Raw genomic sequence first — 55927 nt, 5'->3', positions numbered from 1 at the left:
GCGAGCTTGTAGGCGTCGAGAATCGACAAGGCATAGATCAGGAAGCCGCCGGCGTGACGGCCGACAAAGCTGGCATCCGACGGTGCGATCTTGGCCGTCACCCATGCCAGGATCACCATGAAGAAAAGGAACTGAAGGCCGCGCACCGGCACGCCGAGAATGACGTGCCCGCTTCCCGGCAGCACGATTGCGGCGCCGAGAACCAGATAAGGATTGGTGGGTGCCGTGGTGGGAATGGTCATGCGGCTTGGCGTTCGCTTTTGTTGATGGCGTCGCGAAGCGCCGACACCGACACCAGCAGTCTTTCGATCAGCGCGGGATCGAGTGTGGCGTCGCCAAATTCGGCCTGCCTGAACACACCGTAGCGCGCCCGTTCGGCTTCGGCCAGCAGCCACACGATGCGTACCCCTTTCGGGGTGATCAGCAGTTCCTTGGCGCGCCCTTCGGAAAAAATCCCGAGGTGGCCGGCGATGGTCTCCAGTGGGAAGTGGACGCCCCTGCGATCCGTCCGCAACACGGCCTCGGCCGGAAATGCCGAACTCTTCGGCAGCGTGTGGTCGAGATGATCGAAATTGGAGAAGGTCGTCGGCGACCCCGGCCGCATCATCATATCGAAGGTGCCGGGCACGGCCACCGGCTCGGTGATCGAAACACTGAGCCAGCGCGCCGGCAGTTTCCGCGTCGCCAGTGTGTCGACGATGGTGCGCACCTGGACACGTTTGCTGTTCCAGGACCCTTCCCAGGTGATGACACCGGCGGTGCCGTCCGAGACATTGGCTGCGTCGGCGATGGCTGTGCGGATGCGGTCCTGCTCGACGGCAAGCGCCATCGATGCCCTGTTGCGGCTGGCACGCGCCTGCCAGGCAAGGTGGAGAACGATAGCCAGGACAATGGCTCCGGCCAGCAGTGCTGATGTCAGCTCGGACATTTTCTCATGCCACGCCCATCCAGGATACGGACCGGCCTACTCCCATCAATAACCCTGCGGCTTCGGCCACGGCATGGTGAACTGATCGCCGCGCCGCACGAATTTGTAGCGATAGAAATGGAACCACAGTGAGATCAGGAAATAGAAGGCGACCATGGCGATCAGTTGCGAGCCGAAGCCGAGGAAGATGGCGAAGAAGGTCACCACGCACAGGCAAAACAGCACGATGGCCGGGATCGGGTGGAAGGGGTGCGTGTAGCCGCGGCGGATCGAGCCGAGCGGCCACTTCTTGCGGAACATGATGATGTTGATGCTCATGAACGTGTATTGCAGCACGCCCGACAGGATCGAGAAGGTGATCGCCTGGTTGAGGTCGGCGATGAAGGCGAAGGCCAGCGCGATCGGCAGCAGGAACAGGATCGAACGATAGGGCGTGCGATATCTCGGATGCACGGCCGAGAACCATGTCGGCAGATAGCGGTCGCGGCCGAGCGAGAACCAGGCGCGCGCCGCATCGTTGATGCAGCCATTGGCGGAGGCCATTGCAGCAAGCAGCGTGGCGACGAACAACAGGTTCTCGAGCAGCGGGCTGCCAGTCAGCTTGCCGGCGTCCCACAGCGGATAATAGGTGATGCCGAGATATTCCCATGGCATCATCGAGGCGCAGACATACCAGGTCATGGCGGCGGCGATCAAAAGCGTGATCATGCCGGCCATGGTGCCGTAAGGCAGCGAGCGGGCCGGCGAGCGCACTTCCTCGGCGGCCTGTGTGGTGCCTTCGATGCCGAGATAGTACCAGATGCCGAACTGGAAGGCGGCGATGACGCCGATCCAGCCATAGGGGAGCGCATTGCCTGGCGTGACCAGCTCGTTCAGCTTCAGCACGGCGCCTTGCGTCCACGGGCTGACCGAAAAGAACAGGATGACGATCGAGATATAGGCGACCGCTGTGATGACGAAGTTGACATTGAGCGTCATCAGCACGCCGCGATAGTTCAGCCACGCCAGCACGACGATGGTCGCGGCGATGAAGGAATTGTGGGTGAGCCCTTCGACGCCGGCCTTGGCGACGATGGTGTCGCCGAGCAGGATGGCGTCGGATACTTCGAGCATGGTGTAGGCAAAGACCAGGAACAGCGCGACGTTGAACGCCATCAGCGGTCCGACGATGTGCTTTGCCTGCGCATACTGGCCGCCGGCGGCGGCCACGGTCGATGTCACCTCGGAATCGATCATGGCGACCGAGGTGTAGAGCAATCCCACGACCCAGCAGACGATCAGCGCGGCCAGTGCGCCACCCTTGTCCGCCGAGAAATTCCAGCCGGTGAATTCGCCGACCAGGACGATGCCGACGCCGAGCGCCCAGACATGGGCCGGTCCGAGCACGCGCAGGAGTGAAACTCTGTCCCCTTGGGCAGCCGGGGCAGCCGGTTCAAGTGCGATCGTCATTGTTCAATCCTCACTCAGATCCGGTGTTTTTCGGAAGTGGCTTCCAGTTCGCCCTCGCGAGACGAGGTCAGCACCTCTTCGGAGAAGGTCGTGTCAACCTTGAACCAGTCGTAGAGCATCCACAAAGCGAGCACGATCGAGATGCCCCAGCATGCGTAAGAGAGTGCTACCCACATGATCGTGTCCCCCGATTAAATCGTCCTCAGAACTCTTACTTGTCGTCGAATTTTTCGTTGATGACGTCGCGATATTCGCGGTCTGATGCACGAAACAGGAAGACGAAATAACCGATCAGCACCGCCGCCATGATGATCAGCGTCGGCCAGTCGATGACATAGTGGAAGCGGTTCTGGATGATGTCGTGCGCGGTCTCGGGCGTATAGCCGAGCTTTTCCCAGATAGACGCCATGGTCGGGTTCTGGCCTAGCGCTTCCCAGGTCTTGGCGTCGAGCGCGTCGATGGATTTCGCCGCGCCGGCGAGGCCCAGCTTGAGCGGTAGCCACAGTGCCACGAAAATGGCAACGACGACGACGGCGATGTCGAAAACCTGCCCGGCCTTGCTTTGTTCCGGCGGCGTGTAGCGGGACATCTCTTTTACCCCTCAGGACTTGCGGTTGCGGAACGCGTCGGCGTTCTTGATATCGAGCCCGTAGATGAATTCCTTGTCTTCCTTGTAGTGCTTGACCATCGCCAGGATGGCGGCCGTGTTGAAGATCAGCACGGCGGCGGCGGCGATCGCGACCACGGCCTTGATGCCGCTGTGCGGGATGTAGGGCCATGTCATGAGGAGGACGAAGAGGATCGTCGCCCACAGGCAGACGATCAGGAGCGCGGCTCCGCGCACGTCGGAACGATACAGCGCTTCGATGCGCTGTTGCATGTCTGACATCGGTTTCTCCCCTTTTCCGCCGTCCGGTTCCGAATCCCCGTCCGCCGTCCTCTTTCAACAGAGTGAAATTTTTTTCATAAATTCCGTCTGAATCTCGCAATTGTCAAGCGCGATTTACGTGGGGTTGACCGTTTGGTTTGCGCGGCGGATTTTGCCTGACAATGAAATTAATTGCTTATGGGTATTGCGGCGCCCGGAGGTTTGCGATCAATATTCGGCCAAAGCTCCCGCCGCTGCGCAGGGGGCAGGGAACAGCAGAGCATTATCGAAACGGAGGACGAGCGGATGACGGCATCCTGGAGATTTTCGACCCTGGCGGATCGCCATCGCGCGCTCGGTTCGAAGCTCGAAGACTGGAGCGGCATGGGAACCGCCTGGACCTACGACAAGGATGCCGACGAGGAGTACATCGCCATCCGCACCAAGGCTGGTCTGATGGATGTCTCCGGCCTCAAGAAAGTCCACATCACCGGGCCGCATGCCTCACACCTGATCGACCTGGCGACGACGCGCGATGTCGAAAAGATCTATCCCGGCAAGTCAGCCTATGCCTGCATGCTGAACGAGGCGGGAAAATTCACCGACGACTGTATACTCTACCGGACCGGACCGAATGCATGGATGGTCGTGCATGGTTCGGGCACCGGCCATGAGGAGTTGCAGCGTGCTTCGGTAGGACGCGACGTCTCGCTGCGCTTCGACGACAACCTGCACGATCTGTCGCTGCAGGGGCCAACCGCCGTCGACTATCTGGCCAAGCATGTGCCGGGCATTCGCGACCTCAACTATTTCCATCACATGCAGGCGCAGCTGTTCGGCTTGCCTGTCATGATCTCGCGCACCGGCTATACCGGCGAGCGCGGCTACGAGATCTTCTGCCGTGGCCAGGATGCCGGCACGATCTGGGACAGGATCCTCGACGAAGGCAAGAGCGCCGGCATCATTCCGTGCCGCTTCACCACTCTCGACATGCTGCGTGTCGAAAGTTATCTGCTCTTCTACCCCTACGACAATTCGCAGAAATATCCGTTTGAGAACGAAGGCCCCGGCGACACGCTGTGGGAACTCGGCCTCGACTTCACCGTCAGCCCCGGCAAGACCGGCTTTCGCGGCGCCGAGGAGCACTATCGCCTGAAAGGCAAGGAGCGCTTCAAGATCTATGGCGTGCGGCTCGATGGCAAGGAGCCGGCCGATGAAGGGGCGCCGGTCTACCGCGACGGCAAGAAGGTCGGCGTGGTGACCTGCGCCATGTATTCGCCGCTGGTCGAGAAATCGATGGGCATCGCCCGCCTCGACGTTGACTGCGCGGTAAAGGACACCAAGCTCGAAATCCGCAACAAGAGCGGCGCCATCAAGGCCACCGCGCAGCCGCTTCCGTTCGACGATCCCAAGAAGACCAAGCGCACGGCGAAAGGTTGAGGCATAGTCGATAGCGAGGGGTTCGAGGCACGAAGACTTAAATGGCAGCCAAAAGCATCATCAGCCGGCCCGTTTACGGAACCTTGTCTCCGCAAGCCGGCAAGCATCATCTTTTTATCGCGGATGCGGAAGGGGCGCTGGCAATAGCGGAGATGGCCGAGAGGGCGCCGCCCGGGTTTTTCGACGACGCCGAAATCGTCTTCATTCCTGGGCCTGACGGAAAACCCATCGCCGCCCTCGAAGCGCTGAAACCGGCACAGTTTCATCAGGCACCGTCCTTCGCCAGCCTGCTGCCACGGCTCAGGCAGACACTCGCCAACGCGCATATGGGCCTGCGCCTCTATCTCTCGGGCACCGAGGGCCTGATCGGCCAGGCGATGCAGGTGGCGCTTGAAGCCGGCATCGACCACACCTCGATCCAGACCGAGCACCGCGGCTCGCTGGCGCGGCGCATGCAATGCGTCCACTGCAAGGGCATCACCGAGGATGTGACCACGCAGCCGGCGACCTGCGCGCATTGCGGCCTGCTGCTTCTGGTGCGCGATCACTACTCCAGGCGCATCGCCGCGTTCCAGGGCGTCTGCATCAATGCGGAAGATCGCTCAGAGATTCCTCCGCTGGAGGAGATTTTTCGATGAGCACCGGCACAACAAAACTCGATGTCGTCGTCAGCGACGTCGTCCCGGTCAACGACCTAGTCACCCGCTTCCATTTCCGCCGGCGCGACGGTGAGCTGTTGCCGACCTTTTCCGGCGGCGCCCATGTCGTGGTCGAGATGCGCGACGGCGAGCGGACCCGGCTCAATCCCTATTCGCTGATGGGCTCGCCGCTCGACACGCGCGAATACACGATCTCGGTACGCCGCGACGATGTCGGCCGTGGCGGCTCGCTGTTCATGCACCGGAATGTCCGGCCTGGCCTGGAGATGGTGGTCAGCTACCCGGTCAACCTGTTCTCGCTCGACCTGCGCGCCAAAAAGCACCTGATGCTGGCCGGCGGCATCGGCATCACGCCTTTCATGGCGCAGACCGCGCAGCTGGCGGCGGAAGGCGGCAATTTCGAGCTGCACTACACCTGCCGCACCGCATCGCTCGGCACCTATGCCGATGTGCTGCGCGAGCGCTACGACCGCAGGGTCAGGCTCTATCATGACGACCTCGACGAGCGCATCGAACTCGACCGGTTGCTGTCGACGCAGCCGCTCGGCACGCATCTCTATGTCTGCGGCCCGGCCGGCATGATCAACTGGGTGCGCGATCGCGCGGCAAGCCTCGGCTGGCCGGCGGAAACCGTGCATTTCGAGCATTTCGCCGCACCCCAGCCCGGACTGCCGTTCGACGTGACGCTCGCCGTCAGCGGCAAGACGATCCGCGTCGATGAACAGCAGAGCCTGCTCGAGGCGATCGAGGCGGCCGGCGTCGATCCGCCCTATCTCTGCCGCGGCGGCGTCTGCGGCCAGTGCGAAACCAACGTCGTCTCCTATGACGGCAAGTTCATCCACAACGACCACTGGCTGAGCGACGAAGAGCACCGTTCGGGCTGTAAGATCATGCCGTGCGTGTCGCGCTTCGAAGGCCGGTCGCTGGTGTTGGAGCGCTAGGAGAAAATCATGGGCATCACCTTTCGCAAGGAAACGTTCCGCGACGACTTCACCTTCAAGAACAGCCCGGAGCACATCAGGCGCTTCCCGTTTCCGTTCCACGAAGACGCCTACATGTATGCGGTCAACATCGAGCCGCATGTCGTCGGGCCGAAGGGTAGCGTGCTGGAAAACCTGATCGATGTCGACGAGCACTATGTCGCCGAGATGCAGGACCGCGCGCTGGTGCTGGCCGAGGATCCGCTGCGCTGCCAGTCGCTGCCGCACATGACGCTGGCCGGCTGGGACCTGCTGGAACTGCTGATGGAGCAGCAGGCGCTGGGCTATCCCGAGCATTTCACGCTGACCCGCGATGGCGACCGCTGGCGCTGGATCAACCGCCCGCTCGGCATCGACGACACCTTCACCTTCGGCGACACCTCGACGCTGCCTTATGGGCCGATGGAATACATCACCCGGCAGAGCCAGGGTGATTTCTGCATCCTCGACCAGCGCGACGGCAATCTGTGGATGGATGCCGGCATGGTCACCACCCAGGCCGACTGGTCGCTCGATTTCGACATCGGCATGAACTTCTTCGAATGGCACGCGCCGGTGCCGCTGGCGCATGAGAAGGGGATTTTCGTCAGGGCGCTGAAATTCCTCACCAACATCCAGCAAGGCAAGCCGGCACGGCGCCTGAATTGGACGATGACCATCAATCCACGCCTCGACACCAGCCCGGAGAACTATCACAAATGGGGACCGGACCGGGCGACGGTGACGCCGGAGAATGTCGGCGACAAGGTGCATCTGCGGGTCGAGCTGCAGAGTTTCTGGCGGCTGCCGCGCTCCAACGGCATCGTCTTCCCGATCCGCTGCTATCTGATCAAGATGGACGAACTGGTGACGCAGCCGAAATGGGCACGGCGCCTGCACCGCGTCATCCGTGACCTGCCTGACGAACTCGCCAACTACAAGGGCCTTACGCGCTATCGTCCGGCGTTGGTCGAGTGGCTGTCGAAGCTGGATGATGGGAGCGCGACAAGTCCGGGTTTTGGGCCGGATTGAGCAAGGCCCCCTCGTCCGGCCGCTACGCGGCCACCTTCTCCCCGAGGGGAGAAGAGATAGCCAACGCTGGCGCCAGCCTCCTCTCCCCTCGGGGAGAGGTCGGATTGCCCCGAATTGCCCTTCGCAATTCGGCTGGCAATCCGGGTGAGGGGGCTGCTTGCGTCCCGCTCACCCCGCGCTCTGCGGATAGCAAATAATCGACAGATAGCGCATCGGCAGCCTCGTCAGCTGTTCCGGCCCGTGCGGCGCGTCGGCGTCGAAGAACAGGCTGTCGCCGGGTTTCATCGGGTAGAGGTTGCTGCCGTGGCGGTAAACGACCTCGCCTTCGAGCATGTAGAGGAACTCCATGCCCTCATGCTGGAAAGTCGGGAACACATCGGAATCCTCGGTCAGCGTGATCAGATAGGGCTCGACGACGACGCCGCTGGTGTTGGAGCCGATATGGCCGAGCAGATTATACTGGTGGCCGGCACGGGTGCCGCGGCGTTCGACATCGAGACCTTGGCCGGCCTTGACGAAGACGGCGCTGCGCTCTTCCTCGAAGCGGCGGAAGAAGGCTGTTACCGGAACGCCGAGCGCCCGCGACAGTGCCTGCAAGGTGGTCAGCGACGGCGAGGTGATGCCGTTCTCGATCTTCGACAGCATGCCGAGCGAAATGTCGGTGGCGACCGCGAGATCAGCCACGGTGATGCCGAGCTTCTTGCGGAACGCCCGCACCTCGCGGCCGATCGCCACCTCCAGCACTTTTTCGCGCGTGTCGCGAATGGCATGCGGGTTCTGCGTCAGTGGCGCGCGGATGGTCTTGCCGTCGGCTGAAACCTTTGGCAGCGGCTTGGCCGTCGCACCGGCGAGACCAGCCTTGGGATCGGAAACCTTCTTCGCCATGTCGCCCCCGGCACTCCTGGGATTTATTTCACTCTAGGTGAACATGTCAGGTGCCGATACAGGAGCGCAACTGCGACGGCAAGTCGCGTGAGCGCGCATGCGCATGATAATGATGTTTGGCCGCGTCCGGTTTTTCGCGGGAAATCCACATCGGCGAAACCTTGTTTCAGCATCGGGCTGTTGACAGCACGAAAGGGCCAATTACTGTCCTGTGAGTGAAATTTGTTTCGTAAGAGCAATTCCGGGAAAAGCGCATAGCGCTTTCCCCTTGGGAATTGCGTCAAGACAAAAGTCGAAACCAGATCGGGAGGCCTGCCATGAAAAGTCGCGTTGCCGTCATCGGAGCCGGCCCGTCCGGCCTGGCACAGCTCAGGGCCTTCAAGTCGGCGGCCGACAAGGGCGCCGACATTCCCGAGATCGTCTGCTTCGAAAAGCAGTCGGACTGGGGCGGCCTGTGGAACTACACCTGGCGCACGGGCCTCGACGAGCATGGCGATCCGGTGCACGGCTCGATGTACCGCTATCTCTGGTCGAACGGACCGAAGGAGTGCCTGGAATTCGCCGACTACACTTTCGAGGAGCATTTCGGCCGGCCGATCGGCTCCTATCCGCCGCGCGCCGTGCTGTGGGACTACATCAAGGGACGCGTCGAAAAATCAGGCCTTCGCAAATGGGTGCGCTTCAACAGCCCGGTGCGCATGGTGACGTTTTCCGACGAGACGAAGAAATTCACCGTCACCGCGCATGACCGCACCAACGACGTCACCTATTCGGAAGAGTTCGACAATGTCGTTGTCGCTTCCGGGCATTTCTCGGTGCCCAACGTGCCCTATTTCGAGGGCTTTTCGACCTTCAACGGCCGCATCCTGCATAGCCACGATTTCCGCGACGCGATGGAATTCAAGGGCAAGGATATATTGATCATCGGCCGCTCCTATTCGGCCGAGGACATTGGCTCGCAATGCTACAAATACGGCGCCAAATCCATCACCTCCAGCTACCGCTCGAAGCCGATGGGTTTCAAATGGCCGGAGAATTGGAAAGAGGTGCCGCTCTTACAGAAGGTCGTCGGCAAAACCGCGCATTTCAAGGATGGCACCACGAAAGACGTTGATGCCATCATCCTGTGCACCGGCTATCTCCATTCTTTCCCCTTCCTCACCGACGATCTGAAGCTCAAGACCGCCAACCGCATGTGGCCGCTCGACCTCTATGAAGGCGTCGTCTGGGAGAAGAACCCGCAGCTTTCCTATATCGGCATGCAGGATCAGTTCTACACCTTCAACATGTTCGACGCGCAGGCCTGGTTCGCCCGCGACGTCATCATGGGCCGCATCAAGCTGCCGTCGGCCAAGGCAATGACCGAGCACGGCGCGAAATGGAGGGCGCGTGAGGAAACGCTCGAAGACGCCGAGCAGATGATCTGGTTCCAGGGCGACTACACCAAGGAATTGATGGACCAGACCGACTATCCGGGCTTCGACGTCGAGGCGGTCAACCAGACCTTCATGGAATGGGAACACCACAAGGCGGAGAACATCATGGGCTTCCGCGACCACGCCTACCGCTCGCTGATGACCGGGACCATGGCGCCGCTGCATCATACGCCGTGGCTGCAGGCGCTGGACGATTCGATGGAGAGCTATCTCGAGGTGAAGGGCGTCGCGGCGGAGTAGGGCGGCGCCTGCTATCCCAGCCTTGCCCTGGCTTTCGCCGTCCAGGCGCCGAACAGCCGGTCGGCGACAATGCCGATGAAGGCGATGGCCAGGCCCGCGACGATGCCGCGGCCGGAATCGGCCTTGGACAGCGCGATGAACACTTCCTGGCCGAGATCGCGGGTGCCGACCATGGCGCAGATGATGATCATCGCCAGCGCCATCAGGATCGTCTGGTTGACGCCCAGCATGATCTCCGGCAGCGCCAGCGGCAGTTGCACGCGAAAGAAGGTCTGGCGCGGCGTGCAGCCCGACACCTTTGCCGCCTCGATCAGCGCCGGCGGCACCTGCCGGATGCCGTGATTGGTGTAGCGGATGGCCGGCACCACCGCGAAGGCTATCGTTGCGATCATCGCGGTGACGTCGCCAACCCGAAACAGCATCACCACCGGGATGATGAAGCAGAAGGACGGCAGCACCTGCAGCGTATCGATGATCGGTGTGACGATCTTCTCGAAGCGGTCGCTGCGCGAAGCCATCAACCCGATGGGAATGCCGATCAGGCAGGCGATGAAGGCAGAGATACCGCAGAGATAGACCGTCGCCATGGTCTTTTCCCACAGGCCGGTGATGGCGCAGAAGGCAGTCAGCGCTGCCACCAGCACGGCCAGCCGCAGGCCGGAGAGCTGATAGCCGGCAAGGCCGAGCAGGAACACCGCGCCCAGCCAGGGAAACCCTTCGCAAAAGGCACGCAGCGGGTTCAGCAAATTAAGGATCAGCGTCACGCGGAACGCTTCGATCGTGTCGAAGAAATTGATCGTCACCCAGTTCACCGCTGCTTTCCACAGCGGCGCGGTGGTGAAGGTGATCGCTTTTGGCACTCCCGCGAAGGCTGGCACGAACAGACCGAGCAGCGTTGTCACGACAAGGATGGCGATGGCCAGCGTCAGATTGGGATAGCGCCGCCAGAGGCTCGGGCGCATCTCCTGATGGACATGGCCCTCTGCCTGCTTGTGCGCGATGGCCTGGCTCAGCCGGTCGAGCGCGATGGCGAGCGCCACGATGGCAAGGCCGGCTTCCATCGCCTCGCCGACCTTCAGTGCGCGCAGCGCCAGGAGCACGTCGTAGCCGAGGCCGCCGGCGCCGATCATCGAAGCGATGATGACCATGTTCAGCGCCAGCATGATGACCTGGTTGACGCCGACCATCAGTGTCGGCCGCGCCGACGGCAGCAGCACCCGCCACAGTTTCTGCCGCGCCGTGCAGCCGGCCATTTCGCTGAAATCGTCGATCTCCGACGGCACCCGTGACAGGCCCAGCATCGTCGCCCGCACCATCGGCGGGGTGGCGAAAATGGCGGTCGCGATCATCGCCGACACCGGGCTGTTGCCGAACAGCAGCAGCATAGGGATGAGGTAGGCGAAGGTCGGGATCGTCTGCATCAGGTCAAGGGCAGGGGAGACGATAAGCCTTTCGGCCCACGGCTTGCGCCACGCCCAGATGCCGGCGAACAGCCCAGTGACGATGCAGAACGGCACCGCGATGGAGATCAGCGCCAGCGTCAGCATGGCGCTGGTCCATTGGCCGAACAGGGCGATGTAGAGGAAACAGCCGCCGACCAGCAGGCCGAGTTTTCTGCCGCCAACGGCATGACCGGCGATGAAGGCGGCAGCGCAGACGCCGACCCAGGACAGGCGCGGCAGGATATAGGCCTCAGTGCCATGGCCGATCTTGAAATTCTTGGCCAGGAGATTGAGCGCGAAATCGAGCGGAATGCCGAGCACCGCGGTGATCGAGCGGGTCAGCCACGACAGGTTCGACTTGATCCAGCGCATCAGCGCGCTGACCCAATCGGCGACCGGCACGACGGCGCTGGCCGGATAGTTGACGGCCCAAGGCAGGCGGTCCTGCAGCAGAAACACGACAAGCACGGCGGCAAGCGCGAACGCCCAGATCAGCAGCCAGACCTGAATCGGCCGCGACCTTGCCTCGCTGGCGCTTGCCGTCACCGTCATGCGCCAACCCTTGAGCGATCGATGCCGGCCAGCAGGTCGATCACCGCCTGCGGCGTCACCTCGCCGATCGGCTTGCCGGTGCCGTTGACCACCGCGAACGGCTTGTTGGCGGCAACGATACCGGCCGAGAAGCTGGCGATCTTGGCATCCGGCGCCACCGCGCCGCCATGCTCCGAGCCGTCGCAGGCGCGCATCAGGCTGCGTGCCGAAATCACCTTGGCGCGGTCGACGTCGCGGGTGAATTCGGCGACATAGTCGGTCGCCGGGTTGACCACCAGCTCTTCCGGCGTGCCGATCTGGATGACCTCGCCATCCTTCATGATGGCGATGCGGTCGGCCAATCGGATCGCCTCGTCGAAATCATGGGTGATGAAGACGATGGTCTTGTGCAGCATGGTCTGCAGCCGCATCAACTCGTCCTGCATTTCGCGGCGGATCAGCGGATCGAGCGCCGAGAACGGCTCGTCGAGGAACCAGATTTCCGGTTTTGTCGCGAGGCTCCGGGCGATGCCCACACGCTGCTGCTGGCCGCCGGACAATTCGCGCGGATAGAAATGCTCGCGGCCACGGAGCCCAACGAGTTCGATCACCTCGCGCGCCCGTGCCTCGCGTGTCGGCCGATCCTGCCCCTGGATGCTGAGCGGGAAGGCGATGTTCTCCAGCACGTTGAGATGCGGCAGCAGCGCAAAATTCTGGAACACCATGCCCATGCGATGGCGTCGCAACTCGATCAGCGCTGCATCCGAAATCTTCAGCAGATCCTTGCCCTCGAATTCGACCTTGCCGTGGGTCGGCTCGACCAGCCTCGACATGCAGCGCACCAGCGTCGACTTGCCGGAGCCCGACAGGCCCATGATGATAAAAATCTCGCCCTGGCGGATTTCGAGGTCGACGGCGCGCACCGCGCCGACCAGCCCGGCGGCGGTGACGTCGGCCATGCTGGCCTTGCCGTCGCGTTCGCGGATGAAATTGGCCGCGTTCGATCCGAACAGCTTCCAGACATTGCGGCAGGCAAGCTTTATCGGGCGGGCATCTTTTGGCGTGCCCGCCCCCTTGGCGCCCTGTTCAGTCTTGTCCGTCATTCAAACGTCCTTCTGGAACACCAAGAACCGAGGCCCGGCTGATCAGCAGCCGGGTCTCATCTTCCAGTCGGAACGATCACTGCGCCCAGGCTTTCCAGTCGGCTTCGTGGGCGGCGATCCAGGCGGCCGCGACGTCTTCCGGCGTCTTGCCGCCGAGATCGATCTCGCCGCTCATCTTGTTGAGTTCGTCGGTGTCGACCGTGTAGGCCTTGGCCACCTTGTAGGCGACCGGCCATTTGTCCTTCATGCCGGCCCAGGAGTACTTCCAGATCTCGCCATGCGGCTTGCCGCAATCATATTTGGCGTCGGGATTGGTGCCCCATTTCGGGTCGCTGTAGCACTCGGGCGTGTATTCGGGGAACTCAACCCACTCGCCCTTGTACTTGGCCGGCGCCCAATGCGGTGAGTAGATCCACAGCATGATCGGCGCCTTGCGCTGATAGGCCGAGTCCAGTTCCGCGAACATCGCCGCGTCGGTGCCGGCATGGATGACGGTGAAGGGCAGTTTCAGCGCTTCGACGCGCTCGTCGTCAAAGCCTTCCCATGTTACCGGGCCGCCGAGATAGCGCCCCTTCGGTGCGGTCTCCGCCGTCGAGAAGGCTTCGGCGCATTTCGGATCCTTCAGCGCTTCCCAGTTAGGCAGGCCGGGGCACTTCTCCTTCATGTATTCGGGAAACCACCATTCTTCCTTGGCCTTGGGGCCGAGCTTGCCCAGCCGTTCGGTCTGGCCTGTCGCATCGGAGGCCTTCATGGCCTCGCCGGCGGTCGTGTCCCAGAATTCCATGCCGACATCGAGATCGCCATTGGTGAGACCGGTGGTCAGGCTGGAGAGGTAGTCGGCGGTCGGATATTCGACGGTATAGCCGAGCTTTTCCAGGATGCCGCCGAGGATCTTGGCGTTGAGGTTGACGCTGGTCCAGTCGAACAGCGCGATCTTGATCGGATCGTTGGATTCCGGTGCGGCGGCTTGGGCGGAAGGTGTCAGCAGGCTTAATGTCGCGAGCGCGACGGCGCTCATCGAGAGTTTCGAGATCTGGCTGCGAAATGACATGCTTGTTCTCCTTCAAGCTGTGAAAATTATCGTTCGTTCCCTTCTTGCGGCTTTTTCTTGATTGTGTTGGAAAGACTGGTCTTTGCGCAAGACCGTCGGCGCCAAATTATTGCCCCGGCTTTGGCCAGTGCAGGCAAGATGGTACTCAGTTCTGGTGATAATGGAACAGGATCGGAGTGTCGGCGTCATGACTGCCGACGGATCGCTGAGGGAGCGGTCATCTGCGGATCGATTGCCAGTCCTGCGGCGCCCTGCAAGGTGCGAGCCATCAAGGTCGTATGATCTCGGCTACCCGCCTGGTAAGCCCCATCTCGCCAAGGCCGTTTCATAGGATGAAATTATATATACCAAGGTTCATGTCGCGCAACGACTAACGCTTCGCGAGACGTACAAATTCAGACTGCAGGCGAAGCTGAGCTCTTACCAGCAGACGTAGCCGCCATCGACAATCAGGTCGAGGCCGGTGACGAAGCTCGCTGCGCGGCTGGCGAGGAACACCGTCGGCCCGACCATTTCCTCCGGCGCCGCCATGCGCCCCATCGGCGTGTCGCGCTTGAAGATCTTCACCTCTTCCGCCACCTCTGGCCGCTTGTTCATCGGAGTCAGCGTGTAACCGGGACTAACCACATTGACGCGCAGGCCGCGATCGGCCCACTCCATGGCGAGGCTCCTGGACATGTGGATGACGGCAGCCTTCGAAGAGTTGTAGTGCGCCTGCGTCAGGCCGCGGTTGACGATGGTGCCCGACATCGAGGCGATGTTGATGATCGAGCCCTTGCCTCGCGCCAGCATCTTGCGCGCTTCGGCCTGACAGGACAGGAACACGCCGGCGACATTGACGTCGTGAACCTTCTGCCACGTCTCCAGCGGCATCGTCTCGGCGGGCTCGGAGCCGGCAATGCCGGCATTGTTGACGGCGACGGTCAGCGCACCGAGTTCGCTCTCGACGCGATCGATCGCCGCCGCGAGATCGCTCTGCGATGTCACTGTACCGGTCAGCACCAGCGCTTTGCGGCCGAGCGCCGTGATCCGGTGCGCGGTTTCGTCCAGCCCACCCTTCGATGCATGGCCGAAACAGGCGACGTCAGCGCCTGCCTCGGCGAGCCCGATCGCGATTGCCTGGCCGATGCCGCTGCCGGCGCCGGTGACCAGCGCGACATCGCCGTTCAGTTTGAAAAGATCCATCGAGTGCCCTCCCTGGCCCAGGGAGGGTATGCGCTGAGCCGTGCTTCGATCAAGCGCCCGCGCGCAAATGGCTCAAGCGGCGTCGATACTCAGAAATAACCGCTCGACGCGGCCGTGGCTTCCTTCGGGATTTCGACGCCGTCGACCAGGATCTTGTCGACCAGTTCGTGGTGGAAGCAGACCAGCCCCTTGATGCGCTCCGCCTCGTGCACCGGCTCGGGATAATACCAGACCAGGTTCTCGTGACGCTTGGCCTTGGTCGTCACGTGATAATAGTTGGAGATGCCCTTGTAAGGACAGCGCGAAATGTAGCGGCTGGGCGCGAACATATCGAGCCGCGTGTCGGCGATCGGCAGATAGTGGCGCACCGGATGGCCGGTCTCGAACAGGAACACGCCGCGGCGTGAATCGGCGACCTGTTCGCCGTCGAGAATGACCTGCACGCGCCGCGACGACGGGAGGCAGTCGACCCGGCGGAACGGATCGCGGGCGTGGACGAAGATCTCCTCGTCCTCCTCGAACCAGTGTCCCATCTTGCTCCAGGTGAACGACATGTAGTCGGATATTGGCGGACAGCCCTTGACCGGATCGAGATAGCGCCAGGCCGCGTCCTCGACCAGCGTGATGCCGGTGTTGAGTGAATAGTGGGTGGCTGTGCCCTTGAACGGGTCCTCTGTCGTCGTCTTGCTCGGCAGCAGGAATTCCTCGCGAACGTCGCCGATCGGGAAGTAGTAGACCGGCAGGTGATCGGATTCGTAGAACACCAAGGCATTGGTCGTATCGGCCACGGTCATCGATCCCACCTGCACACGCAGGCGCTTCTGCGTCGGCATGGTGAAGGCTATGTAGCCCGGCTCGAATTCATACTGCACGATGGTGTCGAGCAGCGGAAAATGCGGCCCACGGCCGCGCAGATGGGGCTTGCGAATGGTAGTCTCCCGTTTTGTTTCTTTTGTCATCGGGCGCTGGCGCACGATCAGCTCAACGACACGCGGTCGAGCAGCAGGCCGGCCGCGATCGGCGGAAGGCCGCTGACATTCTTGCGCACCGGCACCAGCAGATCGGGGAAATAGCTGAAGATGACAGGCGTCTCGTCGAGCAGCAATTTCTGGATGTCAGAGGCGGCAGCGCGCTGCGCGCCGGCATCGAGCGCCTTGAGATAGCTGGTGACCATGCCATCATAGGCCGGGCTCTTGAAATGCGCCGCGTTCCAAGGGCCGTCGCTGACCAACGGGCTCTTGAGGAAGACGTTTGGCACGCTGCGATGCGCGTAGTCGGTGATGCCGAGCGGGCTGTCCAGCCAGTCCGACTGGCCGAACACCGCTTTGCCGTAATATTTGTCCTGGTCCTCGATGTTGAGCGAGATGCGCGCACCGATCTCCTTGGCGAAATTCTGGAACAATTGCGCATAGCCCGGAATGTCGGAATAGCGCAGCGTGGTCAGCGTGATGTCGAAGCCTTCGGCGAGACCCGCCGCCTCGAGCAACTGCTTGGCCTTGGCGATGTCCTGGACGCGTTGCGGCACCGACTTGTCGGTCGCCGGGAAGGCCGGCGCGAACGGGCTGTCATTGCCAGTCGCCGCCATGCCGCGGCACAAGCCGTCGACCAGCTTGGCGCGGTCGATGCACAGCGCCAGCGCCTGGCGCACGCGCTTGTCGGTGAAGGGGCCGGTGTCGCAGCGCATGTGCAACTGGCGGTGCGCGGTCGAAGCGACACGCAAGACGGTGATATCAGGACTGTTCAGCACGACCTGGCTGACATCGAGCGGGACGGCATCGAGAATGTCGACCTCGCCGGCCTGCAGCGCCAGGATGCGCGGCTGCACATCGCCGTAGAACTTGAATTCGAGCCGGTCGGGCAGCGCCTTCTCACCCCAATAGTCGGGGTTGCGGATGAAGGTCGCGCCGACCTTTGGCGTGTAGCTTTCCAACCGGAACGGTCCGGTGCCTTCGAACGTCTTTTCGTAATCGCCCTTGTAGCTCGCCGGCAGGATGACGGCGTTGTAATTGTCGATCGACACTGAATAGGGAAAGCTGCCATTCGGCGCATCGAGATGGAAGGCGACGGTGTGGTCGTCGACCTTCCGGGTGCCGCCCTTCGAAAGAAGGCCTTTGAACACCGAAAGCGCGTTGGAAGCGCCGTTGGGATCGGCCAGCCGGTCGAAGGTCGCGACGACGTCGTCGGCCTTGAAATCCTCGCCATTGTGGAATTTCACGCCCTTGCGCAGCTTGAAGGTCCACACGCTGCCATCCTCGTTCGGCGCCCAGCTCTCTGCCAGCACAGGCTTCAAAGTGAGGTCCGGCTGCGTGATGCAGAGAAACTCGGCGGTTTGGAAAACCAGCTGGTAGCTGCCGCTGTCATAGTAGGTGACGGGATCGATGGCGCCGCCCGGCGTCGCCACGCCGGCGCGCACCGTGCCGCCCGGCTTGCCCTCGGCGCGGGCCTGCTGGGTGCCGAGGCCGGCGGCCGCGACAAGGCTGCCCAGGAACGGCAAGGAAAGCCCAAGCACGCTGCCATGGCGCAGGAAGTCACGGCGGTCCATCCTGCCGGCCAGCAATTCGTCAACAGCGGAATTTTCGATTGCAGTGAGTGTTCTGCGAGCGTTGTCGATCATCCGGATTCCTCGCTTGTCTTGGGGTTCAGCCATCTAGTTCATTGTTGACTGCCGCCGGAAAGCGATATTTTTTGATAGGAGTCATCGAAATTTTCGATGCAGGAGGTGGGCATGGACACTGAGAATCTGCGCAGCTTTCTCGAAGTCGCCACCCATGGCAGCTTCACCGTCGCGGCCAGCCGGCTCAACCTCGCCCAGTCCACCGTCAGTGCGCGGATCAGGGGGCTGGAGGAGCAGTTGGGCCGCCGGCTTTTCGTGCGCGACCGCGATGGCGTCACGCTGACGCCGGCCGGCCGGCAGTTCCTGCCGCATGCCTCGTCGATCACCCGCACCTGGGAGCAATCGCGGCAGGACATCGCCGTTCCCGATGGTTACGAGACCTTGCTGCGGCTGACCGCGCCGGCCTATCTGTGGGACCGCATCACCTCGCCATGGGTCGAGTGGATGCGCGCCAGGCGGCCGAACGTGGCGCTGCGGCTGGAGGGCAGCTTTCCGGACTCGGCGATCGACCAGCTGGCGGAAGGCCTGCTCGACATCTGCATCCTCTATCTGCCGCGACCGCATCCCGGCATTGTCTACGAGACGCTGGCCGTCGATCAGGTCGTGCTCGTCCAGCACGCCGCACAGACCAAGCCATGGACCGAAAACTATATCCTGATGGACTGGGGGCTGGAGTTCCGCATCGAGCACGACCGCGCCTTTGCCGGCATGGTCAAGCCGGCGATTTCGGCCGGGCTGGTCTTCATCGGGCTTCAGCACGTGCAGTCGCAGCAGGCCGCCGCCTATCTGCCGCTCAGTGCCGTCAGCGGTCATATCGAGCGCGGCGAGATGCGGCGCATCGACAACGCTCCGGTATTCCAACGGCCGATCTACCTCGCCTATCCCTCGAATCCCGTGTCTTCGGATGTTCTGGATGTCGCGCTCACAGGCCTGCGCACGCTGGCCAGAGACTGGGCCGAAGGGCAGGGTTTTTCAGAAGGTGACCGTGCTCTCAGCATGGCCGGCCAGATCTGACCGGCCAAGCCACGCGAGCGAGAGCGCTATGCCGGCTCGGTCACGACCGCTCTCTGCAGCCTGGCCAGTTCGGCGTAAGGAATGTGGCAGCGGATCGAATGGCCGGGCTGGGCCTCGCCGAGTGGCGGCTCCTGCTGTTCGCAGATCGGGCCGATCTTGCGCGGGCAGCGCGTGTGGAACACGCAGCCCGAAGGCGGATTGGTGGCGCTGGGGATTTCGCCGTCGAGACGAATGCGTGCCGTCTCGGTCTGGTCGAGTTTGGGCACCGCCGACAAAAGCGCCTCGGTATAGGGGTGATGCGGTCCGGAAAAGACGTCTTCCGATGGCCCAAGTTCCATGATGCGGCCGAGATAGAGCACGGCGATCTTGTCGGAGAGGTAACGCACCACGGCAAGGTCGTGCGAGATGAAGATGTAGCTGACGTCTTCCTTCGACTGCAGGTCGGCGAGCAGATTGAGGATGGCAGCCTGCACCGAAACGTCGAGCGCCGAGGTCGGTTCGTCGCAGACGACGATGCGCGGGTCGCCGGCGAAGGCGCGCGCGATGGCGACGCGCTGCTTCAGGCCGCCGGAGAGCTGGCGTGGCTTGACCGCAAGATGGCGGTCGGTGAGCCGGACCGAGCGGACAAGGTCATTGAGGCGCGACTCCAGCGCCTTGCCGGAGAGGCCGGCCAGCCGCTTCAGCGCCCGGCCGATCAGGTGGCGGATCGAATGCGAGCGGTTGAGTGCGGAGTCCGGATTCTGGAAGACGATCTGCATCGCCTTGATCTGATCGTCGCTGCGGTTCTCCAGCCTGGGCGCCAGCGCCTTGCCCTCGAGTTCGATGGTGCCGCCGTCATCGGGCGGCACCAAGCCGAGCAGCAGCCTGGCGAAGGTCGTCTTGCCGCTGCCGGACTCACCGACCAGCCCGAGCGTCTCGCCGGGTCGCAAATCGAGCGAGACATCCTTGACGGCGCGCAGTGCATGGCCATGGCTGGCATAGGTCTTGTTCAGCCCGGCGACGCGCAGCACCGGTGCGGCTGCCGCCTTTGGGACAGGCGCCACATCGCTCGGTGTCTCGCGCGGCAGCGCCTGCGCCTTGTCGTGATGGAAGCAGCGCGACAGCCGGCCGCCCAGATCGTAGAGCGGTGGCAATTCGCTGCGGCAGCGATCGTCGGCGAGCGCGCAGCGATCGGCGAAGGCGCAGCCCTTGATGTCGGCCCCGATGCCGGGCAGGAAACCCGGAATGGTGTCGAGCCGGCCCTGATCCTTGCGTTGGCCCCCGCGCGGCAGGCAACGCAGCAGGGCGACCGTGTAGGGATGGCGCGGATCGTTAAACACGACCTCCGTCGGCCCTTCCTCGACCAGCATGCCGGCATAGAGCACGCCGACCCGGTCGCACATGTTGGAAACGACGGCGAGGTTGTGGCTGATGAACAGGATAGAGGCCGACAGTTCCTGCCTGAGCTGTGCGATCAGGTCGAGCACTTCGGCCTCCACCGTCGCATCGAGGCCGGTGGTCGGCTCGTCGAGGATCAGCATCGACGGATCGTTGGCCAGCGCCATGGCAATCGCCACGCGTTGCTGCATGCCGCCGGAAAGCTGGTGCGGGTAGCGCTGCATGACGCTGACGGGGTCGGAGATGCGCACGCGGTTCAGCATCGCAATCGCCCGGTCGGTTGCCGCTCGTCCCGAAACGCCGCCGAGTTCAAAAATCTCGGTCAGCTGACGGCCGACGCGGATCGATGGGTTCAGCGCCTTGCCTGGGTCCTGATAGACCATGGAGACGCTTTCCGCGCGCGCCCGCCTGAGCGCTTCGGCGTCAAGTTTCATCACGTTCTGGCCGTCGAGCGAGATCGCGCCGCCGGTGATCGAGCCATTTCTCGGCAGATAGCGCACGACGGTGAGCGCCACTGTCGACTTGCCGCAACCGGATTCGCCGACCAGCCCATAGGCTTCGCCCTGGCCGATGGTGAGGCTGAGGTTGCGTAGCACGGCGCGATTGCGGCCGGCGACGCGGTAGGCAACCGAAAGATCGGTGAGTTCGAGTGCGTTTTCGGCCTTGGCGGAGTTAGTCATTGAGCGCTCCGTGAACGCCGTCGGCCGCCAGATTGACGCCGATCACCAGCGAAGCGATGGCGAGCGCATCGAACAGCACCGTCCACCAGAAGCCGCCGCCGATCATGCCGTAATTGTTGGAGATCGAGAGCCCCCAGTCGGGTGAGGGCGGCTGGATGCCGAAACCCATGAAGGAGAGCGTGGCGACCGCGAAAATGGCGTAGCCGAGCCGCACGGTGGTTTCGACCAGGATCGGCGGGATGACGTTGGGCAGGATCTCGACGAACATCGTATGCAGTGCACTTTCATGCCGAAGCTGTGCGGCGGCGACATAGTCGAGTTCGCGCTCGGCCAGCACCGCCGAGCGCACGGTGCGCGCAATGATCGGCGCGAAGCTGAGACCGATGACGACGATGACCGTGGTTTTGGAGGTGCCGAGCGCGACGATGGCCAGCAGCGCGACGATGACCACCGGGATCGCCATGAAGGCTTCCAGGATGCGGCTGACGACATCGTCGACGAGACCGCGAAAATAGCCGGTAAGGAGGCCGAGCCCCGTGCCGGCCACTGTCGCCAGCAAGGTTGCCAGCGGTGCGACGGTCAGGATGTCGCGCGAACCGACGATGACGCGCGAGAAGACGTCGCGGCCGATCTGGTCGGTGCCGAACCAGTGTTCGGAAGAGGGCGGCGCCAGCGCGTTGATGATGTCGTCGGCAAGCGGATCGTAAGGTGCGAAATGCTCGCCCAACAGCGCACAGGCAACCCAGAACAGCACGATGGCGAAACCGACAAGGAATGTGCGCGAGCGCAGCAGCGAGAAAAAGACCTCCGCCAGCGGGCCGCGCCGGCGCGTGTCGTCTGGTGTCGGAGAGCTGGTTTGGACGGCGCTCATTGATCTGACCCCAGACGGATACGCGGATTGAGCACGGAATAGAGGAAGTCGGCGACAAGGGTGGCCAAGGCATAGACAATGCCGATGGTGAGGATGCCCGACTCCAGCATCGGGAAATCCTTGCCGCGCGCGGCGGTGAAGATCAGCGACCCGATGCCCTGGTAGCGAAACAGCGTTTCGATGACGACAAGGCCGCCGATGAGGTAGCCGGTCTGCGTCGCGATGACGGTGATGGTCGGCAGCAGCGCATTGCGCAGCACATGCCGCCAGATCACCGTGCGCCAGGGCAGGCCCTTCAGCACGGCCGTTCGCGTGTAGTCGGAATCGAGCGCCTCGATCATGCCGGAGCGTGCCATGCGGGCGATGTAGCCGAACAGCACCAGGAACAGCGGCAGCGAGGGCAGGATCAGGTAATAGAGCTGCGTGAAGAAGCCGGCGTCGCGCGGCCATGCGGCCGATATCGGCAGCCAGCGCAGCCAGACACCAAAGATCAGGATCAGGATGATGCCGGTGACGAATTCCGGCAGCACCGTCACCGACAGGCCGCCGAGACTGATGATGCGGTCGAGCGGGCGGTTGAGGTTGAATGCGGCGACGACGCCGCCGAGGATGCCGATCGGCACCACCAGCACGAAGGCGACCGCCGCCAGCTTCATCGAATTGCCGAGCGCATCGATGACGAAAGGCGCGACCGGCGAGCGGAAGATGTAGGACGTACCCATGTCGCCCTGGACGAAGTTGGAGATCCAGCTCCAGTATTGCGTTAGCAGCGGGCGATCGACGCCGAGCGTGTGATTGAGCGCGTCGACCGCGCGCTGGTCGGCGAACGGGCCCAATATGGCGCGCCCGACATTGCCGGGCAGCACCTGGCCGCCCAGGAACACCATGATGCTGAGCAGGAACAGCGTGACGAGCGACAGCGAGACACGCCGGACAAGGAAGGAGAGAATGGCTAGGACTCCTTGTGGAGCCAGCCCCCATGCGGGAGCTGGCTGTTAGAGGATTGGCTTTCCCTTCCGTTCAGGCCTTCGATGCCTTGTCGAGGAACAGCTGCGACATGGCGGTCGGCTGCACGCCGGCCACACCCTTCGCCGTCGCCGTGAGATAGTCGTAGAAATAGCCGAAGATGACAGGCGTTTCCTCGAGCAGCAGCTTCTGGATCTTGCCGGCGTCGGCCTTCTGTGCCTCGAGGTCGAGGGCTGCGATGTAGCTGGTCGCCAGCGCGTCATAGTCCTTGTTCTTGAAGTGTGCCGCGTTCCAGGTGCCTTCACTCTTCAGCGGTGCCGCGAGATAGACGTTCGGCACGCCGCGGTGACCATAGTCGGTGATGCCCATCACCGAATCCAGCCAGTTCGACTTGCCGAACACCGCGTCTCCGTAATAGCCGCTTTGGTCGAGGATGTTGAGGTCGAGTTGGACACCGATCTCCTTGACCCAGTTTTGGATTAGCTGGGCGTATTCGGGGATTTCCAGGTAGCGTTCGGTGGTCAGGGTTATCTTGAAGCCCTGGCCAAGGCCGGCTGCTTCCATAAGCTGCTTGGCCTGGGCGATATCCTGCTTGCGTTGCGGCACGCTCGTATCGGTCGAAGGATAGACGGCGGCGAACGGGCTGTCATTGCCTAGAGCGGAGCGTCCCTTCATCAGGCCGGCGGCCAGCTTGTCGCGATCGAGGCAGAGCGCAATGGCACGGCGCACGCGCGCATCCTTCAACGGACCCTCGTCGCAGCGCATGTGCAGTTGCTGATGGGCCGACGACTTCAGGCTGATGATGTCGACGTTCGGATCGTTGAGCAGAGCGACGCCGGCCAGCACGGGCATCTGGTTGATGATGTCGACCTGTCCGCCCTGCAGCGCCAGGATCTGCGGCTGCATATCGGTGAAGAAGGTGAATTCGGTGCGTTCCGGCAGTGCCTTCGGACCCCAATAGTCTTCGTTGCGGACGAAGGAGGCGCCGACCTTTGCCGTGTATTTCTCTATTCTGAACGGCCCGGTGCCGTCGAAGCTCTTCTCGTAGTCGCCCTTGTAACTCGCCGGGATGATGACGGCGTTGTAGTTGTCGGACGACAGCATGTAGGGGAAGTTGCCGTTCGGCGCATCGAGGTGGAATTCCACCGTGTAGTCGTCGACCTTCTTGGAGGCGCCCTTCTGCAGGATGCCGGTGAACACCGACAGCGCATTGGACGAATTGGCCGGATCGGCAAGGCGGTCGATGCTGGCCACGACGTCGTCGGCCTTCATCTCCCCGCCGCTGTGGAATTTTACGCCCTTGCGCAGCTTGAAGGTCCACACCGTGCCATTGTCGTTCGGCTTCCAGCTCTCGGCCAGCGCCGGTTGCAGCACCAGGTCGGGACCGTCGACACAAAGGAATTCCGCAACCTGCTGCATCACCAGCAGGCCGCCGGCGTCCGCAATGGTGACCGGGTCGATCGTTGCCGCCGGCACGCTGCTGGCGACACGGATGGTGGCGCCGGGTGCGCCCTGGGCGCGCGCCAGCGACGGCATGCCGCCAAGGCCGGCGGCCATGCCGATGCGGCCCAGCAGCGGCAGCGACAGGCCGAGCAGGCTGCCGTGACGGACGAAGTCGCGGCGGCTGACACGACCGTCGACAAGGCCGTCGATCAGGTGATTTTCAAGCGGCGTGCGATTGCGCCGGATCAGGTCGAGAATGCTGTAGTTCTTGCTCATGGGTTTTTACCCTTTCCCCTATTCTTATGGTTGACGAAATTTCGTGGATTGCTCCATTTTTCGGCCGCCAGAGAGGTCTGTCGACCGAAACTTTAGCATGCGGTTTTGTCCGGTCCATCCAGTCGTGACGTGGACGTGCCGGATTCCTGGCTGCACTGCTGCCGCCGTCTAGTTCAGCGGCAAACGGCGATAGGTTCCGGGCTTTGCCGGGTCATGATACTTGTTGCACGGTCCTTTCTCGGTAAAGTCTCTGTGACAGGCAGCGAGGTTCTCGCGCGACAAGGTGACGCCGAGACCGGGACCTTCCGGAACGCGCACGAAATTGTTCCTTGGCGAAAACGGCCCTTCCTCGGTGACATCCATCGGCAGCATGCGAAACAGCGACTGGTTCGGCTCCCTGATCCAACCAAGTGCCGCGCACAGGTGCAGATAGGCGGCACTGCCGATGCCGCTGTCGCCGCTGTAGCACCAGAAATCGATGCCGGCGTGCTCGCAGGCGCCAACGAAGCGCAGCAGCCGGCCGATGCCGCCATGCGTTGTCGGGTTGCCGACGAACGCGTCCGGAACCTTGGTTTCCATGGCGCGCGCAATGTCGATGTTGTGGGTCGAGAACGGGATCGAGCAATGGCGCCGCAATTCGCGCATCTCCTCGATGGTCGCCACCGGATCCTCCCAGTTGCGCACGCCCAACTCTTCCAGCGGGCGCGCCAGCCGCCGCGCGGTGCTGAGCGAATAAGCCTGGTTGGAATCGATACGGATCATCGCGTCGTCGCCGAGTTTCTTGCGGATCAGCTCGACCATCCTGAGCGAGACTTTCGGATCTTCGGTCGAGAACTTGCCTTCGAAGAAGGTCGTTCCATGCGTCTCGTGCAATTCGACGCAATAGTCGGCGACTTCCTCGGGCGTCGTCTCGCCCTTCACCTTTGGCCCGTCACCGCGCAGCGAAAAATAGTCGGTGAACGGGATGTCCTTGCGCACGGCGCCGCCAAGCAACTGGTAGAGCGGCTGGTTCCACGCCTTGCCGCGCAGGTCCCACAAAGCCATCTCGATGGCGCCGAAAGCCATGATGCGGGTGCGGTCGTTGATCGACTGCACGCCGGTCCAGAAGGGCAGGCAGACATGCTCGGCGCCGGCGATGTCGAAGGCATCGCGCCCGACCAGACGCTGGCCAAGGATATCATTGATGATCGCCGCCGCCGCCGGGGTCGGCGCCTCGCCAAGGCCGATCAAGCCATCCTCGGTCTCGACCTCGACAATGGTGGGCGAAAATCCGTCGAGCTCGCCGAACACCCAGGCATAGGGCGCCTCGAGGCGCAAATTGATCGGCGTGGCTTTGATGCTGCGGATCTTCATCTCAGCGGCCGACCTCGAAGAAGGGCTTCCCGAGCAAATCGGGAACGACATCGATGCCAAGGCCGGGGCCATCTGGAACGCCCATGCGGCTGCCGGTGACCGGGGGCATGTTCGACGCCGTGCGCACCGTCACCCATTCATGGAAGGCGATGGCATGCAGCCGGCGCTCTTCCGGCGTCGACAGCGACAGATGCGCCATCGCCGCGGTGTCGATCTCGGCGCCGCCCGTGTCCTCGACCGTGATCATGAAGCCGAGGTCGACGGCAACGTCGCGGATCTGGCGCGTCTTCGTCACCCCGCCAAGGCGCGAGATCTTCAGGGTCAGCCCGTCGGCCGCGCCCAGGCGATGGATTTCCAGCATCGCCTCGAGCGAGGTGACGGATTCGTCGAGCACCATCGGCTTGTCGAGCATGCGGCGCACCGACATGTTTTCATCGATCGTGGTGCAGGGCTGCTCTAACGTGTAGTCGATGCTGCGCGTCGCGTCGGCGAACTGGCGAGCCTGATAGGGCGTCCAGCCGGCATTGGCGTCGCAGAAGATGACCGTGCCTTTCGGCACCGAGGCTGCGACCGCGGTGACACGCTCGATGTCGTCATGGACATTGCCGCCGACCTTGACCTGCAGCCGGTGGAAGCCGTCCTTGACGATGCGCTTGGCCAGCGCGGCCATGGCGTCGACGCTGCCGTGCGTGACGACCTTGTAGAGTTCTGCGGTGTCGCTTTCCTTGCCGCCGAGCAGCGTGACCAGCGGCACGTCGGCGGCGCGCGCCGCCAGATCCCAGCAGGCCATGTCGAGCGCCGACTTGATGTAGGGATGACCCTTGAACACCGTGTCCATCAGCCGCCCGATGCTGGCCAGCCCGCGCGGATCGCGGCCGATCAGATGCGGCGCGATCTCGACCACGCCGGCGCGAACGCCGGCGGGGAAGGCGGCCGAGTAAAAATTGCCGAGCGGCGCCATCTCGCCCCAGCCGGTGATGCCGCTGTCTGATGCAATGGACACGATCACCGCGTCGAAAGCGTCGGCCTCGCGCCCCTTCGACATGCGGTATGGCCCGTCCACGAAGGGCTGCACGACATGGTAGGCCTTGATGGTTTCGATCTGCACGTGTCTTGTCCGCTGTCTGTGATGGTGGGGAACGGGTCAGGCGCCCCTCGACGGGCGTTGTTCGAGGCCGCGCGCGTAGGCAAGCAACTCCTCGAAATCGAGATCGATGTGCTCCCTGGCATGGCGCTGGGCTGCACGCATGTCCTTGCCCTTCAGCAACCGCACATAGGTTTCGTGAACGTCTTCGGCCGGCACCGGCTCATTGCGGGCATGCTGGTGGAGCGCAAAATACATCTGCAGCCGGCTGGTCAGCCGTTGCCAGGTTTCCAGCAGCACCGAATTGTCGGCCCATTCGTAGATCAGCCCATGCAGTTGCAGCGCTGTTTCGATTTGGCGTGTCGTGTCCAACGCGCGGGTCGCCTGCTTCACGGCTTCGTGGCGCCGGTCGAGCTCGTCGAAAAAGCGCTGGTCGCGCAGCGGCCACGCCCGCTCGATGGCCAGCTCGTCCATCACCTTGTTGAACGAATAGGCATCGTCGATGTCCTTGGCTGTGACCTCGATGACGAAGGTGCCGGCATAGGGGATGCTGGTCAGGATGCCTTCCTGGACCAGTTCGCGCATTGCCTCGCGCAACGGCGCGCGGCTGACCCGCATCTGTTCGGAAATCCGCAGCTCGTTGAGCTTCTGGCCGGGTGCGAGCTGCCCGGTCAGGATCGCGCGCCGCAACAGCGCGACGATCTCGGCGCGTCGCGTCGTGTCCGCAATCGGACTGAAATCCGCTTTCGCCATTCGGCCACTCCCAGGGAAATCGAAAGCAAGACAAGCAGATTGTCGACAATCTAACAAGAGGTCATCTTCGGATTCTTGGGGGCCGTTGGCATGTCGGCCTTTCGGTCTCAGGCGGCACGGCCGTAGAAGCCGACCCGCTCCTCGGGGCTGAACATCACGCCGGGCTTTTCATAGTAGGAAAACACCGCGATCATGCGCTCGCGCTCGCCTTCGACCGTGGTGACGCGATGCGCGGTGTTTTTGCCGCGGAAGACATTCAGCGTGCCGGGCTTCATGCGCAGGATCTTTGCATCGGGGTCGCGCCCGTCCAGCAGCCTTGCGACGCCGTCATAGTTGGGATTGCCGTCAGATCGCAGATCGGTGCGGTATTCGAGGTCGCCGCCGTATTCCGCTGCCTGCAGCAGCAGCGTCGTCGTGAATTCGGAACGATCGAAATGCCAGTTCAAAGCCTCGCCGGCGCGATAGGCCATGACATTGGTTCGCGCCAGCGGATCCTGCATGACATGCAGCCTGGTCTTGCCCATCGTCGCTGCCAGGAAGCGCAGTAGCGGTTCGTATTCGTAGATGGCGAGCACGACACTGCCAGGAATCTGGTCGGCACAGACGGTGTGGCTGATGGTCTCCACCTTGCGCAGCGCCGGATGGTCGGGTGCAAGCTCGGGGATTTCAGGCTTGAAGTAGATGTTGTGCATCCGCTTGTGCACATGCGAGCGCGCGGCCATCACCGGCTGGATTTCGCGCACGGCTTGTTCCGCCACGCCGGGGCGCAAAAACCCTTCCAGATTGAACATGCCGTCGGCTTCGAGCGCGGCGACGGATTGTTCGACAAGGCGCTGCCATTCAGCGCTGCCTTCGCGGTCGAGCGGATAGCGGTCGAGATCGAGGATGTCTTTCATCGTCATGGCTCCGAAGGTTTCGAGCCTATGAGACGGCAAAAAATCTTTCTCTCAACGTCGAAAATAATTAAGATTGAGCAAGAAAAACTTATGGATCTGTTGTGGAACGGTTGCCGCCGCTGAATGCGATCAAGGCTTTTGAAGTTGCCGCCCGTGCCGGCAGCTTCACCTTGGCCGCTTCTGAACTCGGCGTGTCCTCTGCAGCGGTCAGCCAGCAGATACGCAATCTTGAGAACTGGTTCGGCAAGCAATTGTTCGTGCGCACCGGCAACCGCATCGCGCTCACCGATGCCGGCCACGCCATCTATCCACAGACGGCGAAGGCGCTAGGAGACATCGCCGCCATAGGCCAGCGCATGCTGGAGGGCGGGATGCGGACGCGCCTGGTCGTCAGCGTGCCGTTCTCGCTGGCCGAACTGTGGCTGGCGCCGAGGCTGGCGGTACTTCTCGATGCCTTTCCGCAGATGGCGATCGACGTTCGGGTCGAGGACGATCCGGTCGACCTGATGCGCCAGAACATCGACCTGCGCATCAGCTATGGCGATTATCACTATCCCGGATTGAAACTCGTCCGTCTCGTCCATGACGACGTCCTGCCTGTCTGCGCACCGGAATTCTGGCACCGGCACGGCAATGGCGATACCAGTCTGGCGGATTTGCACGAGAGCCAGTTCATCCACACCAATTGGGGGCCGAACTATGCCTCGCACCCGACCTGGGCTGACTGGTTTGCGGCCTCCGGCGGCAGCCGCTCACCCAACCCGTCGCACGGGCGGCGCGTCGGCCTGTCCAGCCTTGCGATCGCCTCGGCAAGGCTGGGCCTGGGCATCGCGCTTGGCCAGCGGGTCATGGCGCGCGCCGATCTGGCGGCCGGTCGGCTGATTGCGCTCTCCTCCGTCTCGGTGCGCCTCGGGCATCCCTACTGTGCATTCATGCCGCCGGCCAAGGCCGACCGCGCCGATGTTGCCGGTCTGGTGGAACTGCTCAGTCGAGCGGCGCCCGCGACCTGTGGGAAGGTCGGGGCGCCGCGCTGAAGCCGGGTCCTGACGGGGGTGTTCAGGTGGCCGGCTTTTCCGGTATCGGCGATACAGGCGCTCCGGGTCCGATCTTCTGCAGATTGCCCGTGATCACCTGGTCGCCCTCGGCGACGCCGCTGAGGATGGCGACCTGACCGCCGCTCGTCGGTCCGAGCGAAACCAGCCGCTGGTCGACCGTGTTGTCCTTGCCGACGACATAGAGATATTTGCCGAGCTGGCTCGAGCCCAGCGCCGTCTGCGGCACCATCAGCGCGTCGGCCTGCTCTCTCACATGCAGCCGGACACGAACATATTGGCCGGGCAGCAGCGTGAACTTGCCGTTACCGATCGTTGCGCGCGCCGTGATCGTGCCGGTCGAGCGGTCGACCGAATTGTCGATGAAGGTAAGCTCGCCCTTCTGGCTGGCCTCGGTCTGGCCGGGGAGCAGCACCTCCACTTCGATCGGGCCGTTCGCACGGGCTTGCTCGATCTCGGCCAGATCCGTCTCGCTCGGGTTGAAGGTGACGTAGATCGGATCGAGTTGCACCAGCGTGTTGAGCACGGTGCCGGCAACGCTGACCAGCGTTCCGACCGAAGCCTGGTTGCGGCCGAGACGCCCGGCAAACGGCGCCCGGATTTCGGCGTAGCTCAGATTGAGCTCTGCCGTGCGGACCGCCGCTTGGTTGACCGCCAGCGACGCCTGTGCCTCGCGCAAGGTGCTGGTGCGCTGGTCGAAGCCGTCCTTGGCGAGGTAGCCGCTCTTGGCGAGCTCGGTGCCGCGACCGAGGTTGGAGCGGGCATAGTCGAGCGTCGCCGTATCGCGCTGCACTTGCGCCTTGGCCTGGTCGAGAGCCGCCTGGAAGTCGTCAGGCGAGATTTTGTAGAGAAGGTCGCCTTGCCGGACGTCGACGCCGTCGGCTGCGGTCTGCTCCTGCAGATAGCCCGGAATCCTGGCCTGCAAGGTGATGCTGCGGATCGGTTCCGTCCGCGCGGCATAGTCCAGGTAGATCGGGATCGTCTTCTTGACGACACTAACCACCGGCACCGGCATGACGAATGCCGCCGGAGCAGGCGTCGCCGCGGCCGTGCCGGCATTGAGGCTGAGGTTGCCCATGTCGAGCAGGTGGACGCTGGCCACCGAGATCGCTCCCAGCGCGACGGCCGTTCCCAACGCGATTTTCCATTTACGCATGATCAGTCTCCAATCTTATTCGGCCGCTTCCGCCAGGGGGCGCAAGGCGGGCTCAGTCGTTGGTTCATTGTCTTGAGAGGCGGGCTCGTCATTGCCGCGGCGTTCGCGCAGCTGTTCGATGACCGCGTAGAACACCGGCACGAACACCAGCGACAGGATGGTCGCCGCGACCATGCCGCCGAACACGGTGGTGCCGATCGACTGCCGGCTTGCCGCACCGGCGCCGGTCGCAAACATCAGCGGCAGCACGCCGAGGATGAAGGCGAAGGCCGTCATCAGGATCGGCCGCAGCCTGAGCCGTGCCGCCTCCATCGCCGCGTCGACGATGCTGAGGCCTTCTTCGCGCCGTCGCCTTGCGAACTCGACGATCAGGATCGCGTTCTTGGCCGCCAGGCCGATCAGCATGACGAAGCCTATCTGCGAGTAGACGTCGATCTGCATGCCACGCAGCAACAGGGCCACGAAGGCGCCGAACAGGGCCAGTGGCACCGCCAACAGCACCATGAACGGCATCGCCCAGCTCTCATACTGCATCGCCAGGATCAGGAAGACGAAGACGATGGCGAGGCCGAAGACGACGGACGCGATCGATCCTGCCTTGAGCTCCTGGAAGGTGATGCCGGTCCATTCGAAACCGAAATCCCTTGGCAGCGCAATGGCGGCGGCCCGTTCCATCGCGGCAACCGCCTGGCCCGAGGAAAAGCCGGGTGCGGCACCGCCATTGATCGAGGCCGAGGCATTGTTGTTGTAATGCGGCACGGTCTCCGGGCCGACGAAGGGCACGAGTTTGCCCAGCGTCGAGAGCGGCACCATGCCGCCGGAGGCATTGCGCACATAGAGCCGCGAAATGTCGGCGGCACCCGCACGTGCATCCTTGTCGGCCTGGATGGTCACCCGGAAGGTGCGGCCGAACAGGTTGAAGTCGTTGACGTAGAGCGAGCCGAGATAGATCTGCAGCGTGTTGAAGACATCGGGCAGATTGAGGCCGAGCAGCTTGGCCTTGCTGCGGTCGAGGTCGTAGTTGAACTGCGGCGTCGAGGTCGAGAATGGCGAGAACAGCTGCTGCGGGTTGATTTCCGGCTGCTTGCGCGCCTCGGCGATCACGGCTTGCGTCGCATCGTTGAGGGCTGAACTGCCGCGGCCGGTCAAATCCTCGACGACGAATTCGAAGCCGCCTGTGGTGCCGATACCCGGGATAGAGGGCGGATCGAAGCTCAGCGCGAAAGCTTCAGGGATCTGCATCAGCTTGCCGCGCACATCGGCGACGAGCTTCGACGCGCTCTGGTCGGGGCCGCGCTCCTCCCACGGCTTCAGGATGGCGAATTCGACCGCCGAATTCGACTGCGCCGCACTGGTCAGGAAATTCAGGCCGCTGATCGAGCCGACAATCTCGACGCCGGGCGTCGCCTGCAGGATGTCGCGCGCCTTCTGCGCCACCGCGTCGGTGCGTTCCAGCGACGCGCCGTCGGGCAACTGGATGACGACGAAGAAATAGCCCTGGTCCTCGACCGGAAGGAAGGTCGAGGGCAGGCGCTGCCAGACGAAGTAGGTGGCGACCAGGCCGGCCGCGAACAGGCCGAGCATGATCCAGCGCAAGCGGATGAGAATGCGTACGCCATTGGCGTAGGCGTGCGACAGCCTGTCGAAGCCGGTGTTGAACCAGCGGAACGGAGCGAACTGCGTCTCGCCGCGATGCCGCAGGAAGGCCGCGCTGAGCGCGGGACTGAGCGTCAGCGAGTTGAAGGCCGAGATGCCGACGGAAATCGCCACCGTCAGCGCGAACTGGTTGTAGAGCTTGCCGGAGACGCCGGGAATGAAGGCGACCGGCACGAACACCGCCATCAGCACCGCGGTGGTGGCGATGATCGGTCCGGTGACCTCGCGCATTGCGGCCTTGGTCGCCGCAAGCGGCTTGAGTCCGGCCTCCAGCTGTCGTTCGACATTCTCAACCACGACGATGGCGTCGTCGACGACGAGGCCGATCGCCAGCACCATGCCGAGCAGGGAGAGCATGTTGAGCGAGAAGCCGAGCATCTCCATGACGACCAGCGTCGCCACCAGCGACACCGGAATGGCAATGGTCGGGATGATCGTCGTGCGCCAGCTTTGCAGGAAGAGGAACACCACGGCGACGACCAGCACCAGCGCTTCGCCGAGCGTGATCAGCACGTCATGCATCGACGCCGAGACGAAGCGCGTCGTGTCGTAGTGCATTGCATAGGACACGCCCTTCGGGAAGCGGCCCGACAGCTCCTGCATCTTGTCCTTGACGCGCTGCTGCAGATCGAGCGCGTTGGAGCCGGGCATCTGGTAGACGGCGAGCACCACGGTCGGGTCCTTGCCGAAGAAGGCCGACGACGAATATTGCAGTGCGCCGAGCTCGACGCGGGCGACGTCGCGCAGCCTGACCAGCGAGCCGGTGTCGGTGTTGGCGCGCACGACGATGTCGCCGAATTCCTTTGGATCGCTCAACCGGCCGACGGCGTTGACCTGCATCTCGAAGGCGGTGCCGGCGGGTGCCGGCGATTGGCCGATCTTGCCGGCCGCCACCTGGACATTCTGCTCGGCGATGGCGTTCTGCACATCGACCGCGGTGATGCCGAGATTGGCGAGCTTGTCGGGATCGAGCCAGACGCGCATCGAATAGCGCCGCTCGCCGAAGATCTGCACATCGCCGACGCCGGGCAGGCGCTTCAGCGGATCGACCACCTGCAGATAGGCAAGGTTGCTCAGCGCCACCGGATCGACCGAACTGTCGGGCGAAGTCAGGTTGACGATGAGGACGAAGTTCGGGTTCTGCTTCTTGATCGTCACGCCGCCCTGGTTGACGATCGCCGGCAGCGACGAGGCGGCCTGCGAGACGCGGTTCTGCACGTCGACGGCGGCGGTGCTCAGCGAATAGCCGACATCGAAGGTGATGGTGATGGTCGAGGAGCCGTCATTGGAGCTCGTCGACGACATGTAGGTCATCCCCTGCACGCCGTTGATCTGCTGCTCCAGCGGCGTTGTCACCGTATCGGCCACCACTTGCGCGCTGGCGCCTGGATAGTGGGCGCTGACCACGACCTGCGGCGGTGTGATGTCGGGAAATTGCGAGACGGGCAGCAGGAAGTAACAAATCGACCCGGCGAGCACCATGATGATGGCGATCGCCGAGGCGAAGATCGGACGGTGGATGAAAAAGTTTACCACGAGACGCAAGCCTCCCCGGCTGCTCTTGCCCGCCCGAAGGCGCTGGCGACGCTGGACAGTCTTTGACCGCGCTTGTCACCGAGGTCGTCCCGCGAATGCAGCAACGGCACCTCGTTGCGCTGCGCATCGGCAAGCGAGCGCAGCATCGTCTCGAAGGCGCGCGGGTCGACGCCATCGGCTCTCATGACCAGCCGGATCATCGGATCCCGGACGGCTTCATCTATGGTAAGATCGCGGCGCTGTGGCATTGGCCGGCTCCTTGTCTGTCGATTCGCAGCACATGCTCGCGAACCGTTTTCATCTTTTCACCGGCCGAGGCCGCATGATTGGCAGTTTCTTGTCCCTCTCGTCGGCAGGGCCAGTTCACGGCCTTGTTATTGACGGTGGACGAGATAGGTGTTACCAGTAAGTAACATTCTGGAAGTTACAGACCGGTAACACCCTAGTCAAGAGGTGGCCGAGGGTTTTTTGGAAACGAAAGGAGATCATGATGACAGACGGCATCGTGGAGCGCTCTCGTCCCCGGGATCGGATCCTGGAGACGGCACGCGACATGTTCCACAAGCATGGCATCAAGGGTGTCGGCGTCGACGCCATCACCGAAGCTGCCGGCACGAACAAGATGACGCTCTATCGTCACTTCGAATCCAAGGACGAACTGATCGTCGAATGCCTGCGCGCCAATGCGGCCAAGGCGGGCGCTATGTGGGATGCGTTCGAGGCCGAATTTCCTGGTGACAAGCTTGCCCAGCTGCATGCCTGGGTTCGCAAGGCGGCTGCCATGCTCAATGCGGACGGGCGCGGCTGCGACATGGCCAACGCCGCCGCTGAGCTGACCGAGCCGGACCATCCGGCCAGGCTGGTGATCAAGGAGCTCAAGGAAGCCCAGCGCGAGCGCCTTGTGACGCTATGTCGGGATGCGGGCATCGGCCAGGCTGAACTGCTCGCCGATACGCTGTCGCTTCTGCTCGAGGGCGCGCGGGTTAGCGTGCAGACCGTGGGGTCGGAAGGTCCGAGCACGCAGTTCGTGCGCATGGCTGAAGGATTGATCGTTTCTTTCCGGGGCGCCGCCGCCGGTTGAGGTGACCTGTCGCCTGTCCATGTGCGCCATTCATCGCGTGATGACTGGGCGCGCTTTGGTGTCGCTGTGCCGCCATCCCTGTCGCCAAACGAAAAAAGCCCGCTGCCGGGAGGAGGTGGCAGCGGGCTCGATTTTCGAATGTGGCGCGGGAGGAGGTGCACCCCATTCAGCGTCGGCATCGCATCTGGGAGGAGTAGATGGCCGACAACCAGAACCTACGAGTTGCCCAACGATTCGGCAACAAAGAAACTTGCATAGCTGCTGTGCAGATTTGCCGTGCCAATGATCGTACAAATCCGGAAACCCGGTTTAGCCAAGCCATTTCGCATTACTGCACCGGGACGTTTTCCCTGAAGATCAAGCGCGGTTCGATGAACTTGCGCGTCAGATAGGGTGCCGAGGAGGCAATCGAGCCGAGCAGGCGAATGACCGACTGTTCCGCGATCAGCCTGGCATTCTGGTCGATGACGACATCGAGCAGGTCGTCGACGAGATGACCGCGCGTGTCCTTGGTCAGATCGTGGCAGATGAACACCGGCTTGCGGTTCGGCCTGGCCTCCCGGATCGCCTTTGCAACGCCCGAATGTCCAGCTCCGACGCAATAGATGCCGAGCAGTTCCGGCTCGTCGTGCAGCGCCTTCATGGTCTCGGTGTAGCTGGCATCGGGCTCGTCGTTGACCTCGACGGCGCTGCAGACGGTCAGATTGGGAAACTCCTCACTGAGCACCGAGCGGAAACCCATTTCGCGTTCCTCGTGGCCGCGATAGGAACGTGAGCCGACGACCATCGCAAGATGGCCGGTGCGGCCGCTAAGGAAGCGTCCCATCAGCAGCGCCACCGTTCGTCCCGCCACCCGGTTGTCGATGCCGACATAGGCCGCGCGCGGTACCGCCGGAACATCGGACACCAGCGTCACCAGGCGCATGCCGGCTTCGACGATGTCGCGCAGGATGTTGCGCGTACGCGGATGATCGACGGCGATGACACCGACGCCATTGGCCCTGAGCGACAGGTTTTCGACAGCGCTCTGCAACGCGTTCGGCGAGATACCGGCGAGGTTATGGATCCGGCACGAGGCGACAAGCGGCAGGCGCGCGGCGTAGTCCTCGATGTGCCCGGCGAGATCGCGCATGAAGGCATTGCTGCCGATCGGCAGCAGGAATTCAAGGTGGGCGGGCCGCGAGGGTAGCGTCACCTGATCGGCGACCGGCAGATAGCCGACTTGCTTGGCCGCCTCCATGACGCGCTGGCGGTTGGCCGCACTCGCACCCGGCCGGTTGTTGAGCACCCGGTCGACCGTTGCGGTCGACAGCCCGCAGCTACGAGCGATATCGGAGACAGTGGCTTTCATGCCGTAACCCACAGCCCGCAGTTGCGTGCGGTATCCGAGACTGTGGCTTTCATGCTGCAATCCTGTTCGCCATGCGGTGGCGCGTCAGACAAGCGATGCGATCTGAGGTGACGGGTGATTGCCGCCCATCACCATTCTCAGTGCGATGGCTTGCCATCGGCGATGGCATCGCGGATTTCCTTGTCCGACATGCCGGTGATGATCCGTTCGACCTCCGCCACGCTGGTCTTCTTGGGGTCTATGTCGTCAGCAACCACCTTGCCGCGGCGCATGACGACGATGCGGTCGACTACCTGGAAGACATGGTGGATGTTGTGGGCGATGAAAATGCAGGAATGGCCGGAATCGCGGGCGCTGCGCACGAAGCTCAGCACACCCTGTGTTTCGGCGACGCCGAGATTGTTGGTCGGCTCGTCGAGAATGATCAGGTCGCTGTCGAAATGCATGGCGCGCGCGATCGCCACCGCCTGGCGCTCGCCGCCGGAGAGCGAGCCGATCGGCGTCGTCGACGGGATGTTCTTCGAGATGCCTACCTGCTTGAGCAAGTCGCGAGCAACCGTGTTCATCGCATCCTGGTCCATCCGGTTGAGGAAGCGCGGCGGCTTGATCGGCTCGCGCCCGAGGAACAGATTGCGGGCGATCGACAGTTGCGTCACCAGCGCCGAGTCCTGGTAGATCGTCTCGATGCCGTGGGCGATGGCGTCGCTGGTGCTGCGCAGGCTCACCTTCTTGCCGCGGATGAAGATATCGCCGCTGGTCAGCGGAACGGCACCCGAGAGCACCTTGATCAGCGTCGACTTGCCGGCGCCATTGTCGCCGAGCAAGCCGACGATCTCCCGTTCATTGACATGGAAATTGGCATCCTCCAGCGCCTGCACGCGGCCATAGGACTTGCGGATGCTCGTCATGCGGATCAGTGGCTCGGCCATGGTTCAAGTCCCCGCCTGGTGCCGGCGTTCCAGCCATGAATGCAGCGCCATCATGCCGAGGATGATAGCGCCGATGAAGATGTTGTAGGCAAGACCGGGCACGCCGATCAGCACGATGCCGTTGCGCATCACGCGCAGGATCAGGATGCCGAGCACCGTGCCGATGATTGTGCCGCGCCCGCCAGTAAGTGCTGTACCGCCGATCACCACCATGGCGATGACTTCCAGTTCGTAGCCGGTGCCGCTGTTGGGGTTGGCGGCGGAAGTGCGCAGCGACGAGATGACGCCGGCAAGCGAAGCCATGACCGACGACAGCACGAACAGGCCGATCTTGACGCCGCTGACATTGACGCCGCGCGCCCTTGCAGCACTCGGGTTGCCGCCGGCCGCCTGGATCCAGTTGCCGGTGCGGCTTTGCGTCAGCACATAGCCGAGCCCGATCGCCGCGGCGATGAACCAGAACAGCGACATGTAGATGCGGAACGGGCCGATGAAGAAATCGCCGACCAGCACTTCCGCCAGCCAGCTGCCTTCCGCGCTCCAGGTGCGCTGGGGAAAACCATCGGTGACGAAAAGAGCGGTGCCGCGCACCACCAGCAGCATGCCGAGCGTCACCAGGAAGGATGGGATCTTGAGCTGCGTCACGAACCAGCCATTGACCAGCCCGATGAAGGCGGCGACCAGCAGCGCGGCGACAAAGCCGACCTCAAGGGAGGTCAGGCCGCTGTTGAACAGGGTCCACATCAAGACCGGCGAGAAGCCGAACAGGGAGCCGACCGAGAGGTCGAACTCGCCCGATGTCATCAACAGCGTCATCGCCAGCGCGATCAGGCCGAGTTCGACCGTGAAGGCCAGCGTGTTGGAGATGTTCTGCGGCGACAGGAAGTCGTGGTTGAAACTCCAGAAAACGGCGATCTCGACGACGAGCAGCACCAGCGGGCCGAATTCCGGCCGTGCGATCAGGCGTTGGACGAGCGAATGATTTTCCACAGGCAATCCGCGACATGAGTGGAAGGCTGAGCGTTGCACATCGCGTGCGAAGGGCTCGGCGAAATGGAGAGCCAGTCGCGACCGTTGGGCGGCCGCGACTGCTAGGATTGGATGTTACTTGCCGGACAGGATGTCGTCGTAGATTTGCGCGGTGTCTTTTTCGTAGAGCGCGCCGGTGATGACGTTGAAGCCCGGAGGAATGCCGCCGGCGGCCATATTGGCCAGCGAAAGCGCGACATAGCTGGTCGCCTGCGGGTCCTGCCACTGGCCGGCATTGACATAGCCGTTCAGCACTTCCTGGGTGGTGTCGAGCGAGTTGCCCCAGCCGACGACCGGGATTTCGCCCGGCTTGATGCCGACCTGGTCGAACACCCGCTTGATCGAGCCGGTGACGAGATCGCCCAGTCCGATGATCGCCTTGACCTTGGCCTTGTTGGCCGTGAGGTAGTCGACCATGCGGTTGATCACTTCAGCCTGATCAAGCGTGGCTTCCGTGATTTCATAGGTGATGCCGAGCGGCTCGAAGACGCTCTTGATGCCTTCTTCTTCCTGCACGCCATAGGTGGCGCCGGGGATTTCGACCGGCATCCAGACGAAGTCGCCTTTCTTCACCAGGCCTTTGTCGACCAGATACTGCGCCCAATGCTTGCCGAAGGTGACATTGTCGCCGCCGACATAGGCGTTGAAGTCGGCTTTCGGATCAGGCGTGTTGAAATTGATGATCGGCACTTTCGCCGCACGCGCTTCCTTGACGATCTCGATCAGGCTGCCCGGATCGGGGCTCGTCGTGACGATACCATCGGCCTTGGCGGAGAGGGCGGCGCGAACCGCTTCCTGCTGCGAGGCGACATCGCCATTGTGGAACGAGGTGTTGACGGTGTTGCCGGTGTCCTTGGCCCATTGCTTGGCGCCGGCCAGGAAATAGGTCCAGACCGGATCGGCCGGACCGCCGTGCGAAATCCAGTAGAACGTCTTGGCCTGTGCCGCTGCTGGTACCACCATCAGCGCCACCAACAGGCCGTATAGAACGAGTCTTAGCCGTGTCAGCATTTGATTTCCTCCCGTTTGTAGATCGTCAGTTCAAAATCCGTCCCTTGTTCCGCGTCTTTTTGCCAGCGCCGGTTGAATGCGTCAGAGCATCCCCTTTTTCGACGGATGGCAAGCCTCCATCTGCCAAGCCTCCATCTGCAGGTGTAGTGGGCGTCTGACGGGGCGTCATCAGCGGTCCCATCAGATTGCGTCAGTTGAGGTGATTTTCCGACTGTCTGATAATTGGCGTGATTGCTTCGGGTCGCGCGAACGCGGCCTGCGCCGACAAGGGTCACGCCGGCGACCATCCTACGCCCACGGGGCCAGGTCCGCAGCGCTTGGCAGGGCGTCGACGACACCAGTTGCTAGATCAGATCGGCTCTGGCCAGCTCCCGCATCAGATGCCTGGCGCCATAGGTCCAGTGCGGGCAGTCCGGCGACAGCTGCACGCGGTTGACCAGCGCGCCGAATTTTTCCGACGAGATGGTGACGATGTCGCCGACCTTGTGGGTAAATCCCTTGCCCTTCTCGCCGCGATCCTTGGACGGAACGAACATGGTGCCGAGATAGAGCGCCAGCCCGTCCGGATACTGGTGGTGCGGCCCCATGGCCGCGGCGACCAGTTCCTCCGGCGAGCGGCTGATCTCCGCCATCGAGCTTGCGCCCTCCAGCGAGAACCCGTCCTCGCCCTCGACTTTCAGGCGCACGACGGCGCGCTTGACGTCATCGATGGAGAATTTGTCGTCGAATAGGCGGATGAAGGGGCCGAGTGAGGCCGAGGCATTGTTGTCCTTGGCCTTGCCGAGCAGCAGCGCCGAACGCCCTTCGACGTCGCGCAGATTGACGTCGTTGCCGATGGTCGCGCCGACGATCCGGCCGCTGGAGGCGGCGATCATGGCGATCTCGGGTTCCGGATTATTCCAGGTCGACACCGGGTGCAGCCCGACATCGGCGCCGAAGCCCACCGAGGCCATCGGCTGGCACTTGGTGAAGATCTCGGCATCGGGGCCGATGCCCACTTCCAGATATTGCGACCAGGCGCCGCGCGAAATCAGCTTGGCCTTGATCTCCATCGCTTCGGGCGAACCGGGCTTCAGCTTCGACAGATCGTGGCCGATCAGTCCTGCGATGTCGGCGCGGATGGCATCGGCTTTTTCAGCCGAACCGCGCGCCTGTTCCTCGATCACCCGTTCCAGCAGGCTGACGACGAAGGTGACGCCCGATGCCTTGACCGCCTGCAGGTCGACCGGTGAGAGCAGGTAGGGTTTTGCTGGATCGCGCCCGGTCTCAAAACTGTTGGCGGCGATGTCATCGAGCGATCCGATCGGTCTGCCCTCGGCCGAGCGGACATGCGCAGCCGGGTCAGCCATCTCGCAAAGGTCGCGCATGGTTGGTGCCGCACGCAAGGTGATGTCGAAGACCGTGCCATCGCGCACCGCGACGACCAGCGGGTATGCGGCATCGCTGCTTCTGGCGCGTCCGACAAAAAGGCCCTCGGTGGGCAGGTGGGTCGGGTTCGTCATAGCGCTCTGTCCTCTGCGTGATCGACAATGTGGCGAAGTGATGGTCAATGTGGGCTGGCCGGATCGGCGCGGCACTTTCACCGGATTCCCGTCAAAGGTCTATCCCGTCGCAGACGATCGGAAACTCTGGGTCTCCGATCGTCTCGGCGGCAGTCCACAGACGAAAGCCAAGGCGCTCTTTCAAAATTGTGAAATTCTGACTAGGATTTTCACCAATCGCAGCGCATTCAGGTGACCTTTGGCGACAGCATTCTCCGATCCGATCTGGCGCAAGCCACAGACAGCTTCCACGTTTCAATCGCTTCCCAATGGCGAACGTGTCGATCTCGCCATCGTTGGCGGTGGCATCATGGGCTTGTCGACCGCCTTGCATGCCGCCCGGCTTGGCCTGTCGGTGCAGGTGCTGGACGCTGGCGAGATCGGCCAGGGCGCATCAGGCTTGAATGGCGGTCAGGTCATTCCCGGCCTGAAATACGATCCGGAATGGCTGCTGGAGCATTTTGGCCCGGAGCACGGCGAGGCGCTTGTCAATTTCGCGGCGTCGACCGCCGATGCGGTGTTCGAGCTGATCCGCGACGAGAAACTGGCGGTGCCGTTCGTTCGCAATGGCTGGATCCAGGCTGCGCACACCGAGGCCGCACTGAAGGCGGCGGTAAACCGTGATCGGCAATGGCGGGCGCGTGGTGCCGACGTCCGGTTGCTCGATGCGGCGGAGATCGCGGCCAAGACCGGTGCACAGGGTTATCTCGGCGGCTGGCTCGACCGCCGCGCCGGTGTGATCGATCCGCTCGCCTACACGTGGGAACTTGCTCGGGTCGCGACCGCGGCTGGAGTGAGGATAGCCGGACATCAGAAGGTGGTGCGGCTAGACAAAAGCGACGGCGTTTGGCGTGTTTCAACTGAAAACGGGGTGCAATTGCAGGCAAAGGCGGTCGTGCTGGCGACGAACGCCTACACGGACGGTCTGATCCCCGGTCTCGCCCAGACGATCGTGCCGCTGCATTCTTTCCAGATCGCTACAGCGCCGTTGCCGCCCAACCTGGCGGCCACGATCCTGCCGGAAGGACAGGCGGTGTCGGACTCCAGGCGCATCCTCGTCTACTACCGCAAGAGCGCCGACGGCCGGCTGGTGCTTGGCGGCCGGGGTCGCATGGCGCTGCCGACGAGCGCCGGCGACTGGGCGCATCTCGAGCGGGCGCTGCGGCGGCTCTATCCCGTGCTGTCCGGTGTCGCCATCGAGAAGCGCTGGTTCGGCCGCGTGGCGATGACGCCGGACCATCTGCCGCACATCCATGAGCCGGAGCAGGGCCTGCTGGCCGTGGCCGGCTGCCAGGGTCGTGGTGTCGGCCTGATGACCGCGCTTGGCGAGCGCATCGCCGGCTATCTCCAGAGTGGCGATGTCAGGCAATTGCCCTTCCCGGTCTCGCCGATCCGACCGATCCCGTTTCACGCCTTCCGCCAGGTTGGCGTCGCCGCGACCATCGCCTGGTACCGGCTGCTCGATGCGTTGGAGCGCTGACCAAAGCAATTCCTGTCAATGGGGTTCCGTTTGGGATTCCGCTTGACAGTTTCATGAATATGAAAAACTCTAAGATAATTTCAAATTTCCGATAGGCAGGTCGATGTCGGCCCTAGTTGCAACATCAGCGCCAGAGGCCCGGTCTTCTCAGGGCTTCCGGGTCGCCATGCTGCTGCCGGGCGCGCTGGTCACCTTCCTGCTGATCCTGTTTGCCCTCGGCCTCGTGCTTTTTCTCGCCTTCCGCGGCAATGACGGTTCGCTGCTCGGCGCCGGCTTCACCGTGGCGAATTTTGTCACCGTGGTGTCCGATCCGCTGTACTGGACGGTGACGCTGCGCTCGCTGATCATTGCCGCTCTGGTCACGCTGGCGACGGTCGTCACCGCTTATCCCGTCGCCTACTACCTCGCCTTCCACGCCGGCCGGCGGCGCGGCCTGCTGCTGTTTCTGGTGACGCTGCCATTCTGGACCAGCTATCTCCTGCGCGTCTTCGCCTGGAAGATCGTGCTCGCCTATAATGGCGTTTTGAACTCGGCGCTGATCGAAAGCGGTATCTGGTCCGAACCGACATTGGCCTTTCTCAACACGCCGGCGGCCGTCGTCGTCACGTTAGCGCACGCCTATGCGCCTTTCGCCATCCTGCCGATCTACGTGGCGCTGGACACCATCCCGAAATCGCTGATCGAGGCCGCTTCCGATCTCGGCGCGCGGCCCTTCACTTCCTTCCGCCGGGTCGTGCTGCCCAATTCGATGCCGGGCGTGCTGGCGGCAGCCCTTGTCGTCTTCGTGCCGACGGTCGGTGACTATGTCACGCCGGCGCTCGTCGGCGGCCCGGCCAGCACCATGATCGGCACGCTGATCCAGGCGCAGTTCGGCAAGGCCAATGACTGGCCGTTTGGCGCCGCACTCTCCGTCGCCGTCATGCTGGTCATCCTTGCCGTGGTGCTGGTCGCGCGTTTCGCCGACCGCAGATTTGGCAGCCGCACATGAGCGCTGCACGCACGCAGGGAGGCGGCCGCTGGCTCGGCGTCTACGTCATCGCCTATCTGGTCTTTCTCTATCTGCCGGTGCTGCTGATCCCGCTGTTTTCCTTCAACAACTCGATCCAGGCAGCGTTTCCGCTGCAAGGCTTCACCTTACAATGGTACGCGACACTGTTCGGCAATTCGGCGCTGACCGGTGCACTCTTGAACAGCCTCGTCATCGGCGCCATTGCCGCCACGGGCGCGACGCTGTGCGGCATCACCGTATCCTACATGGACCTCTACGGCCGCTCGCCGCTGGCCGCCACCATCAGCGCCATCGCAAGGCTGCCGATCCTGATCCCGGGCGTCATCGTCGGCATATCGCTGCTGATCCTCATCAACCTCATTGGTCTGGGGCCATCGCGCATTGCCATCGTTCTCGGCCACATATTGGTCGCGCTGCCGACGACCGTGGTGATCATGCGCAGCCGCTTCGCCGCCATCCCGAAAACCATTCGCGAGGCGGCGCTCGATCTCGGCGCCTCCGACTGGACGACGTTCCGGCGGGTCATGCTGCCGCTCAGCCTGCCGGCCATCATTTCGGCCTTCATGCTGGCCTTCCTGATCTCCTTCGACGAATTCATCGTTGTCTTCTTCCTCGCCGGCACCGAGCCGACGCTGCCACTCTACATCTGGAGCCAGCTGCGTTTTCCAAAGTCGCTGCCGACGGTGATGGCGCTGGGCACGTCGATCCTGGCTGTGTCCTTCGTCATCGCTGCAGCAGCTGAAATCCTACGCCATCGCGGCCTGTCCGCCACGGCGCCAAAGCCCGCGGATCCATCACAACCAAAACAAACCAAGAGAGGAGAACTGCAATGGCATTCGACCTGAAATCGATCTCTGCAAAGACTGTTTGCGCTGGATTGACGGCGTTCGCGCTGGCGCTGTCGTCGACCGTCGCTTTCGCCGGCGACAAGCTGCAATATTTCACCTGGTCGGGCTATGAACTGCCCGATTTCAACAAGAGCTTCCTCGCCGCGCATCCCGATGGCGTCGAGGCCTCCATCTTCGGTGACGACGATGACGCCTTCACCAAGGTCAAGGCCGGCTTCCGCCCCGACATCGCGCATCCCTGTTATGACAAGGTGGCGCGCTGGAACAAGGAAGGCCTGCTGCAGCCGATCGACACCAAGCGCATCAAGAACTGGGATTCGATCTTCCCGGTGTTCAAGAACCTGCCCGACCTGCAGGCCGGCGACGGCAAGGTCTGGATGGTGCCATGGGACTGGGGCAACACCTCGATCCTCTACCGCACCGATCTGGTGAAGAACCCGGAAGCGAGCTGGAACCTTTTGTGGGACAAGCAGTATGCCGGCCGCATGGCGACGATCGACGCGGTGCATGACACGCCTGTGGTGGCCGCGCTGCTCGCCGGCGTCAATCCGTTCGACATGACGCCGGAGCAAATGGACAAGGTGGCCGAGAAGCTGCGCGAGCAGCGCCCGCTGCTCTCCAACTACACCACCGACATGACCTCCGTCGAACAGGCGTTGGCCAGCGGCCAATTGGTCGCCGCCATGACCTGGAACGCGTCGGCCACGTCGCTGAAGAAGCAGGGCGTGCCGGTCGAGTTCATGAAGCCGAAGGAGGGCATGCTGACCTGGGCCTGCGGCTTCGTCATGCTCAAGGACGCCAAGAATGTCGATCTTGCCTATGACTTCATCAACAGCCGGCTGGATGCCGACTCCGGCAAATACCTGATCCAGGCCTATGGTTACGGCAGCTCGCTGAGCTCCGCCTTCGCCACCGTGCCGAAGGCGGAATTGGAGAAATTGCAGCTGCCATCCGATCCCGAGGTGTTGCTGAAGACCACCATCTTCACCGGGCCGATGAAACAGAATGACGACCTCGCCAAGATGTTCGAAAAGGTCAAGGCAGGCGGGTGAGTTGAGGCCTGCCTTCTCCCCTTGTGGGAGAAGGTGGATCGGCGCGCAGCGCCGAGACGGATGAGGGGTGCGTGGCGGATCGCCGTCGTCGCCAAGCTGGAGCACCCCTCATCCGTCGCCTGCGGCGACACCTTCTCCCACAAGGGGAGAAGGGGGAGCTTATCGACGCTTCGCCGCGCTCCGATGGATAGACTGCAAACGAGGACGAATTGATGGACATGCTGGACGAACCGGCTGAGAAGCCGAAGGACGATGCCGATGTGCGGGTCGGCCGGCGCGTGCGGGCGCTGCGGCTGGAGCGCAATCTGTCGCTGGCCGATCTTGCTGCAAAAGCCGGGGTGTCGATCGGTGCGTTGAGCCAGATCGAGCGCGGCATGTCCTCGCTGCGCGTCAAGGTGATCTGGCCGCTCGCCGCTGCTCTCGACATAGAGCCGTCTGCGCTGATCGCAGACGGCAACGATGCCGTCAGCGATCTCTATTGTGTGCGTGCGGACAAGCGGCGGCAGATCCCGGTGAAATCGGAAGGCATTGCCAAGGCGCTGCTGTCGCCGCCGGGCGCGACGCTGACCGGCATGTTGGTGACGGTGGAAGCCAGTGGCGGCACGGCCGAAGCCTATGCCCATGCCGGCCATGAATTCGGCTTCGTGCTGGCCGGCGAGGTCGAACTGGTGGTGGATTCGACAAATTACGTGCTGAAGGCCGGCGACAGCTTTGCGTTCAAGAGCACGCTTTTGCATGCCTTCCGCAATCCCGGCGCCGAGCGTTGCCAGATCCTCTGGGTCAACACCACGAAGCCGTCCGAGGTTCGCGATGGCGCCTGATCCACTCGTGCGACTGCAGGCGGTCTCGAAGATTTTCCCTGGCGGCATCGTCGGGCTCGACGCCGTCGATCTCGACATTATCAGCGGCGAGTTTGTCACGCTGCTCGGGCCGTCGGGTTGCGGCAAGACCACCAGCCTGCGCGTCATCGCCGGTTTCGAAAGCCCGTCGAGCGGCAAGGTGTTGCTCGATGGTCGCGATATCACGGCCCTTCGGCCCTTCGACCGGCCGGTCAACACCGTGTTCCAGGATTATGCGCTGTTCCCGCACATGAATGTCGCCGAAAATGTCGGCTTCGGTCTGTCACTGCGCAAACTGTCTGGAGCCGAACAGGCAAAGCGCACCGGCGAAGCCCTCGACATGGTCGGTCTCGCCGACAAGCTTGGCGCCCGCGTCTCCGAACTGTCGGGCGGCCAGCGCCAGCGTGTCGCGCTGGCGCGTGCCATCGTCTGCGAACCACGCGTGCTCCTGCTCGACGAGCCGCTGTCGGCGCTCGATGCGCATCTGCGCGAGCAGATGCAGGTTGAACTGAAGCGGCTGCAGTCGCGGCTCGGCACCACCTTCGTCATGGTCACCCACGACCAGACCGAAGCGCTGTCGATCTCCGACCGCATCGTCGTCATGAACAAGGGCCGCATCGAGCAGATCGCGCCGCCGGCCACCCTTTACGACCGGCCCGCCACGAAGTTTGTGGCGAGCTTCATCGGCACCATGAATCTCCTGCAATCACGGTTTGTCGGCCGCGATGGCGGTCGCTTGCGTTTCACCGCTGGCACCTTGCCGCTGGAGGCCATCGCTGAAACGGGCCAGTCACCCGGGCAAGGCGAGATGCGCACCATTGGCGTGCGCCCGGAGGATCTGCTGGCGGCCACCGAAGCTGCGCCCGGCACCGCACCGGCGCGCGTCAACAGCATCGTCTTTCACGGCCGCACGCTGCGCCTGCATGCCGAACTCGGGCAGGGCGCCCCTGTTGTCATCGATGCACCGCGCCAGGCCGAGGGTTCCCAATTCAGCGTCGGAGACGTGGCGCATATCAGCCTGCGCCGTGGTGCCAACTGCCCGGTGCTACCAGGTTAGTTTCAGCTACGTTAAAAACCGAAGCATCCGTTCGCGCCGCTCCGTGGCTACAAGCACTACGCCGATTGGGCGACCAACTTCGAGGTCAAGGGCATCATCGGCTACGGGCCGTCGTCGCCCTGACTATGTGGACCTGTCAGCCGGCTGTGAACAAAAGACCATGGAACTAAGTAGGATTGACTCGCCGGGGAATATATTCCTAGTTTGGCCGATGCCGGAATTGAGCAGCCGACCGCGCCGAAATGTGCAGACCCTGTGCCTTGCGCACGAAGTCGGGCAACTCATTCGTGTTCGATGCCGGCACTGCAACATCACTCGGCACTATCTGCCCGGCGATCTCGCAAAGCTTGTGGGGGATATTCCCTTTTGGGACGTCGAACGGCATATGCGGTGCGAGCGCTGCAAGCTTCGCGAGCTTGATGCCAGCATTATTTTGCCGAGCGCCGCTGAACGCTTGAAAATTCGGGTCAGGCGCCTTGTCGAAATCCGCATGGTTCGCCGGGTGATCTGGCGAGACGACGATTAAGAAAGCGGCTGATTAGTCGATCCTGCGGCCTAGAACAGAGACCCTTGAGTTGGCACCTGCTGCGGAAACTTGATCTGCGTGGCGGGCTTCTCAACAATCACCAATGCATCGTCCGGCGCTGTCTGCTGCAAATGCCTCGCTTCTGCCCACGGCGCTATAAGCCAGGCCTGGGCATCTTCCGGCGTGGTCAGGATCACGGGCATAGCCTTCTCATGGATCGGCGCGATGACGGCGTTAGGCTTGGTTGTCATGAAGGCAAATAGCTCGAAGTCGCCAGGACCATCCTTGACCTTTCTAACGCCTTGCCAACGGGTCCAGAAACCAGCGAAGAAGAACAGCGGCCGGCTCTCGTCACGCGCAAACCAATAATTGCGCTGGATGCCTGTGTCTGGGTCTTTGTCGTTCGGGGTAGGGCTGGGTTCGGCAAAGCTGGTCACCGGCACGACGCATCTGTGCTCGACGCCGACATATTGCTGCCAGTGCGAATATTGCGGATTGCGCACGTTGGTAGTGCCGTAGTCCGCCTTGCCTTTTATGCGTTCAGGTGGCGTTGGCAAACCCCAAAGCAGTTTCGCCAGCTCACGCTCCCCATCCGCCGTGTTGCGAACGACTAGGCCAGGCTGATTGGGATAGACGTCAAGCGAAGGCTCAAGGTTGCCGCTGACGTCGCGCATTGTGTGTGTCCATTGGCGGACCGCCTCTTGCGTCGTGGTAATATTGTAGAGGTTGCACATTCACCTAGAATTGCGGAATTGGCTTGTGTCCGCAACCGGATGTGCGGGAGCGCGATCTGCACGACATTATCATCCTGACATGGCTTGTCAGCTACGACGCGGCCCGACGATGGCAGGGCAGTAAGCTGTTCCCTACTTGCAGTGCGTCTGAACAGGAGGAACACAAATGACCATCGCGGAAATTGCCAAGGATTTCACCGAGCTGCTCAAGCAGGGCGATAACGAAGCTGCTGCCGAGAAGTACAATGCCGATGATATCGTCAGTCTCGAAGCCATGGCGGGGCCAATGGCCATCTCCCATGGCAAGGAGGCTCTCAGGCAGAAGGGCCAGTGGTGGCAGGAGAACAACGAAGTGCATGGCGGCTCGGTCGAGGGCCCCTATGTCAACGGAGACCAGTTCGCGGTGCGCTTCAAGTTCGACATCACGCCCAAGGCCACCGGCGAGCGCGTCACCATGGATGAAGTTGGCCTCTACACAGTCAAGAACGGCAAGATCACCGAAGAGCGCTTCTATTATTGAGGCGGATATGCCACCGGGAGACTGCTCTCTTCGCTGCCGGGTTGAAAACAAGCATGACGGCCAAGACAACGTCCTGGCCGTCATGTGGGAAGATCAGATCGTCTTCACATACTGCGCAAGCTGATCGGCCACCGTGCCCCAGCCGTCGAAGAAACCCATCTCTTCATGGTTGTTGCGGGTCGCCTCGTCGCGATGGATGGCGGTGGCGGTGTAGCGCGTGCCCTTGCCGTCCGGCTGCAAGGAAATGACAGCGGTGATGAAGGGTTCTCCTGACGGCCGGTAACCCGGCAACAATGCATCCGTCCACACCAGCCGCTCGTTCGGCACGATTTCGAGATAGCAGCAATGGCGGTCGTTGACCTCGGTTCCGTCGGGCGACTGCATGCGCGTGCGGAACAGCCCGCCCGGCCTGAGGTCGATCTCGCAGTCGGTGATCATCCAAGGCTTCGGCGTGAACCATTGCTTGACGTGCTCCGGCGTCGTCAAGGCGCGCCACAGCAATTCGCGCGGCGCATCGATGACGCGCTCCAGCACGAGGTCCAGCCTGGGATCCGGCTTGAGGGGATAGATCATTTTTCTGTCTCCTTGAGGGTCATCACATAGGCGTCGAACTGGTCGAGGCGGCGCTCCCAAAGCGTGCGCTGTTCGGCCAGCCAGTTTTCGGCGAGTTTCAGCGGCTCAGGTGCCAGCTGATAGGTCCTGACCCGGCCGGTCTTTTGCGAGTGCACCAGCCCGCAGCCTTCCAAAATCTTGAGATGTTCGATGAAGGACGGCAGCGCCATCTTGAAAGGCTGCGCGAGTTCGCTGACCGAGGCGGGACTGCGGTTCAGCCGCTCGACAACGCGGCGTCGCGTCGGGTCGGCAAGAGCGCGAAAGATGCCGTCGATCGGTGGAGGGCTCGGAGTTGGGGTCTGGAGGCTTGTCATTGATTGGTCCTGAGGCGCTGTCAAAACACTTAGGAAAATTCCTTAGTGTTGGCAAGGGCAAAACCGAAGGCCTGCCGGGGCAGCGCTGGCAAAGCGCGCAGAGCGTCCTTAATCTGCGGTCAGATTCGAAATCCGAAGGGCCACTGTTTTGACGATCACCATGTACGGCATCACCACCTGCGACACGGTCAGGAAGGCACGGGTTTGGCTGGATGGCCATGACGTGGCCTACCGGTTTCACGATTTCAGGGCAGAGGGACTGGACGCGAAGCGGCTCGATGGCTGGGTTGGCAAGGTCGGCTGGGAAAAGTTGCTCAACAGGGGTAGCACCACGTTTCGCGAGCTGCCGGACAACGACAAGCAGAGCCTCGACGAAAAGAAGGCCAAGGCGCTGATGCTGGCCAAGCCGACCGTGATCAAGCGACCGGTGCTGGAGGTTGGGGATCGGATTCTGGTGGGGTTCAAGGCTGATGTTTATGAGGCGGTGGTGAAGTAGGGCAGCGCATACACCTCACTTCGTCATCCTATGGCGAAGCAAGGAGCGGAGCGACGCAGCGCAGACCATAGGATCCATGCCGTGATCTATCCGTGTTGCAACGGTGCAGATTCTGCTCCGCTGCGCCTTTCGACTGAGGTCGCGGCATGGATCCTCGGGTCAAGCCCGAAGATGACGAAGGTCTGGCTAACGATGGCTAATTGTGAGCGCTTGCGCTGAGATACCCCGCCAGCGCCACCGCATTGTTATGCGCTTCATCATGCGCGCCATAGAGCAGCGTCACCTTGCCGTGGCTGATCAAGCCTCGCAATTCACTCACCGCCTCGCCGTTCCCGTCCAGCTCAGCACGATACCGCTCCTGAAACTCCGGCCAGCGCGCCGGCGCATGGCCGAACCACTTTCGCAGGTCGTCGCTCGGTGCGATGTCCTTCAACCACAGCGTCAGCGCAGCGTCTTCCTTGCTGACACCGCGCGGCCAGATGCGGTCGACCAGAACCCGCTGCCCGTCATCGGGCGCGGGTGGCTCGTAGATACGCTTGACCGCCAGGTCGAAGGCCATCGCACCCTCCGTACGGTCAAGCCCATTCACCCTTGCGCATGACGGGCACGCGGGCGCCGTCCTTGTGGATACCATCGATGTCGATCTTGTCCGAACCGATCATCCAGTCGATGTGGATGAAGCTCTTGTTGCCGCCGCGCGCCGCGATCTCGTCCTGGCTGAGCGAGGCGCCGTCGACGAAGCACTTCGAATAGCACTGGCCGAGCGCGATATGGCAGGCGGCGTTCTCGTCGAACAGCGTGTTGAAGAACAACAGCCCGCTTGCCGAGATCGGCGAGGAATGCGGCACCAGCGCCACTTCGCCGAGGCGGCGCGCGCCCTCATCTGTATCGAGCACCTTCTTCAGCACATCCTCGCCCTTCGATGCCTTGGCCTCGACGATCCTGCCTTCTTCGAAACGCACCGAAATGTCGTCGATCAGCGTGCCCTGGTAGGACAGCGGCTTGGTCGAGGAGACATGACCCTCGACCCGCCTTGCATGCGGCGTGGTGAAGACCTCCTCGGTCGGGATGTTGGGATTGCAGGTGATGCCGTTCTTGGCGGTCGAGGCGCCGCCCATCCATTCATGGCCGTCCGCCAGCCCAACGGTCAGGTCGGTGCCCGGTCCGGTGAAATGCAGCGCGTGGAAATTATGGCCATTGAGCCATTCGGTGCGGCTGCGAAGCGCCGCGTTGTGCGCCTTCCAATTGCCGATCGGGTCCTCAACATCGACCCGCGAAGCGGCGAAGATGGCATCGGCGAGCTTCACCACCGCAACATCGTCGGCATCGCCGGGGAAGACCTGTTTGGCCCAGGCGAGGTCCGGATAGGCGACGATGTTCCAGTTGATGTCGAAGCCGGTGATCTTTTCCAGCGCCGGCTGGTAGGCCATCGAATTCGCCTTGTTGGCGCGCGCCACTTTCGCCGGATCCTGTGCGGAGAGCAGCGACGGATCCTCGCCGCGCACGGCAAGCCTGGCCGCATTGTTGGAAAAGGCCTTCGCCATGCCTTCATAGAGCCAGCCGGCGGCGCGGTCGAAGCTCGCATCGGCACCGAAGCGGTAGCGGGCCAGCGTCATCTCATCATCGTTGAAGATCGGCGTCACCAGCCCGGCGCCGGCCTTGTAGGCATGCTCGACGATCCGCCTGGTCAGCGGCAGTGCCGCGATGGACGACGTCAGCACCAGATCCTGCCCCGGCTGCAATTGCAGTCCGACCTTGATGGCGACTTCCGCCAGCCTGTCGAGCTTCACCGGGTCGATCGATGCGGAAACGCCGCGCGAATGTGTGGTCATGATCCTGCCTGTCGTAGTTTGATGTCCGACCCTACATAGCTCGGTGCCTCCGTCCTTTCCACCGCGATCGCGCCGGCGGGTTCTGGGTTTACGGACCCGAACCGCGCCATGGTTGCCTCGATCTCTTCCCTGATCCAGAGCTTGAAATCACGGACCTTACGGCTTTCCGCCTTGGTGCTGGAGGTCACCAGCCAATAGCCGAGCCCGCTCTGGGCGCGGATTCCGAAAGGCGCCACCAGCCGCCCGTCGGCCAGCGCGTCGGCGGCGAGCAATTGCCAGCCCAGCATCACGCCATGACCGGCAATCGCCGATTCCAGGCACAGCATCGGGTCGGTGAAACGCGCACCCTTGAGGAAGGCAACAGGCGGAACGCCTGCTGTCTCGAACCAGCTTTCCCAGTTGATCATTGCCCGCTCCGAGGCGGGTCGCGAAAACGGCGCCGAATTCGGTCAGCACCAGACCGCTCGCCGTTCGCTCGAACAGCGCCTGGCCGAGCTGTTTTTCGGTACGGCTGATCTGCTGGCTGACGGCGCTGACGGAAACGTTGAGTTCACCGGCCGCCGCCGCCAGTGATCCGAGACGGGCAACGGTTTCGACGGCGCGGAGGCCGTTGAGATGGACGCGGTTGAGCATGGCCATTGAGTTTTTCTAAACTGATCCGGCTGAAATCTCAATTGAAAGGCATATCGAAACGGCAGATTTTGTCGGGAGAGACAGACCTGTGGAGCCGGAAATGTTAGGGATTTTGTCGTCGTCGCTGAAGGTCTTTTTCACTGCGAGCAGGCCGTATGAGCCGCGCCCGGACGGCGAGGCGCAGAGATGGCTGATCGATCCGCTTTCGCATCCGGTGCTGAACACCATGTCGGAGCGCGAACTGGGCGATGTGCCGTTCAGGCTGACGGCACGGCGGACAGTGCACGAAACGGCTCCGCTACGCGCCGGCGGTCGCTGCTGAGCAGGCGCGAAGCGTTCGGCTTGGGGAAAGTCGAGGCGAGCACCGCGTCCCGCGCACGCACTGGCCCAACAGATGGCGATTGTTTCAGCGATCCCTGCACTTATTGTGCAGTGCAATGACATCAGCCACCTCGACAGCGCTGCGTTTCGCCTTCGCTGGCATGATTGCCATGGCGATTGCCATGGGCATCGGCCGTTTCGTCTACACGCCGATCCTGCCCGGCATGATGCAGGAACTGCATCTGTCGCCTGCCGATGCCGGCTGGATCGCCTCTGCCAATTATCTCGGCTACCTCGTCGGCGCGTTGGCGGCGGCGGGCGGCTGGGCGCATGGGCGCGAGCGCCTGCTGATGCTGGCGGGGCTTGGCGCCAGTGCGGTCCTTGCCGCGCTGATGGGGCTGACCGAAGCGATGGCGGCCTTTCTCGCCACCCGCTTTCTGGCCGGTCTGGCCAGCGCCTTCGTCATGGTGTTCATGGCCAGCATCGTGTTCAGCCATATCGCGGCTGCCGGTCGCAACGACCTGCAGGCCTGGCATTTCGGCGGCGTCGGGCTCGGCATAGCGGCATCGGCGGCGATGATGGCGGTGCTGGTCGCCGAGCATTCGGGCTGGGCGGCAGGCTGGCTATGGTCGGCGGCGATTTCGGCCTGCGGTTTCGTCCTCGTGGCCCTGTTGGTCAATGAGGGTCCGCTCGGCAGCGGCGAAGTCGCCCGCGAGCCGGCACTGCGGATGGACCGGTCGTTGGTCAAGGTCATCATCGCCTACGGCCTGTTCGGCTTTGGCTATGTGGTGACGGCGACATTCCTGGTCGCCATCGTCCGGCAAGGCGGCGGCAGCCGCGTCTTCGAGGCCATGGTGTGGATCGTCGCCGGTCTTGCTGGCTTTCCCTCGGTCTGGCTCTGGCAGAAGATCGCGGCCCGGACCGGCCTCTATGCCGCCTATGCGCTGGCGTGCTTCATCGAAGTTGCCGGCGTCACCGCCAGCGTCGCCATCGGCGGCGCCACCGGGCCGCTGCTTGCCGGCGTGCTGCTCGGCGGCACCTTCATTGCCATCACCGCCTTTGGCCTGCAGGCCGCCCGGCAGCAGGCGCCAAGCGCGCCGCGCCGGATCTTTGCCCTGATGACGGCTGCGTTCGGCCTTGGCCAGATCATCGGGCCGGTCGCGGCCGGATTTCTGGCGCAAATGTCCGGCGATTTCTTCCTCGCCTCGATCACCGCGGCGGTCGCGCTGGTCGTCTCCGGGGCCATCACATGGTCGGCTGCGCCAAAATCGCCATGATTGTGGGCTTGCTGTGCCGGGCATCGGGCACAGGCATTTTCTTTCCCACTAATGTGTGACTTTATGCCCGCTGCCGTCAGCTGATTTGCGCCTAGATCGAGGAATTCGCCACAGTGTTCGTATCCTTTTTCCCGCAGCCGAAGCTCTTCTTCTCTTCGGCCGCCGTCTGGAGCCTTGCGGCGATCCTGTTCTGGTTTTTCGGTGGTGAACAATTGGGCGCGGTTTTGGGATTGCCGCCGGCTGCGGCCGGCGCGCCGCCCATCATCGGCATCGCGATCCTCATGTCGCCGCCGTTTCTATGGTTTTATCTCTATTTCGTGTTCTGCGTGGCCGTCTTCTACGCATTCTGGAGCTGGTATTCGCCGCATCCGTGGCAGCGCTGGTCGATCCTGATGACCGCGGTCATCCTGTTCTTCATCTATTTCAATGTGCAGGTCAGTGTCGCCGTCAACGCCTGGTACGGACCATTCTTCGACTATGTGCAGGGACTGATGTCGGGGACTGGAAAGTCGACCAACAGCGAATTTTATATCGGATTGGCGGATTTTTCGTGGCTCGCGCTGGTCGGCATGAATGTGCAGGTGGTCAATGCCTTCATCGTCAGCCACTGGATTTTCCGCTGGCGCACGGCGATGAACAATTATTTCGTCGAGAATTGGAGCAGGCTACGCCATATCGAGGGTGCCTCGCAGCGTATCCAGGAAGACACGATGCGGTTCTCGCAGATCATGGAAGACCTCGGCTCCAGCTTCGTCCAGTCGATCATGACATTGATCGCATTCCTGCCGGTCATGATCCAGTTGCAGGCCCATATCACTGAGTTGCCGATTATCGGCGCGATCCCGCAGCCATTGGTTGTCGCGGCCCTTGCCTGGTGTCTGTTCGGGACGATCTCGGTCATGGTTGCCGGTCTGAAACTTCCAGGGCTGCAGTTCCGCAACCAGCGTGTCGAAGCCGCCTACCGCAAGGAACTCGTCTACGGCGAGGATCATGCGGACCGCGCCCAGCCGGCCACCACCGCCGAGCTGTTCGAGAATGTTCGTCACAATTATTTCAGGCTGTATTTCCACTACATCTATTTCAACGTCGTCCGTTACACCTACCTGCAGGCCGACAACATTTTCTCGCTGCTGATCCTTGGTCCCTCACTGGTGGCGCACAAGATAACGTTCGGCGCGCTGAACCAGATTTCGAACGCATTCGGCAAGGTGACGGGGTCGCTGCAGTTTCTGCTCACCTCCTGGTCGACCATCGTCGAGCTGCAATCGGTCCACAAGCGCCTGCGTGCCTTCGAAGCGACGCTGCAAGGCGAGCCGTTGCCTGAAATCGACCAGCGCTATCTGGCAAGACAGAGCGCCGAGGACCCAGCCTAAGGTTTTGGAAATCGAACCGGGGGGGGGGGGGGGGGCCCCCCCCCCCCCCCCCGGGGGGGGGGGGGGGGGGGGGGGGGGGGGGGGGGGGGGGGGGGGGGGGGGGGGGGGGGGGGGGGGGGGGGGGGGG

At 62.8% G+C, this 55927-nt stretch carries 54 protein-coding genes and 1 pseudogene (1 of these 55 cut by a window edge); 20 read left to right on the top strand and 35 right to left on the bottom strand.

The annotated features are described in order from the left end of the window. The 6 genes in view from AC0L2U_RS23935 to AC0L2U_RS23910 are tightly spaced (at most 45 nt apart) and all read right to left on the bottom strand, a layout consistent with a single transcriptional unit that may run on beyond the window. Nucleotides 1–242 carry the 5' portion of a hypothetical protein gene (locus AC0L2U_RS23935; RefSeq protein WP_127397719.1) on the bottom strand. It extends 82 nt beyond the left edge of the window, so only the first 242 of its 324 coding nucleotides appear in the window; the start codon lies at nt 240–242; the stop codon falls past the left edge of the window. Next, nucleotides 239–928, bottom strand: a complete 690-nt coding sequence (locus tag AC0L2U_RS23930; RefSeq protein WP_164873888.1) for a hypothetical protein — start codon at nt 926–928, stop codon at nt 239–241. Before AC0L2U_RS23930 ends, AC0L2U_RS23935 begins: the two co-directional genes overlap by 4 nt. A gap of 45 nt (nt 929–973) precedes the next feature. Continuing rightward, nucleotides 974–2377, bottom strand: coding sequence for an APC family permease (locus tag AC0L2U_RS23925; RefSeq protein WP_023808735.1), 1404 nt, complete (start codon nt 2375–2377; stop codon nt 974–976). Between the two features lie 14 nt (nt 2378–2391). Then, nucleotides 2392–2553 carry a hypothetical protein gene (locus tag AC0L2U_RS23920; RefSeq protein WP_013532900.1) on the bottom strand — a complete coding sequence of 54 codons (162 nt, stop codon included), beginning with the start codon at nt 2551–2553 and terminating at the stop codon, nt 2392–2394. 35 nt (nt 2554–2588) lie between these two features. Continuing rightward, complete coding sequence (locus AC0L2U_RS23915) at nt 2589–2966, bottom strand: hypothetical protein (RefSeq protein ID WP_013532899.1); 378 nt, start codon at nt 2964–2966, stop codon at nt 2589–2591. Between the two features lie 12 nt (nt 2967–2978). Continuing rightward, nucleotides 2979–3266: a hypothetical protein gene (locus tag AC0L2U_RS23910; RefSeq protein ID WP_027036059.1), complete on the bottom strand. Its 288-nt coding sequence runs from the start codon at nt 3264–3266 to the stop codon at nt 2979–2981. 285 nt (nt 3267–3551) lie between these two features. On the opposite strand from AC0L2U_RS23910, the gene AC0L2U_RS23905 reads away from it, so the two are divergent. The 4 genes from AC0L2U_RS23905 to AC0L2U_RS23890 are packed head-to-tail and all read left to right on the top strand — an operon-like array spanning nt 3552 to nt 7335. Beyond that, nucleotides 3552–4685 carry an aminomethyl transferase family protein gene (locus AC0L2U_RS23905; protein WP_127397041.1) on the top strand — a complete coding sequence of 378 codons (1134 nt, stop codon included), beginning with the start codon at nt 3552–3554 and terminating at the stop codon, nt 4683–4685. A gap of 41 nt (nt 4686–4726) precedes the next feature. After that, nucleotides 4727–5323, top strand: coding sequence for a dimethylamine monooxygenase subunit DmmA family protein (locus AC0L2U_RS23900; RefSeq protein WP_128288110.1), 597 nt, complete (start codon nt 4727–4729; stop codon nt 5321–5323). Further along, a complete protein-coding gene (locus tag AC0L2U_RS23895; protein WP_128288109.1) occupies nt 5320–6285 on the top strand; it encodes a PDR/VanB family oxidoreductase in 966 nt (321 codons plus the stop codon). The genes AC0L2U_RS23900 and AC0L2U_RS23895 overlap by 4 nt, the downstream gene beginning before the upstream one ends. A 9-nt stretch (nt 6286–6294) precedes the next feature. Continuing rightward, nucleotides 6295–7335 carry a heme-dependent oxidative N-demethylase family protein gene (locus AC0L2U_RS23890; protein WP_136621556.1) on the top strand — a complete coding sequence of 347 codons (1041 nt, stop codon included), beginning with the start codon at nt 6295–6297 and terminating at the stop codon, nt 7333–7335. Between the two features lie 168 nt (nt 7336–7503). Here AC0L2U_RS23890 and AC0L2U_RS23885 read toward each other — a convergent pair whose 3' ends face one another. After that, the gene (locus AC0L2U_RS23885; protein WP_127396299.1) at nt 7504–8220 is read right to left on the bottom strand and encodes a helix-turn-helix domain-containing protein; all 717 of its coding nucleotides are present in this window, start codon (nt 8218–8220) and stop codon (nt 7504–7506) included. Between the two features lie 317 nt (nt 8221–8537). On the opposite strand from AC0L2U_RS23885, the gene AC0L2U_RS23880 reads away from it, so the two are divergent. Beyond that, nucleotides 8538–9896, top strand: a complete 1359-nt coding sequence (locus AC0L2U_RS23880) for an NAD(P)-binding domain-containing protein (RefSeq protein ID WP_127396300.1) — start codon at nt 8538–8540, stop codon at nt 9894–9896. An 11-nt stretch (nt 9897–9907) separates the two neighbouring features. On the opposite strand, the gene AC0L2U_RS23875 is transcribed toward AC0L2U_RS23880, so the two are convergent. From AC0L2U_RS23875 to AC0L2U_RS23850, 6 genes are all read right to left on the bottom strand, one after another. Then, entirely contained in the window at nt 9908–11890 is a 1983-nt protein-coding gene (locus tag AC0L2U_RS23875; protein WP_128288791.1) for an ABC transporter permease, read from the bottom strand. Beyond that, nucleotides 11887–12972: a quaternary amine ABC transporter ATP-binding protein gene (locus AC0L2U_RS23870; RefSeq protein WP_128288792.1), complete on the bottom strand. Its 1086-nt coding sequence runs from the start codon at nt 12970–12972 to the stop codon at nt 11887–11889. Before AC0L2U_RS23870 ends, AC0L2U_RS23875 begins: the two co-directional genes overlap by 4 nt. Before the next feature lie 76 nt (nt 12973–13048). Next, nucleotides 13049–14023: an ABC transporter substrate-binding protein gene (locus AC0L2U_RS23865; RefSeq protein ID WP_127382422.1), complete on the bottom strand. Its 975-nt coding sequence runs from the start codon at nt 14021–14023 to the stop codon at nt 13049–13051. 420 nt (nt 14024–14443) lie between these two features. Next, entirely contained in the window at nt 14444–15208 is a 765-nt protein-coding gene (locus AC0L2U_RS23860; protein ID WP_128288793.1) for an SDR family oxidoreductase, read from the bottom strand. A gap of 89 nt (nt 15209–15297) precedes the next feature. Beyond that, on the bottom strand, nt 15298–16167 hold the full coding sequence (locus AC0L2U_RS23855; RefSeq protein ID WP_127397595.1) for a DUF427 domain-containing protein: 870 nt from the start codon (nt 16165–16167) through the stop codon (nt 15298–15300). Nucleotides 16168–16184: 17 nt separating this feature from the next. Continuing rightward, nucleotides 16185–17822, bottom strand: coding sequence for an ABC transporter substrate-binding protein (locus AC0L2U_RS23850; protein ID WP_473602744.1), 1638 nt, complete (start codon nt 17820–17822; stop codon nt 16185–16187). A 111-nt stretch (nt 17823–17933) separates the two neighbouring features. On the opposite strand from AC0L2U_RS23850, the gene AC0L2U_RS23845 reads away from it, so the two are divergent. After that, nucleotides 17934–18836: a LysR family transcriptional regulator gene (locus AC0L2U_RS23845; protein ID WP_127270260.1), complete on the top strand. Its 903-nt coding sequence runs from the start codon at nt 17934–17936 to the stop codon at nt 18834–18836. 26 nt (nt 18837–18862) lie between these two features. Here the strand turns inward: AC0L2U_RS23845 and AC0L2U_RS23840 are convergent, their stop codons facing one another. The 8 genes from AC0L2U_RS23840 to AC0L2U_RS23805 form a co-directional block, all read right to left on the bottom strand. Continuing rightward, a complete protein-coding gene (locus tag AC0L2U_RS23840; protein WP_292134406.1) occupies nt 18863–20893 on the bottom strand; it encodes a dipeptide ABC transporter ATP-binding protein in 2031 nt (676 codons plus the stop codon). Further along, nucleotides 20886–21764 carry an ABC transporter permease gene (locus tag AC0L2U_RS23835; RefSeq protein WP_128288795.1) on the bottom strand — a complete coding sequence of 293 codons (879 nt, stop codon included), beginning with the start codon at nt 21762–21764 and terminating at the stop codon, nt 20886–20888. Before AC0L2U_RS23835 ends, AC0L2U_RS23840 begins: the two co-directional genes overlap by 8 nt. Continuing rightward, nucleotides 21761–22714 (bottom strand): ABC transporter permease, encoded by a 954-nt coding sequence (locus tag AC0L2U_RS23830; RefSeq protein ID WP_127811047.1) that lies wholly within the window; start codon nt 22712–22714, stop codon nt 21761–21763. Before AC0L2U_RS23830 ends, AC0L2U_RS23835 begins: the two co-directional genes overlap by 4 nt. 70 nt (nt 22715–22784) lie before the next feature. Beyond that, on the bottom strand, nt 22785–24449 hold the full coding sequence (locus AC0L2U_RS23825) for an ABC transporter substrate-binding protein (RefSeq protein WP_128288796.1): 1665 nt from the start codon (nt 24447–24449) through the stop codon (nt 22785–22787). Nucleotides 24450–24617: 168 nt separating this feature from the next. Next, on the bottom strand, nt 24618–25802 hold the full coding sequence (locus AC0L2U_RS23820; protein ID WP_128288797.1) for a mandelate racemase/muconate lactonizing enzyme family protein: 1185 nt from the start codon (nt 25800–25802) through the stop codon (nt 24618–24620). 1 nt (nt 25803) lies between these two features. Next, complete coding sequence (locus AC0L2U_RS23815; RefSeq protein WP_473602743.1) at nt 25804–26910, bottom strand: mandelate racemase/muconate lactonizing enzyme family protein; 1107 nt, start codon at nt 26908–26910, stop codon at nt 25804–25806. Nucleotides 26911–26946: 36 nt separating this feature from the next. Further along, nucleotides 26947–27639 (bottom strand): GntR family transcriptional regulator, encoded by a 693-nt coding sequence (locus AC0L2U_RS23810; RefSeq protein ID WP_023808713.1) that lies wholly within the window; start codon nt 27637–27639, stop codon nt 26947–26949. Between the two features lie 107 nt (nt 27640–27746). Further along, complete coding sequence (locus tag AC0L2U_RS23805) at nt 27747–28535, bottom strand: HalD/BesD family halogenase (protein ID WP_127398067.1); 789 nt, start codon at nt 28533–28535, stop codon at nt 27747–27749. Between the two features lie 101 nt (nt 28536–28636). Here AC0L2U_RS23805 and AC0L2U_RS23800 point away from each other — a divergent pair, with 101 nt between their 5' ends. Then, the gene (locus tag AC0L2U_RS23800; protein ID WP_127811042.1) at nt 28637–29569 is read left to right on the top strand and encodes a LysR substrate-binding domain-containing protein; all 933 of its coding nucleotides are present in this window, start codon (nt 28637–28639) and stop codon (nt 29567–29569) included. A 22-nt stretch (nt 29570–29591) separates the two neighbouring features. On the opposite strand, the gene AC0L2U_RS23795 is transcribed toward AC0L2U_RS23800, so the two are convergent. Genes AC0L2U_RS23795 through AC0L2U_RS23785 form a run of 3 tightly spaced genes read right to left on the bottom strand, consistent with a single transcriptional unit; the run spans nt 29592 to nt 34183 of the window. Next, nucleotides 29592–30743, bottom strand: a complete 1152-nt coding sequence (locus AC0L2U_RS23795) for an efflux RND transporter periplasmic adaptor subunit (protein WP_127320305.1) — start codon at nt 30741–30743, stop codon at nt 29592–29594. Between the two features lie 15 nt (nt 30744–30758). After that, complete coding sequence (locus AC0L2U_RS23790) at nt 30759–33935, bottom strand: efflux RND transporter permease subunit (RefSeq protein WP_473602742.1); 3177 nt, start codon at nt 33933–33935, stop codon at nt 30759–30761. Next, nucleotides 33929–34183: a hypothetical protein gene (locus AC0L2U_RS23785; protein WP_127270242.1), complete on the bottom strand. Its 255-nt coding sequence runs from the start codon at nt 34181–34183 to the stop codon at nt 33929–33931. The genes AC0L2U_RS23790 and AC0L2U_RS23785 overlap by 7 nt, the downstream gene beginning before the upstream one ends. Nucleotides 34184–34425: 242 nt before the next feature. On the opposite strand from AC0L2U_RS23785, the gene AC0L2U_RS23780 reads away from it, so the two are divergent. Next, nucleotides 34426–35016: a TetR/AcrR family transcriptional regulator gene (locus AC0L2U_RS23780; RefSeq protein ID WP_127320309.1), complete on the top strand. Its 591-nt coding sequence runs from the start codon at nt 34426–34428 to the stop codon at nt 35014–35016. A gap of 328 nt (nt 35017–35344) precedes the next feature. Here the strand turns inward: AC0L2U_RS23780 and AC0L2U_RS23775 are convergent, their stop codons facing one another. The 5 genes from AC0L2U_RS23775 to AC0L2U_RS23755 form a co-directional block, all read right to left on the bottom strand. Next, nucleotides 35345–36367 (bottom strand): LacI family DNA-binding transcriptional regulator, encoded by a 1023-nt coding sequence (locus AC0L2U_RS23775; protein ID WP_473602741.1) that lies wholly within the window; start codon nt 36365–36367, stop codon nt 35345–35347. A gap of 137 nt (nt 36368–36504) precedes the next feature. Next, entirely contained in the window at nt 36505–37296 is a 792-nt protein-coding gene (locus AC0L2U_RS23770) for an ATP-binding cassette domain-containing protein (RefSeq protein WP_127396913.1), read from the bottom strand. Between the two features lie 3 nt (nt 37297–37299). Next, nucleotides 37300–38286, bottom strand: a complete 987-nt coding sequence (locus AC0L2U_RS23765; protein WP_127396914.1) for an ABC transporter permease — start codon at nt 38284–38286, stop codon at nt 37300–37302. A 114-nt stretch (nt 38287–38400) separates the two neighbouring features. Next, entirely contained in the window at nt 38401–39336 is a 936-nt protein-coding gene (locus tag AC0L2U_RS23760; RefSeq protein WP_013532868.1) for a substrate-binding domain-containing protein, read from the bottom strand. Nucleotides 39337–39680: 344 nt separating this feature from the next. After that, on the bottom strand, nt 39681–40838 hold the full coding sequence (locus tag AC0L2U_RS23755; RefSeq protein ID WP_473602739.1) for a fumarylacetoacetate hydrolase family protein: 1158 nt from the start codon (nt 40836–40838) through the stop codon (nt 39681–39683). A gap of 238 nt (nt 40839–41076) precedes the next feature. Here AC0L2U_RS23755 and AC0L2U_RS23750 point away from each other — a divergent pair, with 238 nt between their 5' ends. The 7 genes from AC0L2U_RS23750 to AC0L2U_RS23720 all read left to right on the top strand — a co-directional run bounded on the left by AC0L2U_RS23750 (nt 41077) and on the right by AC0L2U_RS23720 (nt 47688). Next, on the top strand, nt 41077–42357 hold the full coding sequence (locus AC0L2U_RS23750; protein ID WP_127396841.1) for an NAD(P)/FAD-dependent oxidoreductase: 1281 nt from the start codon (nt 41077–41079) through the stop codon (nt 42355–42357). Between the two features lie 103 nt (nt 42358–42460). Further along, the gene (locus AC0L2U_RS23745; RefSeq protein ID WP_127396840.1) at nt 42461–43345 is read left to right on the top strand and encodes an ABC transporter permease; all 885 of its coding nucleotides are present in this window, start codon (nt 42461–42463) and stop codon (nt 43343–43345) included. Further along, entirely contained in the window at nt 43342–44211 is an 870-nt protein-coding gene (locus tag AC0L2U_RS23740; RefSeq protein ID WP_473602738.1) for an ABC transporter permease, read from the top strand. The genes AC0L2U_RS23745 and AC0L2U_RS23740 overlap by 4 nt, the downstream gene beginning before the upstream one ends. Continuing rightward, nucleotides 44196–45266 carry an ABC transporter substrate-binding protein gene (locus tag AC0L2U_RS23735; protein ID WP_127396838.1) on the top strand — a complete coding sequence of 357 codons (1071 nt, stop codon included), beginning with the start codon at nt 44196–44198 and terminating at the stop codon, nt 45264–45266. Before AC0L2U_RS23740 ends, AC0L2U_RS23735 begins: the two co-directional genes overlap by 16 nt. 212 nt (nt 45267–45478) lie before the next feature. Further along, the gene (locus tag AC0L2U_RS23730) at nt 45479–46087 is read left to right on the top strand and encodes a cupin domain-containing protein (protein WP_127328457.1); all 609 of its coding nucleotides are present in this window, start codon (nt 45479–45481) and stop codon (nt 46085–46087) included. Then, nucleotides 46077–47162 carry an ABC transporter ATP-binding protein gene (locus tag AC0L2U_RS23725; protein WP_127811038.1) on the top strand — a complete coding sequence of 362 codons (1086 nt, stop codon included), beginning with the start codon at nt 46077–46079 and terminating at the stop codon, nt 47160–47162. The genes AC0L2U_RS23730 and AC0L2U_RS23725 overlap by 11 nt, the downstream gene beginning before the upstream one ends. Before the next feature lie 211 nt (nt 47163–47373). Then, nucleotides 47374–47688 carry a hypothetical protein gene (locus tag AC0L2U_RS23720; RefSeq protein WP_027036017.1) on the top strand — a complete coding sequence of 105 codons (315 nt, stop codon included), beginning with the start codon at nt 47374–47376 and terminating at the stop codon, nt 47686–47688. Between the two features lie 29 nt (nt 47689–47717). Here AC0L2U_RS23720 and AC0L2U_RS23715 read toward each other — a convergent pair whose 3' ends face one another. Continuing rightward, nucleotides 47718–48422 carry an SOS response-associated peptidase gene (locus tag AC0L2U_RS23715; protein WP_127320782.1) on the bottom strand — a complete coding sequence of 235 codons (705 nt, stop codon included), beginning with the start codon at nt 48420–48422 and terminating at the stop codon, nt 47718–47720. Nucleotides 48423–48588: 166 nt separating this feature from the next. On the opposite strand from AC0L2U_RS23715, the gene AC0L2U_RS23710 reads away from it, so the two are divergent. Next, the gene (locus AC0L2U_RS23710) at nt 48589–48942 is read left to right on the top strand and encodes a nuclear transport factor 2 family protein (protein ID WP_127261632.1); all 354 of its coding nucleotides are present in this window, start codon (nt 48589–48591) and stop codon (nt 48940–48942) included. Nucleotides 48943–49035: 93 nt separating this feature from the next. Here AC0L2U_RS23710 and AC0L2U_RS23705 read toward each other — a convergent pair whose 3' ends face one another. Together AC0L2U_RS23705 and AC0L2U_RS23700 are read right to left on the bottom strand one after the other, a co-directional pair. Further along, the gene (locus tag AC0L2U_RS23705; protein WP_127397643.1) at nt 49036–49515 is read right to left on the bottom strand and encodes an SRPBCC family protein; all 480 of its coding nucleotides are present in this window, start codon (nt 49513–49515) and stop codon (nt 49036–49038) included. Then, complete coding sequence (locus AC0L2U_RS23700) at nt 49512–49868, bottom strand: ArsR/SmtB family transcription factor (protein WP_127397642.1); 357 nt, start codon at nt 49866–49868, stop codon at nt 49512–49514. Before AC0L2U_RS23700 ends, AC0L2U_RS23705 begins: the two co-directional genes overlap by 4 nt. A 160-nt stretch (nt 49869–50028) precedes the next feature. On the opposite strand from AC0L2U_RS23700, the gene AC0L2U_RS23695 reads away from it, so the two are divergent. Next, entirely contained in the window at nt 50029–50364 is a 336-nt protein-coding gene (locus tag AC0L2U_RS23695) for an ArsC family reductase (RefSeq protein WP_245481766.1), read from the top strand. Between the two features lie 196 nt (nt 50365–50560). Here AC0L2U_RS23695 and AC0L2U_RS23690 read toward each other — a convergent pair whose 3' ends face one another. The 3 genes and pseudogenes from AC0L2U_RS23690 to AC0L2U_RS23680 form a co-directional block, all read right to left on the bottom strand. Continuing rightward, nucleotides 50561–50923 (bottom strand): DUF488 domain-containing protein, encoded by a 363-nt coding sequence (locus AC0L2U_RS23690; protein ID WP_127270292.1) that lies wholly within the window; start codon nt 50921–50923, stop codon nt 50561–50563. Between the two features lie 16 nt (nt 50924–50939). Then, nucleotides 50940–52196, bottom strand: coding sequence for an aminopeptidase (locus AC0L2U_RS23685; RefSeq protein WP_473602736.1), 1257 nt, complete (start codon nt 52194–52196; stop codon nt 50940–50942). Next, a pseudogene (locus tag AC0L2U_RS23680) lies at nt 52193–52835 on the bottom strand (LysR family transcriptional regulator). Before AC0L2U_RS23680 ends, AC0L2U_RS23685 begins: the two are co-directional and overlap by 4 nt. Before the next feature lie 94 nt (nt 52836–52929). On the opposite strand from AC0L2U_RS23680, the gene AC0L2U_RS23675 reads away from it, so the two are divergent. The 3 genes from AC0L2U_RS23675 (at nt 52930) to sbmA (ending at nt 55800) form a co-directional block, all read left to right on the top strand. Next, nucleotides 52930–53151, top strand: a complete 222-nt coding sequence (locus AC0L2U_RS23675) for a hypothetical protein (protein WP_127271618.1) — start codon at nt 52930–52932, stop codon at nt 53149–53151. Between the two features lie 115 nt (nt 53152–53266). After that, a complete protein-coding gene (locus AC0L2U_RS23670; protein WP_473602735.1) occupies nt 53267–54427 on the top strand; it encodes a YbfB/YjiJ family MFS transporter in 1161 nt (386 codons plus the stop codon). Between the two features lie 113 nt (nt 54428–54540). After that, on the top strand, nt 54541–55800 hold the full coding sequence (gene sbmA, locus AC0L2U_RS23665; protein ID WP_127328446.1) for a peptide antibiotic transporter SbmA: 1260 nt from the start codon (nt 54541–54543) through the stop codon (nt 55798–55800). The last annotated feature ends 127 nt before the right edge of the window (nt 55801–55927 follow it).

This window comes from Mesorhizobium sp. WSM4808 (assembly GCF_055811675.1).
The sequence above is the reverse complement of the archived record's forward strand: the minus strand, read 5'-3'. Positions and strand labels throughout refer to the sequence as shown.

Bases quoted from the DNA above. Each gene is read 5' to 3' on its own strand.
- AC0L2U_RS23930 (WP_164873888.1), bottom strand. From the start codon at position 928: ATGTCCGAGCTGACATCAGCACTGCTGGCCGGAGCCATTGTCCTGGCT.
- AC0L2U_RS23925 (WP_023808735.1), bottom strand. From the start codon at position 2,377: ATGACGATCGCACTTGAACCGGCTGCCCCGGCTGCCCAAGGGGACAGA.
- AC0L2U_RS23920 (WP_013532900.1), bottom strand. From the start codon at position 2,553: ATGTGGGTAGCACTCTCTTACGCATGCTGGGGCATCTCGATCGTGCTC.
- AC0L2U_RS23915 (WP_013532899.1), bottom strand. From the start codon at position 2,966: ATGTCCCGCTACACGCCGCCGGAACAAAGCAAGGCCGGGCAGGTTTTC.
- AC0L2U_RS23910 (WP_027036059.1), bottom strand. From the start codon at position 3,266: ATGTCAGACATGCAACAGCGCATCGAAGCGCTGTATCGTTCCGACGTG.
- AC0L2U_RS23905 (WP_127397041.1), top strand. From the start codon at position 3,552: ATGACGGCATCCTGGAGATTTTCGACCCTGGCGGATCGCCATCGCGCG.
- AC0L2U_RS23900 (WP_128288110.1), top strand. From the start codon at position 4,727: ATGGCAGCCAAAAGCATCATCAGCCGGCCCGTTTACGGAACCTTGTCT.
- AC0L2U_RS23895 (WP_128288109.1), top strand. From the start codon at position 5,320: ATGAGCACCGGCACAACAAAACTCGATGTCGTCGTCAGCGACGTCGTC.
- AC0L2U_RS23890 (WP_136621556.1), top strand. From the start codon at position 6,295: ATGGGCATCACCTTTCGCAAGGAAACGTTCCGCGACGACTTCACCTTC.
- AC0L2U_RS23885 (WP_127396299.1), bottom strand. From the start codon at position 8,220: ATGGCGAAGAAGGTTTCCGATCCCAAGGCTGGTCTCGCCGGTGCGACG.
- AC0L2U_RS23880 (WP_127396300.1), top strand. From the start codon at position 8,538: ATGAAAAGTCGCGTTGCCGTCATCGGAGCCGGCCCGTCCGGCCTGGCA.
- AC0L2U_RS23875 (WP_128288791.1), bottom strand. From the start codon at position 11,890: ATGACGGTGACGGCAAGCGCCAGCGAGGCAAGGTCGCGGCCGATTCAG.
- AC0L2U_RS23870 (WP_128288792.1), bottom strand. From the start codon at position 12,972: ATGACGGACAAGACTGAACAGGGCGCCAAGGGGGCGGGCACGCCAAAA.
- AC0L2U_RS23865 (WP_127382422.1), bottom strand. From the start codon at position 14,023: ATGTCATTTCGCAGCCAGATCTCGAAACTCTCGATGAGCGCCGTCGCG.
- AC0L2U_RS23860 (WP_128288793.1), bottom strand. From the start codon at position 15,208: ATGGATCTTTTCAAACTGAACGGCGATGTCGCGCTGGTCACCGGCGCC.
- AC0L2U_RS23855 (WP_127397595.1), bottom strand. From the start codon at position 16,167: ATGACAAAAGAAACAAAACGGGAGACTACCATTCGCAAGCCCCATCTG.
- AC0L2U_RS23850 (WP_473602744.1), bottom strand. From the start codon at position 17,822: ATGATCGACAACGCTCGCAGAACACTCACTGCAATCGAAAATTCCGCT.
- AC0L2U_RS23845 (WP_127270260.1), top strand. From the start codon at position 17,934: ATGGACACTGAGAATCTGCGCAGCTTTCTCGAAGTCGCCACCCATGGC.
- AC0L2U_RS23840 (WP_292134406.1), bottom strand. From the start codon at position 20,893: ATGACTAACTCCGCCAAGGCCGAAAACGCACTCGAACTCACCGATCTT.
- AC0L2U_RS23835 (WP_128288795.1), bottom strand. From the start codon at position 21,764: ATGAGCGCCGTCCAAACCAGCTCTCCGACACCAGACGACACGCGCCGG.
- AC0L2U_RS23825 (WP_128288796.1), bottom strand. From the start codon at position 24,449: ATGAGCAAGAACTACAGCATTCTCGACCTGATCCGGCGCAATCGCACG.
- AC0L2U_RS23820 (WP_128288797.1), bottom strand. From the start codon at position 25,802: ATGAAGATCCGCAGCATCAAAGCCACGCCGATCAATTTGCGCCTCGAG.
- AC0L2U_RS23810 (WP_023808713.1), bottom strand. From the start codon at position 27,639: ATGGCGAAAGCGGATTTCAGTCCGATTGCGGACACGACGCGACGCGCC.
- AC0L2U_RS23805 (WP_127398067.1), bottom strand. From the start codon at position 28,535: ATGAAAGACATCCTCGATCTCGACCGCTATCCGCTCGACCGCGAAGGC.
- AC0L2U_RS23795 (WP_127320305.1), bottom strand. From the start codon at position 30,743: ATGCGTAAATGGAAAATCGCGTTGGGAACGGCCGTCGCGCTGGGAGCG.
- AC0L2U_RS23785 (WP_127270242.1), bottom strand. From the start codon at position 34,183: ATGCCACAGCGCCGCGATCTTACCATAGATGAAGCCGTCCGGGATCCG.
- AC0L2U_RS23780 (WP_127320309.1), top strand. From the start codon at position 34,426: ATGACAGACGGCATCGTGGAGCGCTCTCGTCCCCGGGATCGGATCCTG.
- AC0L2U_RS23775 (WP_473602741.1), bottom strand. From the start codon at position 36,367: ATGAAAGCCACTGTCTCCGATATCGCTCGTAGCTGCGGGCTGTCGACC.
- AC0L2U_RS23770 (WP_127396913.1), bottom strand. From the start codon at position 37,296: ATGGCCGAGCCACTGATCCGCATGACGAGCATCCGCAAGTCCTATGGC.
- AC0L2U_RS23760 (WP_013532868.1), bottom strand. From the start codon at position 39,336: ATGCTGACACGGCTAAGACTCGTTCTATACGGCCTGTTGGTGGCGCTG.
- AC0L2U_RS23755 (WP_473602739.1), bottom strand. From the start codon at position 40,838: ATGACGAACCCGACCCACCTGCCCACCGAGGGCCTTTTTGTCGGACGC.
- AC0L2U_RS23745 (WP_127396840.1), top strand. From the start codon at position 42,461: ATGTCGGCCCTAGTTGCAACATCAGCGCCAGAGGCCCGGTCTTCTCAG.
- AC0L2U_RS23740 (WP_473602738.1), top strand. From the start codon at position 43,342: ATGAGCGCTGCACGCACGCAGGGAGGCGGCCGCTGGCTCGGCGTCTAC.
- AC0L2U_RS23735 (WP_127396838.1), top strand. From the start codon at position 44,196: ATGGCATTCGACCTGAAATCGATCTCTGCAAAGACTGTTTGCGCTGGA.
- AC0L2U_RS23730 (WP_127328457.1), top strand. From the start codon at position 45,479: ATGGACATGCTGGACGAACCGGCTGAGAAGCCGAAGGACGATGCCGAT.
- AC0L2U_RS23725 (WP_127811038.1), top strand. From the start codon at position 46,077: ATGGCGCCTGATCCACTCGTGCGACTGCAGGCGGTCTCGAAGATTTTC.
- AC0L2U_RS23720 (WP_027036017.1), top strand. From the start codon at position 47,374: ATGCCGGAATTGAGCAGCCGACCGCGCCGAAATGTGCAGACCCTGTGC.
- AC0L2U_RS23715 (WP_127320782.1), bottom strand. From the start codon at position 48,422: ATGTGCAACCTCTACAATATTACCACGACGCAAGAGGCGGTCCGCCAA.
- AC0L2U_RS23710 (WP_127261632.1), top strand. From the start codon at position 48,589: ATGACCATCGCGGAAATTGCCAAGGATTTCACCGAGCTGCTCAAGCAG.
- AC0L2U_RS23705 (WP_127397643.1), bottom strand. From the start codon at position 49,515: ATGATCTATCCCCTCAAGCCGGATCCCAGGCTGGACCTCGTGCTGGAG.
- AC0L2U_RS23700 (WP_127397642.1), bottom strand. From the start codon at position 49,868: ATGACAAGCCTCCAGACCCCAACTCCGAGCCCTCCACCGATCGACGGC.
- AC0L2U_RS23695 (WP_245481766.1), top strand. From the start codon at position 50,029: ATGTACGGCATCACCACCTGCGACACGGTCAGGAAGGCACGGGTTTGG.
- AC0L2U_RS23690 (WP_127270292.1), bottom strand. From the start codon at position 50,923: ATGGCCTTCGACCTGGCGGTCAAGCGTATCTACGAGCCACCCGCGCCC.
- AC0L2U_RS23685 (WP_473602736.1), bottom strand. From the start codon at position 52,196: ATGACCACACATTCGCGCGGCGTTTCCGCATCGATCGACCCGGTGAAG.
- AC0L2U_RS23675 (WP_127271618.1), top strand. From the start codon at position 52,930: ATGTTAGGGATTTTGTCGTCGTCGCTGAAGGTCTTTTTCACTGCGAGC.
- AC0L2U_RS23670 (WP_473602735.1), top strand. From the start codon at position 53,267: ATGACATCAGCCACCTCGACAGCGCTGCGTTTCGCCTTCGCTGGCATG.